Source organism: Acinetobacter sp. YH12211 (assembly GCF_013418015.1).
Classification (GTDB): Bacteria; Pseudomonadota; Gammaproteobacteria; order Pseudomonadales; family Moraxellaceae; genus Acinetobacter; species Acinetobacter towneri.
Window position 1 is genome coordinate 115,343 of the sequence record NZ_VPCW01000003.1, and the last position, 57,671, is coordinate 173,013.

The following is a 57,671-nucleotide window of genomic DNA, read 5'->3' on the forward strand; positions in this document are numbered from 1 at the left end:
GACACTGCTTGAGTAAATCTGCAGACACCTTGCCGCCACCCACGGCAATAAACTTCAAAGTGCGCAAGCCCAAATCGCCGTGTTGATGGATATATTCCACAATCGCTTTGAGCATTTGCGGCAATAAAATCACGCTTTCAATGCAATATTGCTGCACGGCATCGACAAAGCGTGAAACATCAAACTCATGGTTGGTCAGCAAACCGAACTGGCTGACTTCACCCACCACCACTGCACGTCCCATGTGAAAAGGCACATACACGCCTGCGATATTTTCAAGCAATGTTGCAAATGGAATTAGACACAAATGCCGCCCAAGCTGGCTACTTTGTAATGCCTGACTTAAAGAGTGTGTAATTGAATTGATGGTGGCTTCTGCCAAACACACACCTTTGGGTGTACCTGTACTGCCCGAGGTATAAGTAATTTTTGTAGGCTGCTCAGCAGAATTTGGGGATAAATGCGGTTGTGCTGTTTCAACGCTTAGACGAAACAACTGCCCTTGATATAAATCTGATGGTGGCAAAACCTGTGCCTGAACTGCATCAATCATCTCCAACAAAGCTTCTGGAATAGCAGTATTTCCAATAGCCGAGTTAACATTGGACGGAGTATCGCTTTGTGCAGTATCCGTCAAAATACACAGCAACTCCGCTTGGCTGTCTTGCAGTAAATGTTGCACTTGTGCAGCAGTAAAAAATAAAGGCACAGGAATGACTGTCATTGCAGCTTTACGTGCGGCTAAATCGACCACAATCCAATCGGCCTGGTTCACACCCCACAACGCCAAACGCTGTACTTGATAAGTTGCCAATTCTGCACTGAGCAACTCAACCCGTTGCTGTAATGTGGCATAACTCAGTGTGGTTTGTGCCGTCACAATTGCTTCACGCTCAGGGTCTGTTTGAGCATAGTGATTCAGGTTTTCAAATAACTCATTCATCTTTCAATTTCCGCCTTTCTGCATGACCTTAGGCATAAAAACAATATTGCTGTTGCGTGACCGCCAACGCTGCTGCAACGTCAATCGCCAGTACATAAGGCTTCTGTTGGTAATAACTGCCCCATTGATGCTGTGCATCGCCCAAGGCTTCGGGGTTGGCTTTTTCTAGTACCTGAAAATGCAAACCCATTTGCTGTAACACATAGCGCACTGCTGCTGTTCCTGTGCAAACTGCCCACGACACATTGTTCTGCGATAAGTGAAAGACCAAAAAAGCCACCATCAATTTGGCTTTGCTCATGTCTTGCGCTGCCAAGTTGCCAATTTCAACAATCTGCGCGCGCGTTACAGGCACTTGGCTCAATTGGGTTAAAATGGTTTCAATGGGTGCACCTAAATACTGTTCCAAAAAGGCTTGGTTTGCGCCCAATGGTTGCATGCCAATCACCACTTGCATGTCGTGGTTTACATAGCCTGCAAACAAGGTATCTGAAAAAGTATTTATGGATGCCTGATGGACTTTTTGGTATTTATCTCGAATAAAATGCTCTAATGCCAAGCGTTGTTTGCTAGCATCTTGGGTCACAGTTGTCACATTTAAATGTTGTGCTGTTGTGTGTGCTTGAATCACCGAGGCATAGCTGTGTAATACATCTAAATGTGGCTGTTCTAGGTTCAACTGTTTTGGGTTCGTTTGTGGTTTATACGGCTGCGCTACAGATGCATACCCGTTGAATTGTTTTTTATTTTTTTGCTGATGAAAATTCGCATCCAGAAAATGCGTTTGACTGGATGATTGAGCATCAAAATTAAATTTGATCATGTGCATCACATTGGATAGAAAATAACTCAATGCTCAAGATAGAAATCTAAACTTAAAGAAAACTTAAGTCGCTACAAACTGTCACAATTCAAAAAACTCTTCATGCACACAAAAAAAGGAGATGATCACTCAACTCCTTATATGTTTAAAACAATAAACTAATCAAAAATAAACAGTCATCCAATTATGCAAAACACAATTGTTCGCGCCCTACCTTAGATTTTAATAGGCATAAGACGCAATTGCCGTTGCAATTGGTTTATCTTCATCATTGACCATCGTCATACGCATGGTGCAGCCTTTACGCCCTAAACGCAAAGTTTCCGCACGGGCAATAAAATACTTGCCGCGTCCCGGTGCTAAATAATCCACTCGCATATCTACGGTAGCCAAACGAGTGACTTTTTTAATGGTATCGGGCAAGTCGTCAGGTTCAGTTCTTTTATATAACTCACCCATCGCCACAATACCGCCCACACTGTCCAAAATGGTTGCAGCAACACCACCATGTAAAATTTGGAAAGCCACGTTGCCCACCATATACGGTTGCATCTCAATATAGGCTTCAATTTGACCATCGACCACACGCATGCTCATGCCATTGTGTTGAAAAAATGGCGATCCATTAAATGCATTGACCAATTGTCTTAGCACGACATCAATATCGACTTTCGCGCCTAAATGTATATTCCCAGTCCAATTTTTCTCTGCATTACTCATAACGTGCCCAAAAGTCCAAACAACTCAATTTACCAACAATAAAAACAGCCAATGTATGCCCAAATGAAATTTAAGGGGCTACAATAGTCGTCTAGTTTAATACTGATCAGTGAGATTTTTATGACCTATACGTTCAATCGCCCTGCATTTCCTGCCACTCGTATGCGTCGTATCCGTAAAAATGATCAATTACGCGCCATGGTTCGCGAAACTCACTTAACCACAGATCACTTGATTTATCCTGTATTTGTTTTACCGGGACAAAATCAAACCCAAGATATTCCAAGCATGCCGAATATTCAGCGTTTATCGGCAGACTTATTACTCAAAAAAGCCGAGCGTTTAATGCAGTTGGGCGTGTCTAAACTGGCATTATTTCCAGTCACACCACAAGAAGACAAAAGCCTGACCGCAGAAGCAGCATGGCGTGAAGATGGCTTGGTGCAAAACACACTACGCCTGCTGAAAAAAGAATTGCCAGAGATGGTACTTATTACCGATGGCGCACTCGACCCTTACACCACTCATGGTCAAGATGGCATTATTGATGACACAGGCTATGTCCTGAATGATGAAACGGTTGAATGTCTAATTAAACAGGCTTTAAGCCATGCCGAAGCGGGTGCAGATGTGGTTGCGCCAAGTGACATGATGGATGGCCGTATTGGTGCGATTCGTCAGGCGTTGGAAAGCAACGAGCATATCTATACCTCTATCATGGCTTATTCAGCCAAATATGCCTCTAGCTTTTACGGTCCTTTCCGTGATGCAGTCGGTTCTGCCAGCAACCTCAAAGGCGGCAACAAATACAATTATCAAATGGATATTGGCAACCGTGCCGAAGCCTTGCATGAAATTGCACTGGATATTCAAGAAGGTGCAGACATGGTGATTGTAAAACCAGGCATGCCTTATTTAGACATTGTACGTGAAGTGAAAGATAACTTTGGTGTGCCAACCTTTGTCTATCAAGTGAGTGGTGAATACGCCATGCTTGCTGCCGCGATTCAAAATGGCTGGTTGTCGGACAGTGTGATTATTGAATCGCTAATGAGTTGCCGCCGTGCAGGTGCAGATGGTATTTGGACATATTTTGCCGAAGAAGCAGCACTCAAACTTAAAGATATGGCATAAACAGGCGACTTTCATGCACATCGCAATCATTGGTGCAGGCATCAGCGGTTTGTTGTCTGCACTCGAACTGGTAGAGCAGGGCTGCTCTATCAGTATTTTTGATCAACAACAAGCAGCACAAGCGGCATCATGGGCAGGTGGTGGAATTCTTTCTCCCATGTATCCGTGGCGTTATCCTCAAGCGATCAATGACTTAGCCCAATTTGCCAAACCGCAGTACCAAGCATGGAATGAAAAACTCAAACCTATTACAGGCATTGATTTTGAAATCCATGAAACAGGCATGTTGATTTTTGATGAAGATGATTTTGAGATTGGTATAAATTATGCCGAACGTCATCATGAACCGATGCAGCAAGCTGAATGTCTGAATCGGGAACAGCTCGAACAAATTAACCCGCATATCCACCCCAAATTTAAACAAGCCCTGTATTTCTCACAACTTGCCAATGTGCGCAATCCGCGTTTATTACAATCGCTCACGCAATATTTGAAACAACATCCGCACGTGCGATTTTTTGAACACTGCCCAATTCAGCAATTTCAGATCACTGAAGATCGTATTCAAGCCATTCAATCTGCCGATGGTCGCTTGCATCGTGCAGATCATATCGTGCTTGCGACAGGCGCATGGTCACAGCAGTGGGCGGCACAACTGGGTTTAGAGATTCCCGTACAGCCTGTGCAGGGGCAAATTGTGTTATTTAAAACCCCTGCACAATGGTTGCCAAGCATGTGTATGAACAAGGTGATGTACCTGATTCCACGTCAAGATGGGCATGTGCTGTGCGGTTCAAGTATGCGTCAGGTTGGTTTTGACACCACACCAAACCCGCAAACCCAACAAGATATTTTAACGGCTTGTTTTGAAATGGTACCTGAATTGGCGCAGTTCCCCATTGTGAAACAATGGGCAGGTTTACGTCCAGGCTCGCCTACAGGTGTGCCGTATATCGGCAAAGTGCCTAGCCTGAATAATGTATGGGTGAATTTCGGACATTTCCGTAATGGCTTATGCATGGGCTCAGCCTCGGCACAGCTATTAAGACAGTTGATGCTTGGGCAAGAAACGATTGTTGATCCTACTGCTTATGATCCAAAGCAGTTACAACCCACCTCAATCTGTGCATAACACTCAGCAGCATCCTCTGTTTAAGTAGAGGATGATGCACCCAGACAAGCCGCTAGCGCCTGTTCAAGTTTTGGATATTGAAAGCAATAGCCTGCTTGTTCTAACGCTTGTGGTTTAACATATTGCCCATTCAGCACCAATTGCGATTGCTCGCCCAATAACCAACGCAAGACAAAAGCAGGTAACACCAAAAATGGACGACGTTTTAAAAGCCGAGCTGCGGTTTCGGCAAAGTCCTGCTGACTGGTTTTTTCAGGTGCAACTACATTCAGAATTTTGGCGTCTACCGGTTGCGTCATTAACCAGTGAATGACCTGTAAAACATCTTGTATATGAACCCATGCCACAGGCTGCCGTCCATGCCCAATCCGCCCGACAGCATTTAAACGAATTGGTAATAACATTTGCGGTAAAATGCCGCCACCGCGTCCAAACACCACGCCCAAGCGCATAATTTTGGTATTTTGCTGACTGAAGCTTAATGCAGCCTGTTCCCATTGTTGGCACAACTGCGACATAAAAATATCTTGTGCCTCACTGTGCTCGGTACATACTGCTGACCATTGTTCCTGTGGGTCAATTCCGTAATACCCCACAGCCGAACCTGAAATAATACACTTTGGAAAAATACGGCGCTTTTCAAGATATTGATATAAGTCCAGTGTGGTCTGAACCCGACTATCGAGCAATTTTTGTTTACGTGCCGCAGTCCATCTGCCCTGCCCAATACTTTCTCCCGCCAAATTAATCACATAATCAATTTGGTCGGTGTCGAGTTCATCCAACTGCTGAATCCAACGTAATTGTGGATGTTTGGATACTCGATTAGGCTGTCGGGTTAACCCCACCACCCGATAATCCTGTTGCAATAAAAATGGCAACAATTGTGAACCAATAAAACCACTTGCCCCTGTTACCAGTACCAAAGGTTTATGCATTGTCCAATCTCAGCATGATGAAAAATATAGTTTTAGCTATACGTGATTTAGACTAAATGTTCAAGTCTGAGCAAATCATCACCACATAACTGATCATGTATATTTAAATAAAATCAGTGACTAATAACTATTTTTGCAAGCCAAACATTTTCACTGCCATACGCTGTGCTTGTTTGCCATAAAACCAATAAGTCAGCAAATACAGTGGGATTGCAATCAATAAGAACATTATCACCACCACACTCATAAATTGTGGCTGTTGCAAATACTGTAAAAAATCTTGCCAAATGCTTGGGTTTTGGCGAGAGAATATGACCAAACCTAATAATAAAAATGCCAAGTTATAGCCCCAAAAAATCAGGCTAAATCCTAAAGTAAATGTCTTGCGTTCCTTGTCATTCGGTGCGCGGCGTTGTTGTTTTAAAAACTTATACAGCACTAAAATCATGGCAACCAAATAAGGCACTGCAGTTAAAATCCCGCCTATACCCGCAGGTAACAATGCAGCCAATACGCCACAAATACAGGTCATCACAAAGCAATACAAGAAAAACCAGAGAAAATAACGGCTTAGCGATACCATGAAAATGACTCAGACAAAAGATTCAGCCTAGTATAAAAAAAATTGGTTTTTTTTTCATGAAATTGTCAACCGAATACAAAAGCCTGACGTTATATAGGCTACAAGGTCACAACAACCGTTAATGTGTATGGCATCCACAATATTTTCGGTGACCTACTAAAGCAATAAATCGCATACAGTCATGCTTTGAACAGCAACCCAAGCTTTACTGTATCGCAAGTTTTTCTTTGACCGACGATTTCATCATCACTCGAATCGTCGGTCTTTATTTTTTAAGACCTTTTTTATCTCGCTTATTTAGCATCAGACTTTGACTATTCCTATTTTTCTATACAGATCGCGACAGATTTTATTTTCTCTTCTCTTTAAAATTTCTGCGACCTAAATTGTCGCTTTAAAAGCAGAAAACTGGTTTTTTGCCGCAGTGTTGCGCACAGTTATGTTAAGTTATCTCATAATTCAACATCAAGATTGGAACACGCATGGCTGTTCATTTTTTACATACGTCTGATTGGCATTTGGGGCAATTTTTCCATCACCATGAACGTGAATATGAACATACTGAATTTTTAAATTGGCTCTTAACTCAAATTAAAAGCAAACAGCCGAATGCCCTGCTCATAGCAGGCGATATTTTTGATGTGGTCAATCCTGCTTCGAGCGCTCAGAAACAGCTCTATCAGTTCCTTACCGATGCGCATGCGCTTGCTCCACACATGCAAACCCTAATGATTGCAGGCAATCATGACTCTGGCTATCGCATTGAGCAAGTGGAACCTTTTTTAGATCGTTTCAACGCCAAAGCTGTGGGCGTAATTGGCAAAACAGCCGAGCAAAAATTAGATTTAGATAAACTCCTAGTGCCTATTTATGACACTGCGCAAAATATTGTGGCATGGTGTCTAACACTGCCCTATTTACGCAGTGCAGAAATTACAGGTTTAAATGAACATAGCAGTGACAATCAATCTGCGGTTGCTTACTTACATCAACAACTGATTGCAGAAGCCAAAGCTCGTAAACAGCCAAATCAAGCCCTGATTTTAATGTCACATGCACACATGCAAGGTGGCGAAACTTCCGACTCAGAACGCCCCATTGTAGTGGGGAATGAAGAAGCCTTATCGACTGCGCTGTTTGATGAAGTGATTGACTATGTCGCACTCGGACACTTACACAAACCGCAACAGGTCGGACAGCCACACATTCGCTATAGCGGCTCACCCATCCCTTTATCATTTAGCGAGCTGAATTATAAACACCAAGTCCTTGAAGTTAGGATTGATCCATTACAGGCTGATGCACAGCGTTTCCAATATAAAAGCTTGCTTATTCCACGTACGGTAGAGCTGCTTCGGATTCGCTGTGAACTTTCTGAATTAATCACCGAACTGAATAAATTGCCAAAAGATGAAATTGCAGAAGTTTGCGCACGGCATTTTTTAGAAATTGAATATATCAGCGATGCCCCGCCACCCATTGATTTACGCCAACAAATTGAACAAGCACTGCCTGCCAACCGCTATCGTTTACTGCGCATTGCACGACGCTTTCAAAACTGTGAAAACTCGAACGTGCAACAATCAAAAATTGATTTAGAGCCGCCTACGCCTGAAAAATTATTTTTAGATTTATGGGAAAAAATGGGCTATCAACCTGACCCAGAAGTGAGCCAAGATTTTTTACAGCTTTTGGCCGAAGCCCAACAAGAACTTGATCAGAATAAAGCTTAAGGATTTGCCATGAAAATTTTACGTTTAAGTTTAAATAATTTGGCATCTTTGGCAGGCACGCATGTCATCAATTTTGAAGATGAGCCACTGGCACAGGCAGGTTTAATTGCAATTACGGGCAAAACTGGTGCAGGCAAATCGACTTTGCTGGATGCCATGTGTTTGGCACTTTATGACGAAATTCCACGTTTGAAAGGTGCAACAGGCAGCCTGACCGATACCGCAGGCAAAGAAATTTCCTTAAAAGATTCTAAACATATTTTACGTCGTGGTACGACTTCTGGCTTTGCAGAACTTGAATTTATCGCGCTTGATCAAAAACGCTATTCGGCACGTTGGCAAATTCGCCGTGCGCACAATAAAGTGGATGGGAACTTAAAAGTTGAACGTGCCATCACCTGCTTAGATGAACAACGGGTTTTAAATCAAAAAATTTCTGAAGCTACGCCGATTGTAGAACAACTGATTGGTCTTAGTTTTGAGCAATTCACACGCGCAGTATTATTGGCACAATCGGAAGTTGGGGCATTTTTAAAAGCCAAAGACCATGAACGGGCAGATTTACTTGAATATTTAACCAATTCGCAAATTTTTACCGAAGTCAGTAAACGTGCAGCCGTTAAATTTAGTGAAATTAAACAAAAGCGAACAGATCTTGAAAATGTCATGGGGCATGTGGTGCTCCTCAGCGATGAAACACTAAAAGACTTAGAAACCCAACAACATGACCTAAGTCAACAATTAGCTTTGCTGACCCAAACCGAAAAACTGTATGAAAATGATGTGAAATGGCACAAAGATTGCCATGAACTCTATGCCAGCACCCAAGCTAAAAAAGAAATATATGATGTTCAAGTCGATGCCGATCTTAAACTCGCCTCTCAAAAACAATTGCTCAAACATTTAGATGAATTTCAAACCATCCGCGAGCAATTTGTCTTGCGTCAGCAAGCAGATACCGAGCTAAAAAATCTGAATCAGCAGCTTTTGAAATTTGAACCAAACTTGCAACAAGCGGAATACGCACAACAGCAAGCGATTAGTCAGCAACAGCAAGCGGAAAAAGACCTTCAGGCATGGCAGCAGCATGTTGAACAATTGAAACCACAACTTGAAATTGCGGCACAGTTACAACATGAAATTTCTAGCAAACTTCAACAATATACCGCTTTGGATGCTGCACAAAAATTATTTGCAGAGCAGCAAATTCAGCCTGTGCAAAATAATTTGAAGCAACTGACGACTCAACTTGCAACCGAGCAACAACAACAGCAACATTTACAACAGCAATTCAAACAGACTGCGGCATGGGCAAATTTTGATGATAATTTAGCCCTTACGTTGCAACGTCTGCAAGATTATTTGCAGCTTGAACAGCAGCTACGTCAGCAAAACCCTACGCTGTTCCAATCTGCATTAGATACTTTAATTGAGCAACAACAACATACACAGCAACAACTGTTGGTTTGGGAAAAACAATATCAACATCCTGAACAACTTGAGCAGCAACTCACGGCAGAGCAACAGCAATTACAACATGCTTTAAAGAGTGTGCATGTTTTAGAGCGCTTGCAACAGGCACTTGAACAATGGCAACAACAGACCACCCTATTTGAGCAGTTACAACAGCGTCAGCAAGAAACTTTAAGTCTGCAACAGCAGACACAGACTCAAATTCAAACCCAACAGCAGCAAGTGCAAATTACTGAACAAGCCTTGCAACAATTACAGCAGATTTTTGAACAGCAGCGTTTATTGCAGCATCAAAGTGTGCAGGATTTACGTGCCCAATTAAAACCGAATGAAGCCTGTATGGTCTGCGGCAGCCATGAACATCCGTTTATTCAGCATGAAAATTTACTCAGTGACGCTTTAAACCAATTGCAGGATCAGCAATTGCAGCAGGCCAAAACTGAATTTGAGCATGCGCAAAAACAGCTACAACAATTGGAGCGTGCTCGCAGTCAATACGATGCAACTTATCATCAACAACAACAACGCAGTCTTGAACTGCAACAGCAACTTGAACAACAACAGACATTGGTGCAACAGCTTGCAACATCCTTATCTTTAGATTTGGATGCAGCGCTGCCTGTTGCAAAGCAAATTGAACACGTACAGCAACATTGGGCAACAACACATCAATCCACTCAACACTTGCAGCAGAGTATTCAACAAGCAAACGATACCCTGAAACAATGGCGCAATGCTGCACAGCAGGCAGAACAACTCAAATATGCTATTCAACAACGCCAAGACCTCGCTCAGCGTTTACAGCCTATTTTGTCGCTTTTAGATGCAGAACAAAGACACGCTTGGCTCAATCAACCGATTGAATACTATCAAAATGCCTTACAACAGTTAGAGCAACGTCATCACTTGCAGCAGCAGCAAGCTCAACTGAGCAAAACGATTGAACAACTGACTCAACAACAGCAGCAAGTGCAAGAAAAGTTGCTATTTTTACAACAGCAACATGCAGAGAAAACCCTACAACTGCAGCAGATTAAAACTGCAGGAAGTGAGCTGCGTGATCAAATTAAGCAGCTTACAAGAACTCATGCGGGATGTGAATATCAGACCAATCAAGAATGGCAGCAGGCTTTAGATCAGCAACAACAGCAACTCAATCTTGCACTTAGCACACAACGAACTGTACTTAATCAAGCAGAACAGGTGTTAAAAGACTTACAACTGCAAAAACATGGTTTGGATAGTAGAATTCAACAGCGCATGCAGCAACACACTGAATGTCAGCAACACATTGCAACGTGGCAAGCGACACACACGCATTTTCAAGCCAGCATCATTGATAAATGTTTACAGATTTCTTATGCCGAACATCAGCAAATACGCAACATGCTGCAGCAACAACAAAACAGTTTGGAGAGTGCTAAAACGGCTTGGCAAACATTGGAAGAGCAATATCAAAAACACTTAAAGCAACAGCCACAACTGAGTTTTGACGAGGTCACCACGCAACTGGCAGCGCTGCAAACAGACAAAGCCAAACAACAGCAAAACTATAATGAGATTGAGGCACAGCTACGCCTGAATAGCACCAATCAAGGGATTTTTGCTACCTATCAAACTCAAATTGAAAATATCAAAGCTGAAGAATATCGTTGGGGACGTATTTACGATTTAATTGGGCATAAAGAAGGGACAAAATTTAAGAAAATTGCCCAAGAACATCACTTGGATATTTTGGTGGAATACGCCAATCAGCAATTGCTGCCACTGAGTTCGCGTTATCAGTTGCATCGTATTCCTGACAGTTTGGGGTTGGCGATTATTGATTTAGATATGAACAGTGAAATTCGCCCTGTTCTGTCTTTATCGGGTGGCGAAACCTTTTTGGTTTCTTTAGCTTTGGCACTGGCAATTGCCAATATGGCATCTGGCTCAATGAAACTGGAATCGCTATTTATTGATGAAGGCTTTGGCACTCTCGACCCGACTTCCTTGCACATGGTGATGAATGCCTTAGACCATCTGCAAAGTCAGGGACGTAAAGTGGTGCTGATTTCGCATATTCAGGAAATGCACGAACGAATTCCTGTGCAAATTCAAGTCAAACCAGTGGGTGCAGGGGCAAGTGAAGTCAATGTGGTGGGTTAAAGCCAATACTGCCTAAAATCTGAAGATTATTTGTCGATTGAAGAATTATTGAGATGACTGTGAGATTTCAGATTTTAGGCTTCCATGAAGTTGTATTGAATTTATTTTAAAATCACCCACACTTTAAGTACTTAATTTTATGGATATAAAAACGATTATTCTCTTTGCTGTATTGCCCAGTTTAAGTATTATTTTTCTCACATGGTTAATACGTTTCCCTAAACCTTGGGTTTTTAAAGCGGTTTTAATTTTTGAAATCATTCTCACCGTCTGCACTTTAGTCATTGAGTTGGATACAAGAAAAACACCTGGAAATAGCGGTTGGACCATCATTTTCACAGGCTTCTTTCAGTTCTGTTTTTTGCTATTTTTACTGATTGCCCGTATTCGAATCTGGATAGAAAATAAATCTTGAATGTCTACTTCACCTATTTACTGGACGGGAGTGGCGCTTTCTAAAAATAGTGAAGGTTATTAAAAATAATCTACACAAGCCAAAACTTTGACAGCTTTACAGCATACATAACTAAAAAAGCCTCGACATCCTGTCGAGGCTTTCTAGATTCAGTTTTTGGTATAACTCCTGTCGTACCAAGCACTTCCGTATTGTTCTATTTCTTATTCTTCTTATTTAGGAAACTCCCTGTTTCCCGATAAGTTCATATTAAGAAAATCCAACCTTCAGCACTAGCCGCAAAATTCCGCATTTCATGTCAGCCAAAACGTACAAGATAATGTTTGCAAAATCTTGGCAGATTCTTTGTTCATCTAGCAATTAAGCCTTGGAATAGTCACGTGCGCCAAACAATGCTGTACCAATCCGTACCATAGTTGAACCTGCTGCAATTGCGGCATTTAAATCGCCCGACATCCCCATACTCAAAGTATCCCAATCTTCAGGTTGTGCATGTTGTGCTTTCACTGCATCAAACAATTGTTTGGCATCTTGAAAAGCTTGAGGATGATCAGGTGCAGGAATCACCATCAAACCGCGTAGTTTTAAATGCGGTAATTGGCTGATCTGTCGGACTAATTCTGCAACTTCGCTCGGCTGACAACCATCCTTCGTGTCTTGCGCATCAATATTTACTTGTAAACAAATATTCAGGGGCACTTGTTGAGCATCGCGCTGATTCGATAAACGCTCGGCAATAATCAAACGATCTACCCCATGCACCCATGCAAATTTTTCTGCCAAATGTTTGGTTTTATTGCGCTGCACATGCCCAATAAAGTGCCATTCAATTTCTAAATCACTCAGGGCCTGCATTTTATCCAAAGCTTCTTGCAAATAATTTTCGCCAAAAGCGCGCTGCCCTGTCGCATACATTTCACGCAAGGCTTCACTCGGATGAGTCTTAGACACTGCCAACAATTGCACCGTATTTGGCTCGCGCTGTGCCAACTGGCATGCCTGTTGAATTTGTTGCAAAACCTGAGTGCGCATAAGCTGCAGATTATTCATTGATGCATTTCTCATTTCATTCATCTTTTTTTACCTTGTCCAGCAACTAACAGTTGGTTAAGCTGATGGAAAGCCGTATTATTCTATCAAAATAATTAAGATTTAATTGATCTCGGGGACTTTCATGGATATTACAGAATTATTGGCGTTCTCCGCTAAAAACGGCGCTTCGGATTTACACTTATCTGCGGGCATGCCACCACTGATTCGTGTGGATGGTGAAATTCGTCGAATTAACTTACCAGCATTAGAACATAAAGAAGTACACAAATTAGTGTACGACATTATGAATGATAAACAACGTCGTGATTATGAAGAAAATCTAGAAACGGACTTTTCTTTTGAAGTCCCAGGCGTGGCTCGTTTCCGTGTGAACGCATTTAACCAAAACCGTGGTGCAGGTGCAGTATTCCGTACCATTCCTTCTAAAGTTTTGACCCTTGAAGATTTAGGCATGGGACAAATCTTTAAAGATATTTGTGAATATCCACGTGGTTTGGTATTGGTGACAGGCCCAACAGGTTCAGGTAAATCAACCACACTTGCCGCGATGATTGACTTTATTAATGACAATCGCTACGACCATATTCTGACCGTCGAAGACCCAATCGAATTTGTACACCAATCTAAAAAATGTTTGGTTAACCAACGAGAAGTACACCGTGATACGCATGGCTTTAACGAAGCATTACGTTCGGCACTGCGTGAAGACCCTGACATTATTCTAGTGGGTGAGATGCGTGACTTAGAAACCATTCGTTTGGCACTGACTGCTGCTGAAACGGGTCACTTGGTATTTGGTACGCTACACACCACCTCTGCAGCAAAAACCATTGACCGTGTGATTGACGTATTCCCTGCCGAAGAAAAAGACATGGTACGTGCCATGTTGTCTGAATCTTTACAAGCCGTCATTTCACAATCCCTGCTCAAGAAAAATGGTGGTGGTCGTGTAGCTGCGCATGAAATCATGATTGGTATTCCTGCAGTGCGTAACCTGATTCGTGAAAACAAAGTAGCTCAAATGTACTCGGCAATTCAGACTGGTGCCAACTACGGTATGACCACCCTTGACCAGAGTTTGAAAAACTTGGTATCGCGCGGTGTGATTAGCCCACAAACGGCTCGTACGGTTGCAAAACAGCCTGAATCATTCTTATAAGTTTAAAATTCGAGATACGCGATGGACTTTAATGATTTACTGAATTTAATGATTCAGCAAAAAGCGTCTGACTTGTTTATTACAGCCGATGTTGAACCTTCCATGAAAATTCATGGACAAATTGTGCCTGTAGCCAAAAGTAAACTTACAGGTGAAATTGTCGGTCAGCTGCTTAACTCAATTATGAGTGAAAAACAGCGCAAGGAATTTGCCGAAACCCGTGAATGTAACTTTGCGATTACCAACCGTGAAAAAACAGCACGTTTCCGTGTCAGCGCATTCCAACAACGTGATGAGCCGGGCATGGTACTCCGTCGGATTGAAACCAAAATCCCGACCATGGATGACTTGAAACTGCCACCTATTCTCAAAGATTTGGCGATGACCAAACGTGGCATCATCATTTTTGTAGGTGCGACAGGTACAGGTAAATCGACCTCTTTAGCGTCTATTATTGGTTACCGCAACCAAAATTCCAAAGGTCATATCATTACCATTGAAGACCCGATTGAATTTGTGCATGAACATGCAGGCTGTATTATTACCCAGCGTGAAGTCGGGATTGATACCGACTCCTTTGAAATCGCATTAAAAAATACCTTGCGTCAAGCGCCTGATGTAATTCTGATTGGTGAGATTCGTTCCCGCGAAACCATGGATTATGCAATTGCCTTTGCCGAAACAGGTCACTTGGTATTTGCCACCCTACACGCCAACAACGCTAACCAAGCAATTGACCGTATTATTCACTTCTTTGAAGCAGACCGTCATAACCAGTTGTTCATGGATTTATCACTAAACCTGAAAGCGATTGTGGCACAGCAGTTAATTCCAACCATTGATGGCAACTCACGTCGTGCTGCGATTGAAATTTTAATTAACTCACCACTGATTGCAGATTTAATCCGTAAAGGTGATGTGCACGAAATTAAAGACCTGATGAAGCGTTCACGTGAGTTGGGTATGCAAACCTTTGACCAAGCTTTATACGACCTCTATAAAGCCAAGCAAATTAGCTACAAAGATGCACTTAAACACGCCGACTCGCCAAACGATTTGCGTCTACAAATCAAACTTGCAGAAGAAGGTGGCGAGCGCTTGTTACATGCAACTTCGAATATTACCTTCGATGGGCAATAACTTCGCAACAATGCTTAAACACAAACAAAATAGGCTTCCATACGGAAGCCTATTTTTTATGCTTACAGCAAATTATTTCTTGCGTAAGGCTTCACGACATTCTGGCGCATCACAATAACCATATAAATTCAGCGAGTGCCCTGTGAGCTCAAAACCAAATTTCTCTGCCACATCATGCTGTTCTTTTTCAATGGTATCGTTAATAAATTCAACCACTTTGCTACAGTTCAAGCAAACCAAGTGGTCGTGGTGATCTTCCTGCATAATTTCAAACACAGAATGATTGTTCTCAAAATTATGACGCTCAATAATGCCTGCAGCTTCAAACTGTGTTAACACACGATACACAGTTGCTAAACCCACATCTTCACCCTGATCGAGTAAAGTTTTGTAGATATCTTCTGCACTTAAATGATGTTGTTTTGAATTTTCTAATAATTCTAAGATTTTAATTCGTGGAAGGGTAACTTTAAGTCCAGCTTTGCGTAATTCTTGATTTGAAATAGGCATGAAAAAAGGTCTCTCAACAAAATTAAAGTTGGAATATGCAACAAAGTTAAGATGCAGTATGATCTAACACTGGATCAAGATCAAATGCATCATAATTAATTTGGGATAGTGTAGCAAAATGCAAAAAATCATGTTGACGTTATTGGTCACTTCACTGCTCGCAGGCTGTTCGACCTTGGGCGTTTATAAAGTCGATATTCCACAGGGTACACCTTTAACCCAAGCTCAAGCGTCTAAAGTCCAAGTCGGTATGAGTCATCAACAAGTCCGCTTTTTGCTGGGCAGTCCTACCATCGCCGACCCGATGAATCCATTACGTTGGGACTACATTTACAACTATATCCCAGGAACTTATGCTAAAAAAGCCAAGATCCCTGCCGCGCATGGTCAGCATTTGAAAATCTTTTTCAATCAAAATGGTATTGTAGAAAAAGTTGAAGGATTGGAAACGATTCCAGAATCTCAACCAGGCCTACCAGGATCGAAAGAAGCGATTCTCAACGCGCCACCACTATAGCCGCTTTAGAATAAAAAGAAACCCCTCACTGAAATTCATCTGAGGGGTTTTTTAAATCATTGCAATTGTCTCAAGCGATTGCTTTTGGCATAACGCCCTACTGGGTTCTTTGCGGCACGTTTACGACGAATATCTTTCGGGTTAATGGTCAAAGCACGATAAATCTCAACCCTATCACCTGCTTGTAATACATGCTGCGGCTCAACCCGTACACCAAAAATACCCAGCATCAACGGTTCAGGCAATGTCGTTGCTGTCACAAGTCCACTCTGCTGAATTGCATCCAGTACAGTCATGCCCTGCTGAAATGCGACAGCCACATGCCATTGTTGTTCGGGTGTGGCATACGCCACCCAAACCTGCGCCATTTGACTCATGCGATCCACTGTCCAATTAACGCCACCATCGCCACTACGATAGATACAGGTAACACCACACGTACCGCAATACGCCAAATGTTATAAAAGGCTTCACTGCTAAAGTTCATGGCTTTACGCAAATGGCTGATTTTCATAATCCAGCCTGCAAAAATAGCGTAAATCAAACAAATAACTAAGCCCCAAAGCAATAAGGCAAAATTAAATACAGGACTAATGGCAGGAATTGCCCAAGCCAAAGTTGCTGCAATCAATACAACCCACTGAATCGCAACCACCATTTGACGTTGTGCCAATTGTTCACGTGCCAATTGTAATAAAACCGCTGCTGCTGCAACAGTTGCCACCACCAAAGCCAATGCTGGAATTTGTGCTTGCACGGCAAAGAATGCAAAAGCAACGACTGCCAATAGCTGAGCAATCCAAATTGGCAATACCGTTGAAGTTGCTGCAGATTGTTGCTGTACTTGCGGCAAACTAGTTTGCCAGTACAAGCCCATGCCTAAACCACTGGCCACCAAAGCCAAAACGGTTGCACTGCCCCATTCGCTAAACTCAATTGAGGTGACTTGCCATGCAGGGAGTTCTGAACCCATCACCATCGATAAAACCAAAGCCGCCACAACAGCAACAGCGGTACATAGCAATAAAATTTGACGCGGCACTAATGACAATGCCAGTGCGAAAATAGCCACAATCACAAACAAGACATGACTAGCCAAGTCTGCAGCGGCATATTGATTTAAAATTTGCGCAGCATTAGACAACAAACCGCCTGCTAAAAATGGAATGAACACCACTGCAAGCCAGCCCACCAAACGCCATTTTTGAGAAGCATCGGCATCACGGGTTAAACTTAAAAGTGCTTGTAATGCTGTCGTTTTTGAGCGTTTGGCTAAGGCAATTTCCAAATAAGTAATCGGTAATGCCAAAATCAGCATGGTTGCTAACCACAACAACCAAAAGTCGAGCTGACGCTCAACCTGAATACCTGTCATTGGTGCGAGTGTGGCAATAATAATGAATGATAAACCAAATGCCATCAGCGGCGATAACCATCGTGACATAGCATTGTCCTGCATGACGCTGTCCTAATAAAAATCTACGGCTATTTTGCCTTTGTCATCAAGGAAAAGCAAAACCTCAAAAAAGAAAAAGCAAACTATCGTTAGATAGCTTGCTGCGCAAATTTATAATTTTTATTCTTTCATTTTTATGGCTTCAGACTTATGAGAAGAAACGAGCGAACCAGCCTTTACCTTTCTTCTTCTCATTTTCCTTAATAATACCCATCATATTCTCTTTCACTGCACCAACATAATCGGCGTCATCGTGTTGAATATGATTAATTAACCATTTTGATAAAACTTCATGCAATTCGCCTTCAATGGATTGTCCCATTTCAAAACGATCACGATAAAACTCAATTTTTTTAATGAATAAATCATGTACACGTTTATGTGGTACGCGGTATTTATAACCCGCTTCTTCTTGTAATGATTCTTCAAACGTAAAATGCGACTGGGTGTAATCAATAATATTATCTAAAATCTGCTTTACACGTGCTCGATCTGTACCATCGCTAATTTCAACAATTTCATTAATATAATCGAGGATACGTTTATGCTGATCGTCAATCACATCGATACCAGTGTTGTATTCTGGAACCCATTTCATCTTCATACGACCACCTTACAGAAATAAATGATTAATCACATTGCGGAATGGTAGCCGTATTTCCCATAAATAAAAATGAAGCGAATTGGTAGGGATTGGTTTGAATCGCACAAAAACAACACAAGACATTGATTTAAATAAATTTTAACAAAAATACCCGACTAAAAGAATCAATTATTAATTAACCAATTTATACATTTTCATTCTTGATTTAATTGAATTATACAATAATAAAATGAATATTTTTCAACCACACATACCCGTATAAATTAGTATTGATCCGCTTTGGTGATCCGTCTTAATTCAGGATTTAAACGCTCACGTTCCAAACGCGCAATATGTGTCATTTGGGTTTTAATTGGGCGTCCATGTTGAAATAAAATCATTTCACCTGGCTGAAATGCTGTCCATGTTTCATTTTGAGTCAAGGGTTCAGTGGTAATCACTGCCACACAATCCTCTGCTGTGGTGACTTGGCTAAAATCAACCTCAACATCTAAATCAATTAATTGTGCAGGCTGAAATGGATAAGCACGCACCAACCAATGTAATTTGGTCACCGCATAACTAAATAATGCCTGACCATTGGACAAACAAAAATTAAAAGTGCCATGTTCTGCAATTTTAGGAGAAATTTCGGCTAACAAGTCAAAAATTTGCGTCAGGCTCGGTTCATCATAACCAAAACGATTTACCAATTGATCTAACAAATAACAAAATGCACGTTCACTGTCGGTATTGCCCACAGGGGTAAAACGACCTGATAAACGTGGATGAAAGTCATGTAAATCACCATTATGGGCAAAAATCCACTGGCGTCCCCACAACTCACGACTAAACGGATGCGAATTTTCTAAATTAATTTTGCCTTGTGTCGCTTTACGAATATGGGCAATCACATTGCGCGATTTGATGGGATAGTTGCGGATCAATTCTGCAATGGGTGACTCCACTGCAGACTGGTTATCGACAAATAAACGGCAAGCTTTATCTTCAAAAAAAGCAATGCCAAAGCCATCAGAATGATCTGAGGTGATTCCTGCGCGCTGCGAAAATCCCCGAAATGAAAAGGTAATATCGGTAGGTGTCGCACAATTCATTCCAAGCAACTGACACATAAGGCCTTATCTTTATACAAATAATGAAATTATCTGATTATTGTGCATCATGCATGTGGATAATTCAAATCTGAAAAATATAAATAGATTTCTACAGTACCACTTCATAGATATGCAGTGCTGTAGAAATCTCTGCTTAATTATTCTAGTTAAGATGCTTTCACTTTCTTTTGGCGAATAAAATGTTTCGCCATTTGTTTCACATCTAACAAAACAAAATAATCTAGACAGTTAAACTCACGGTCATAAAATGCTTGCTCAGACAGCTTAGCATTCATTTTCAGATAAACATCAAACAGTTTAGGTATTCGTTCATCTTGGCTAAAGCTATGACTTGGACAACTTGGCTCAAACGGCTGCTGTGACTGAATATCGCAGCGTTGATTTTCTGCCAATTGTTGAATCGCTTGATGGGTATGATACGCGCGTGCTTCATTACCTTCCAAACGAATACTGACACAGCCAATCATGTGTTTGGCACGCATTTCCCATAACACTTTAGGCACTAAATTCAGCCATAAAATAGAGAGTGTTTTGCCTGAACGATAACGTGGATGCACGCAAGTACGCCCCATTTCGACAATATTCGAGAGATGCCCTAACTCATCTATAATTTTAAACTCGTGCGCACTATAACTGTTGGCTAGCTCATGCCCTTGCCAAAGTTTTAAACGAGTATAAGCAACAATTTCACCCGTAGATTTATCTCTGAGTACGGCGTGTTCACAGCCAAAATCGTACAAGTCCTGATCTAAAGCCGATTCAAATTCAATGCCAAATTGCTTGGAAAATTGCTGTGCACGAAAGCGCTGTACTTCTTGTAGTTGCTTTAAATTTTCAACCCATTCAAACGCATATTGCGTAGCTTTGCTGTTTTTTTTCTGTGCTTTACCCACTTTAACCATAGGAAAGCTAAACTGCTGACGATACTGATTTAATTTTTGTAGCATCATAGATACCTCATGTTTTCTCCTACACTAGGACAGCAGCATGACACTATGATGACCGCGATTTTAGCGACTACAATTTTAAGATTGCAGGATAGGTGCAAAGCAATTTCAAGGATGCTGAATCAACAAAATTTCAGTTTCTTGCCGTAAATTTGACATAAAAAAGAGCTTCAATTGTGAAGCTCTTTTAGGGATCATCTTATAGAGTTTTATTTACGCGTTTGGACACGGTTGGTAATTAATGTTCCCACACCATGATCAGTAAAGATTTCCAATAAAGTAGCATGTGGCACACGACCATCTACAATATGTGCACTGATTACACCGCCTTTAACTGCATCCAATGCACAACCCACTTTTGGAATCATGCCACCGTAAATCACGCCTGTATCAATTAAACGATCTACTTCCTGCGTAGTCAAACCAGTTAACAGGTTTTTATTTTCGTCTAATACACCCGTAATATTGGTCAGCAAAATTAACTTTTCCGCACCCAATGCTTCGGCAACTTTACCTGCGACTAAATCGGCATTAATGTTATAGGTATTGCCTGCATCATCGACACCTAAAGGTGCAATCACTGGAATAAAGTCGCTGCTGGTAAACATTTCCAACACGTCGGTTTTGACACCCACCACTTCACCCACCAAACCAAGGTCAATTTGTTGTACTTCGCCTGTTTCAGTAGTTTTTTGCATCAATAATTTTTGTGCGCGAATCAAGTTACCATCTTTACCCGTCAAACCAATGGCACGACCGCCATGTTGGTTAATCAGATTGACGATAGATTTGTTGACGCTACCACCCAAGACCATTTCTACGACTTCCATAGTCGTAGGATCGGTGACACGCATGCCATCAATACGGTCAGACTCACGTCCCAATTGCTTGAGCATAGAATCCACTTGTGGGCCACCGCCATGCACCACAATCGGGTTTAAGCCTACAGTCTTTAACAACACGATATCACGAGCAAAAGAACTTTCCAGCTCAGGATCGGTCATGGCATTGCCGCCATATTTCACAACAAGGGTCTTGCCCGCAAAACGTTGAATATACGGCAAAGCTTCAGTCAAAATTTGCGCTTTGTCGATACCAGTCTGTTGATGTGGCATTCGCCTCTCCTTATTGAGCATCTAAAATGTCTTGGGCGATTTCAGGGTATCGCTCACTTAACATGGAAACAAATGTATCGCGAATATCATTCAGTCGTGATGGATTATCGGCATCAAAACGCACCGTAAAATATTCGCCCGTATTGGATGCTCGAATAATGCCAAATCCATCTTCAAAATCAAGCCTTACGCCATCAATTTTACTTAATTGTGCGCCACTCTGCTGACTACAGCTTTCTACATCGTTTAAAACAGTGCTTGGTTCAATATTATGCGTACTAATATAAGTATCTTCTGTACAGCAGCGCTCAGGATATTTCTGCATCAGTGCTGAAATGCTACCGGCTTCACTTTGACTTAAATATTCCAGTACCCGCAAGGCGGCGTATATACCATCGTCATAGCCAAAACCACGCCCGTCATTAAATACATAATGCCCTGCATATTCGCCACCAAACACGGCTTTACCCTGCGACTGAGCTAAATAACGGCGCAAGAAAGTACTACCTGTACGAATCATCACCGCTTGACCGCCTAAATCACGCACGGTATTGCGTACCATAGTGGAGCATTTTACATCAAACACCACCTCATGCTGTGGATGGGTTTTTAGACACATTTCTGCAAATAAGGAAAGCAAACGGTCTGCTGAAATAACCTTTGCCTGTTCATCCAGCAATACCACACGGTCACCATCCCCATCTAAAGCAATGCCAATATCTGCCTGATGTTCAAGTACCGCAGTTTTTAAATGTTGTAAGTGCTTTTCTTGAGATGGGTCTGGCGCATGATCTGGAAAATGTCCATTGGCCACACAGCGTAGTACCACCACCTCACAGCCCATTTTTTGTAATACCAATGCAGCGCAATGCCCTGCCGAGCCATACATACCATCCAGCACCACTTTATAAGGGCGTGCCAAATGAATGTCCTGTAACATGGCATTTTGATATTGCTGGCAAGCATCTTCTATAAATTCATGTGAAGTAGTAGCGACAGAATTAGCCCATCCACTGTTACTTTGATTCAACACATAATATGGTGTGGCATCAATTGCCACTTGCTGAATCATTTCAGGCGTTGGCGGTTCACCCTGCATAATCCATTTAATACCATTGTCAGATTTTGGATTATGACTGGCGGTCAGCATAATGCCATTACCTGCAGTATGCCGTGCCATAAAATACAACATCGGGCTTGAGCAACAGCCCACCATCGTCACTTGAAAATGATGGGCAAGAAAGACTTGGCGCATAATTTCAGCATAAGCGGGGCTATTTAAACGCGCATCATAACCAATACTAATTTGAGTTTGCTTTTCTTGTTGATATTGTTGCACCAATCCTTGTGCAATGGCGTGTACCAATTTCGCGGTCAGCACAGTTTCTTTGCCACGAATGTCGTAAGCGCGAAAAATATGCTGAGGAAAAAGTGTTTGTGGATTGTTCATAGGCTTACAACTACAAAGATGAGCCAACATAAAGTGAATAAATCTTGGCTCGAGATATTTTGAAAATTCTAATTAGATTTTTTAATAGATGTGCAATGGTCTCATCAGAGCTAGTGATTTACTTGTCATTATTAGTACATCTTTCGTTACTTTTCAAGAATTGTTGGTAAAGTTTCAGATAAAACTTTACCAAACGATATAGGCTGAAACCTAAGTAACTTAGTTTTTGCCCGTATGCCCAAAACCACCTGCACCACGTTCGGTGGCAACAAATTCATCTACTTGTTCAAACTTGGCCTGTACCACAGGAACCAAAACGTATTGCGCTAAACGCTCACCAGGTTCTAAGCTAAATGCTGTTTGGCTACGGTTCCACACCGAAACCATCAATTCACCCTGATAATCTGAATCAATCAAACCCACCAAGTTCCCCAACACGATGCCATGTTTGTGACCCAAGCCTGAACGCGGCAAAATCATGCCTGCAAAACCTGTATCTTGAATATAAATCGCTAAACCTGTTTTGACCAAGACTGTTTGACCCGGCTCAATCACGGTGCTGCTGTCTACACAAGCACGTAAGTCCAAACCTGCCGAACCTGCGGTTGCATAAGTTGGCATTGGCCATTCTGTGCCTAAACGTGAATCTAAGACTTTAACTTGAACTTTCATGAAGTTTATCCTGTTTTTAAATTTTCAATTTTCTTTCGATTTTCGATGTGCCATTTGATGCTGTACTTGCATCAATGCCCTAAGTATTTTCAAAAAATTAGCGCTTGATTAAGGCACGTAAATTTTCCAAATAATGCTGTGCCTGTAATTTCGGATCGACATCACCGGCTAACTTTTTCTTACGTCCGAGCCATTCCAATTCATCTTGTGGTAATTCATCCAAAAAACGACTTGGGGTCATTTGTTTCATTTGCCCGCCCGCTTTGCGCTGCTCTGCCAAAGTAATGGTTAAGCCCTGACGTGCACGAGTAATCCCCACGTACATCAAACGGCGTTCTTCCTCGACAGTATCTGCCACAATTGAGTTTTTATGCGGTAAAAGCTCTTCTTCCAAACCAATCAAATACACGTACGGAAATTCCAAGCCTTTGGACGCATGCAGGGTGAGTAAATTGACTTTATCAGTGTCTTCTTCTTCCTGTTGCTGTTCGAGCATATCGAGCAGCACCATTTTACGAATCACGCTTTCAATATTCTTTTCATCGACATCTTCAGCACGGTTAATCAAACTTTGGATGCTGCTATATAGAACTTCGATATTATCTAGCTTGGTTTTTTCCTGCGCAGGGGTAGCTGCTTGCTCTTTAATGTAGTCGATATAACCTGCTTCGAGCATCATTTGACGGATGATTGGCACAGGTTCATCATCTTCCAATAAGTTACGCGTAAAATTGCTAATAAAATCTGAAAACTCTGCCAACTGCGTCGTGGCTTTTTTCGGAATTGCCATGGTTAGGCGCTGATCACCTGCAGCAGCCAATAATGACAAATGGTTTTCCTGTGCAAACAGCCCTAGTTTTTCCAAAGTCACAGGACCAATCGCGCGTTTAGGCGTGTTAATAATGCGTAAGAATGCGCTGTCATCTTCAGGGTTAATAATCAGACGCAAATAACTCATGATGTCTTTGATTTCAGCACGTGCGAAGAATGACTGCCCCCCCGAAAGCTTGTAAGGAATTTGCATTTGACGTAATTGGGTTTCCAGAATACGTGCCTGAAAGTTCCCTCGGTACAAAATTGCATAATCTTTCCAGCTTTTACCATTCATCAGTTTATGCGTGAGTAAGTCTTTAACCACGCGTTCTGATTCATCATCATCATTGCGGCATGTAATTACCCGAATCACTTCACCATGACCTTTATCTGACCACAGTTTTTTGTCAAAAATATGTGGATTATTGCCAATGACGGTGTTGGCCGCTTTTAAAATGCGACTGGTCGAGCGATAGTTTTGCTCAAGTTTAATCACTTTTAAATTCGGGAAATCATCTTTCAGCAAGGCCATATTTTCAGGCTTCGCACCGCGCCAAGCGTAAATCGATTGGTCGTCGTCACCTACCGCAGTGAACTGCCCCATTACGCCCACAAGTAATTTCACCAAGATATATTGTGCGGTGTTGGTGTCCTGATACTCATCGACCAATAAATAACGAACACGGTTTTGCCACTTGTCACGCACTTCGGCATTTTCTTGCAAAAGTCGTGTCGGCATTACAATTAAATCATCAAAATCTACCGCGTTATAGGCACGTAAATTACGTTCATAAAGTTGATATAAATGTGCAAACTGGATGTCTTCTGGCGTTTCGCAGGTGGTATGCGCCTGCTCTGGTGCAATCAGATCATTTTTCCAGTCTGAAATCATCTTCATGGCTTTGGCAATCAATTCTTTGCTTTCTGCACCCGACAAATTATCGCGGTGCATTAAATCCATCAGAATACGTTTGCAGTCATCGGCATCTAAAATAGAGAAGTTGGCTTTTAACGGCGTGTGTTTTAATTCAAGACGTAATAAATTCAGACCAAAGGTGTGGAAAGTCGAAACCGATAATCCTTTAGCTTCTTCACGTGACAACAATTTGGTCACACGCTCTTTCATTTCTCGTGCTGCTTTGTTGGTAAAAGTCATCGCTGTAATACGATGCGCAGGAATCCCGCAATGCTTAACCAAATAGGCAATTTTTCGGGTAATCACCGAAGTTTTGCCTGAACCTGCACCTGCAAGCACTAACAAGGGTCCTTGAGTGTATTTCATCGCTTCAAGTTGCTTGTCGTTTAACTGACTTGCCAGTGTCATAGTATTTCCTCTATTTCGGTTCGAGCTCGATTATAGTCATCTCCGCCAAAGATGACTAATCTAAAATGCTACTTTAGACGTCATTGTCTATTTGCTGAGTAGACCCTAGAAATTGCTTGCATAAAAAAACCGCCCGAAGGCGGTTCTTTACAATCTATACAATGCCAGATTATTGGATTGCATAAATGCTGATTTCTACACGACGGTTTTGCTCACGACCTTCTGCAGTAGCATTCGATGCGATTGGGTTTGCAGCACCGTGACCTTGTGCATTAATACGTGAAGTTGATACACCACGGCTAGCCAAGTAGTTTGCAACCGATTGTGCACGTGCTTGTGACAATGGAATGTTGATTGCGTCGTTACCAGTGCTGTCAGTATAACCTGTTACCAAAATACCGCTCTTGTTATCTTGGGTTAGCGTTTGCGCTACTTTGTCCAAGGTAGAATAGAAGTTTGGTTTGATGTTTGATTTGTTAGTATCAAACGTGATGTTACCCGGCATGATCAAGCCAACAGAACCATCGGCATTACGGTTTACTTCTACGCCTGTACCAGCCATTTGTTGACGAAGTTGTTTTTCTTTATTGTCAAGATAAACACCCGCAGCAGCACCCACTACAGCACCAATTGCTGCAGCACGGTTGTTTTGTGCACTTGTATTTGCGTTACTTTTAGAGACCCCATAACCTGCAGCAGCACCAATTACTGTGCCTAACGCAGTTTTGTCATATTCCATACCACCAAGGTTGTTACCAGTCGTTTGACAACCAGTTAAAACCATTGCCCCTACGACTGCTGCCGAAATTGCTAATGCACGCATGGCATGCCTCCTTACTTGTGTTTTGTTGTATATGCTGAATATTGAATGAAAAAATATACTTAGAACATTGATTTTTTGTTAATAAAAAAACTTTTACTTACAAATATACATGATCATGTACAAATCTTGGTATAACTTCATCACAATTTCTACACACTTTCACTTCAACACTTTTTTATTTTAAAAACAACATTTATATTGGAGTCATCTACAAACACGTGACGCATTGGACGATTTATCTTCAGGATTGATTTATATGTCATCGCAAGCAAAGAAACACCCTTTATTAAAAAAAATCACAAAAGGTCTCACCGTGGGTACAGTCATCACTGGCAGTACATTTTTTCACGGCCCTCCTGTGTTGGCTTTGGGCTTAACCAAACTGTTAAAGCAGTCACGTAAGGTCGATGAAACCAATATTCAAATTACCAACAGTTGGCTCAGTGTAAACAACTGGCTGATTGATCATGTATTACCCAATACCCAATGGGATATCAGCATTGATGAAGATTTGCAACTGAGCATGCAAGGTCGTTATCTCATGACCTGTAACCATCAAAGTTGGGTCGATACCACAGTAAATCAGTATTTTGGCTTAACCCGTATGCCATTGACCCGCTTTTTTACCAAGTGGGAACTGATCTTTATTCCCTTTGTAGGACAAGCCTTTAAAATTTTAGGCTTCCCAATGATGAAGCGTCACAGCAAAGCACAAATTGCCAAAAAACCTGAGCTGAAAGACCGCGATATGGAAGAAGCGCGTAAAGCCTGCCAACAGTTATTAAGTCAGCCCTTTACCCTGCTGAATTATTTAGAAGGCACACGCTTTACCCAAGAAAAACATGATCAACAACAATCGCCTTATCAACATTTATTAAAGCCAAAAGCTGGTGGTTTAGCTTTGGCATTGAATATTTTGGGTGATCAAATTGATGCCTTGGTAGATATGACCATTGTGTACCCAGATGGCGTGCCAGGCTATAGCGAGTTTTGGTTAGGTGAGGTGCCGCGCATTGCGGTGAATTTACGCAAAATTAATATTCCAGATTGGGTGTTGGGCGGCAATTACGAAGATGATGCTGAATATCGTGAGCGTTTTCAGCAATGGGTGCATGAACTGTGGCTGGAAAAAGATCAATTGATTGAAAGCATGCAACAAAAACTTGCAGCTCCGACTGCATAACCATTCAGGTACGCCATGAAAAAGTCTGAAGAACCTGTCATCAAATCCTCTTTTCATCCCCTGCGTAAAGATTCATGGGGATGGAAAATTGCCTTGGCTTATGACTTGTTTTTGATGGGTTTAATCATCTTTAACTTGTTCTGTTTAAGTGCCAATGCCATTTTAATGAGTGATTTTGGCGAATGGTTGTTCGATTTTATTCGTCTACCTGAAATTTTACAGTTTTATCGAACAGAATTGCGCCCTTGGGTGGTGATTACCGAAGGCTGGTTTACCACGTTTTTAATTGTAGAGTTGGGCGTGCGTTGGGGTATTGCAATTATTTTCAAACATCATCAGCGTTGGTGGTTTTTCCCGTTTATTCACTGGTATGAAATTCTTGCAATTATTCCGCAATTGCGTTTTTTACGTTTATTACGTGCCATCGCGATTGGTTACAACCTGCATAGCCATGGCTATAAAGTCATTCCAGACAGTTGGTATAAACGCGGCAACTTTTACTACAACTTGCTAATGGAAGAACTGAGTAGCCGTGTGGTGCTCACGGTACTTAATGGTGTGCAACGTGAATTGACCACCAGTACCACTCACAAACAATTTATTGATGATTTGGTCGAGCATCATCGTCAATTACTCGCGATTGCCCTAGCCGATATTTTGCAGGAATCCTTAGGCAAAGAATTACAAATGCAGCGTCACATGATTGCGAAAAATGTCGGGTTGGTGGTGAATCAAGCCATTGAAGATACGCCTGAACTGACGCAATTGCTGCGCCTGATTCCATTGGTCGGTGGACGTATTGAACAGCAAATTCAAAGTATCGGACAACGATTGGGCGAAAATATCACCCAAGGTTTAATTGAACCTTTTGCACAGCAGCATCAACAAGTACAAAATCCAACTTATCAAATGATTGCTGAAAAAATTAGTCAGATTGAGATTGAACATAATCAGCATATTGATAAATTAGTGGAATCAGCGATATTTGAAAGTTTAGAAGCAATTCGCAAACAAGTAAAAGTTAAACAATGGCAACAAATTTTAAATGAAGGACAACAACACGATATTTCATAAAGGTCTTTCGATAATTTTAGCTAAAACAATGTGAAATATTTTTAGTAACTGAACTAGAGAATTCACCCAATTTGTTCTAGGATTTGCTCTATTTATAAGATGACTTCAACAACCAGCAAAGTTAGAAGTGTTAAGGAATTATTATGGCTGACATACGGATAAAAGGCAGATTGGTCAATGCGATTCGCATTAGCTTAGACACCAATGATCATGATGCGATCCGCCAGCAACTAAGCCCAATGTTGCAAAAATCATTTCCACCAGGGGTTTTGGTGGTCATTGAAAGTTCAGTCGAACAAGAATTGATTGCGCTAATTCAATTGCTAATTAGCCTAGAAGCACAGCCAATTGCTGTGACTGAAGGCATTATGGCAGATCAGGCACGTGCTATTCAGTTCCCTGTCATCCCGCAAGACCGTCCATTGCAGGAAGTGAAAGCCACCAAAGAACAAGTGGTTGAAGTAAAACCTGAACCTGCGGCAGAACAGCAACAGACGGAAAATCAAGTTGCTGAAACTGCACCTGCTGTAGCGCATATTACGTCTTATCACGATGAAATTTTGCGTACAGGTCAATGCTTGGTACAACATCAGGGCGACATTATTTTAACCGCAGGCATCAACAGCGGTTCTGAAGTGATTGCTTCAGGAAATATACATATTTATGGTAGTGTACGTGGTAGAGTCATTGCCGGCGCGGGCGGGAATATTGCGGCACGAATTTTCTGTCATTCCCTAGAAGCAGAATTGGTATCTATTGCAGGCACGTATTGCGTGGCGGACGATATTCCTCAGCATGTGACTAAAAAACCTGTGCATATTTACTTAAATGATAACCAAGAGCTTGTATTTGAAGCTCTACAATTTTAATGTATAAATAATCACCAAAAATCCCCGAAAAAATATAGGGGAATTTAAACCATAACAGGAGTGGATTCGGTGGCGAAAATTGTTGTCGTAACATCAGGCAAAGGTGGCGTAGGTAAAACCACTACAAGTGCATCTTTTGCAACAGGTTTAGCCCTACGTGGTCACAAAACTGTTGTTATCGATTTTGACGTGGGTTTACGTAACCTTGACTTAATTATGGGTTGTGAACGTCGCGTTGTTTATGATTTTGTGAATGTATTAAATAATGAAGCGCGTTTACAACAAGCATTAATTCGCGATAAAGATATCGAAAACCTTTATATTCTTCCAGCTTCACAAACCCGTGATAAAGATGCCCTGACCGATGAAGGTGTGGCACGTATTATGGATGAGTTGGCACAAGAGTTTGATTACATTATTTGCGACTCACCTGCAGGGATTGAGCGCGGTGCCATTCTTGCAATGTATCATGCCGATGAAGCGATTATTGTGACTAACCCTGAAATTTCTTCAGTACGTGACTCTGACCGTATTATTGGTATGCTAGACAGCAAAACTAAAAAAGTAGAACAAAACGAAGGTCGTATCCGTAAGCACCTGTGTATTACACGTTACAACCCAGAACGTGCCGATAAACAAGAAATGCTGACGATTGATGACATTTCTAAAGATATTTTACGTGTACCTACTTTAGGCGTAATTCCTGAATGTAAGAGCGTACTTCAAGCATCAAACGAAGGTAAACCTGTCATTCTGTATAGCGATGCTGCTGCAGGTCAGGCTTATGATGACTTGGTTGCACGATTCTTAGGTGAAGAACGTCCGTTTCGCCATATTGAAGCGAAACCTAAGGGCTGGTTAGCACGATTATTTGGAGCGTAGACATGGCAGGATTTTGGAGCAAATTATTTAGCGGTGAAGATAAGCCATCTAGCGCACAAACAGCAAAAGATCGCTTAAAAGTGATTGTTGCTTCTGAACAAGGTCTTGGTAAACGCTTAAGCCAAGAAAAAATTGATCAGATGAAAAAAGAAATCATGCAAGTGGTAAATCGCTACGTGCGTGGTGTCGATGAACAACATATTCAAATGTCTGTGCGTTCAGAAGCCAATATTGAAATGTTGGAAATGAATATCAATTTGCCTGAAGAGCGATAATCTGAATACTGATTAGTCAAGCAAATTGAATCAGGGCAAAATAACACTAGTTATTTTGCCCTATTTTTTTCAAAAGAATATAAAGGAGATTGCCATGGCATTATCTCAACCTGCGACCTTTAACGAAGCATGGTCGGATGAACGTGTATTTGCCTATTTGAATCAACTTCCACCTGCAGGTGTGAATGCAGATTTTCACGTACTCTATCACGCATTTAAACACATGCGTCCAAGCGACTATGAACGTCTATTGACACAATTTGTTGCCGATGGTCGCGATGTCAATGCCACTAATCCTGAAGGTCAGCGTATTCACGATGTGATTGCTGAATTTCCACGTCAAAAAGATGGTTTTTTAGCAGTTTTAGCCAAGTTTGCTTAAACTGTTTAAACACAATCTCTGGCTAAATTCAGCCAAAAAGATTGAGTGTAAAAAGAAAAAATCCCGCAATTGAATTGCGGGATTTTTTTATAGCACTACTTGATTCAAAATCAAACAGAAAGTGAAAGCTTTACACTAAAATTTCACGTTTCCCATTTGCTCCTTGCTCGCTCACAATGCCTTGCTCTTGCATCTGATCGACAATACGTGCCGCACGGTTATAGCCCAAGCTAAATTTGCGCTGTAAAGATGAGGTCGACACTTTACGTGTTTCCAAAACAAATGCTACACACTGATCATACAACACATCACGGTCTGGACTGCCTTCACCATCTTCAAAACCACGTGAAGATGGTTCTTCATCAAATGGCGTCAAGATTTCATCGACATAGTCAGGATCGCCACGCTCACGCCACGCATCACAAATACGGTTGACTTCATCATCCGAAATAAATGCGCCATGCACACGTTCTGGCTCAATTTTACCCGGCCCTAAAAATAGCATATCACCATGACCAAGCAGGTCTTCTGCACCGCCCGCATCCAAGATAGTACGTGAGTCAATTTTCGAGTTCACACGCAAAGCTACACGGGTTGGAATGTTGGCTTTAATTAGACCTGTGATCACATCCACCGATGGACGCTGAGTTGCTAAGAGTAAGTGAATCCCTGCTGCACGTGATTTTTGTGCCAAACGGGTAATCATTTCTTCCGCTTTCTTGCCCACTTGCATGATCATGTCGGCAAACTCATCTGCCACAATCACAATAGATGGCAATGGTGTTAAACGCGGTGCACGTTCTTGCGTTGCTGAATCTCCCGGCTTCCAAGTTGGATCAATTAAATCTTCACCATTGGCAATAGATTCTTCAACCTTACGATTATAGTCGCTTAATTTACGAATTTTCAGGAAAGACATTAGCTTATAACGACGTTCCATTTCATTGACACACCAATTTAAAGCGCTGACGGCATCTTTCATATCAGTCACTACAGGCGTCAATAAGTGTGGAATATCGTTATAGTTGGCGAGTTCCAATTGTTTCGGGTCAATCAAAATTAAGCGTAATTGATCAGGCTTGTATTTCAGCAACATCGACAAAATCATCGAGTTCACTGCTACTGATTTACCTGAACCCGTTGTCCCTGCTACGAGCATGTGTGGTGCTTTGCCCAATTCAGTAATCACAGGATTGCCTGAAATGTCTTTCCCCATCGCCATAGATAAAATGCCGTTTGGATCTTCAAAAGCAGGCGTTTGTAATAACTCAATCAAACGTACCATTTCACGTGAACTATTCGGTACTTCAATGCCAATATACGGTTTGCCCGGAATCACTTCGACCACACGTACCGATGCCATCGACATTGAACGCGCCAAGTCACGAGAAATATTGGTTACTTTTGAAGCTTTGACCCCAGGTGCCAAATCCAGCTCAAAACGGGTCACGACAGGACCAGGCTGTGCTTCAACCACTTTGGCTTTGACATTAAATTCCTGTAATTTAATTTCCAGCAATTCCGACAAGCGCGATAATTGTTCTGCGGTGAAGTTCACTTTTTTGTTTGGATCGACTTTATCAAGCAAATCCAAACCCGGTAATGGCGATAAATCACGACGTTTTTCTGCAACCTGCATGGCGCGTGACATCGGACGACCATGTGCATCGGTCAGCGGCGCATCAAAATCAAAGTCATCTTCGTCTAGTGGTTTGCCTGCGGTTTCCTGCCAAGCTTCGATAAATGCTTCTTTGGATAACGCCACTTTTTCTGCTTGTTCAGCCTGTGTAGCAGTCGCTGCGTTTGCCATCACTGCGGCAGTGGCTGCCGTCTGAATAGGTGCCTGAACAAAAGCAGAACTTTGTGCATAGCTACTGGTACTACGCGCTACAGGCGCTTGATCTTGAAATGCATCTTGCTGTAACTCATCACCCAAAAGATCATCCACCAACAAGTCATCTAAACTGTCTAAATCATGCTGCAAATGGCGCTCTTGGCGTACAGCATGATTTTGCGTATTCGAAGCACTTGACGATGGCGGGTTAAAATCTGACTCAAATCTGCTGAGATCATCGTTAAAATTGTGAGCCGTAGGATTCGAGTGCGGATGCACTGTTTCTTGCTGGGTCACAGACTCATCTAAAGTATCCATTGCCCCGCTGTTTTGGAATGGGCTGTGTAAATCACTTGCAGCTTTGCCTTGCGGAACTGCTGCGAGCAATTCATCAAAAATTTGATCATCATCCCAATCTAACGAAGATTTTGCAGTGGCTTGAGATGCCGTAGATGCAGGACGCACTTCATCAAAAGGATTCGATTGTAGATGTGGCTCTGGTTCTTCAGAAGCACGTAATAATGCATGAATGTCTTGGTTATGCTGACTGTCGGTATTTTCTTGTAAAGCACGCCACACTTCGCCTGTCGCAACAATACGCTGGCTGTCTTGTTCTAAGCGATGCGCCTTTTCGATGGTTTTTTCTAACTCAACATCATCAATTTCATCTTGCACCAATAGCTGTTGCTGCGCCTGTTGCTCTTCTTCTTCACGTTGCTGCATGTGATTAAACATACGCTCTGCCGCAGGATGTGGCGCAGTTGTTTCAGCTTCTTTCGCCTGTGCAACCACGGGTTCACTTGCTGCTTCTAAATCAGTTGATGCCACTTCAACAGCAACCACAGGTGCAGCAGCGACAACGGTCTTTTTCACCTGTGGTGTAGAACGGTCAAAGTCAGATTCTGCTTCAGGTACATTGCGATAGAACAAATCTTGCAGATAAGCAGGTGTAGCTTTTAAAGTTGCCCACGTTCTGTTCCACTTCACCCCAAATGCGAGGGTAAATAAGAAAATCCAAAAGACGACTAAAAAAAGTGTTGCTCCATAAATGGTTAAAATTTGCGATAAACTTTTCCCAAGTTCAAAACCAATGATGCCGCCTGAGGCATTGTCTAACGTATCGGCAGGTACTTGCCAAAATAAATACAGCAAACTTGCTGTTGCCAATAAAATGAAGAATTGTGCAGCATAACGAAATGGTCGGTTTAAAAAACTACGTGGCCACCAGACTTGTAAGGCTTCAATAAAAAAATAAGCAGGAAGAAGCAGACTCGCCCAACCTAAAAAGCCAAACAGTAAATCGGCAATCCACGCACCTGCGATTCCACTCGCATTTGAAACCTGTTGGGTGTCACTGGAAATGTGCATCCAACCTGGGTCAAATGGAGTATAGGTCACCGTTGCAAGGAACAGATATATTCCAAAAGAGACCAAAAATAATGTCGCTATTAAGCGATGTGCATAAGCACCCGACACCGCAGTCATATATTGTCCTGTCGCCAATTCTTCATCAATGTTTTTTGTTTGTTCGATGGTCTTAAAAAGCCACCTGATTCGGAGCGTCTGTATTTCATTTAGCTGTGTCATTTAAGTTGCATTTCACGATGCAAGCTTCACCACACAGCAAGCTATAAATTATAACAGACCTTCTATTATGCATGTGTTGCCTAGAAAAAGATGCAAGATTATTGAAGTGTGTTGTTAACTTTTTCTATATAGCTCAAATCGATTTACATGATCAGTAATATCAACTTTAATCACACAGCAAACTCATCCTGTTTCACGTATAATTCCATAAATTTCTAAATAAAAAAAGGATGCTGTGCATGAGCGCTCGTCACTCACGTTTAATTATTTTAGGTTCAGGCCCTGCAGGTTATAGTGCTGCAGTATATGCTGCACGTGCCAACTTAAAACCGACTTTAATTGCAGGCTTACAATTGGGTGGTCAACTCACCACAACTACGGAAGTTGATAACTGGCCAGGTGAACCTGAAGGTTTAACAGGCCCAGCGTTAATGGAACGTATGCAAGCTCATGCGGAACGCTTTGGCACAGAAATCGTGTATGACCATATCAATGAAGTAAACCTGAATGTGCGCCCATTTGTACTGAAAGGTGATATGGAAGAATTTACCTGTGATGCTTTAATCATTTGCACAGGTGCGACTGCACAATATTTAGGTTTAGAATCTGAAGCAGCATTTATGGGTCAAGGCGTAAGTGCTTGTGCTACCTGTGATGGTTTCTTCTACAAAAACCAAAAAGTGATGGTCGTTGGTGGTGGTAACACGGCTGTTGAAGAAGCATTATACCTGTCTAACATTGCATCACACGTGACATTGGTGCATCGTCGTGATTCACTTCGCTCTGAAAAAATCTTGCAAGATCATTTATTTGCCAAAGAAAAAGAAGGCAAAATCAGTATTCTTTGGAATAACCAAGTTGATGAAGTCTTGGGCGACAACACAGGCGTAACTTCAGTACGTTTAAAATCAACCACTGATGGCTCTACTCAAATTGTTGATGTGTCTGGCTTATTCATTGCGATTGGTCACAAACCGAATACAGGCATGTTCGAAGGTCAATTGAACTTGCGTGATGGTTATATCCAAGTACAAAGCGGCACTTCAGGCAATGCGACTCAAACTTCTGTGGCTGGCGTATTTGCTGCAGGTGATGTGGCCGATTCAATTTATCGCCAAGCGATTACTTCTGCAGGTTCAGGTTGTATGGCAGCTTTGGATGCAGAAAAATATTTAGATGCACTTGGTGAATAATTTAGTGACCAAGTTTAAAGACCGCTCTCCTTGAGCGGTTTTTTTATCACGGCATTTTTAGGTATGATGAAATCAAGTTCATCGTAAAACTTCATACGGCAATTGATATGCACACGCTCCCGGCTTCACAATTCATTTTCCCCGATCCCATTGAAGTCGATCCTGAGGGTGAAGGCTTGATTTGTGTAGGTGCAGACCTCTCCCCTTCTACGCTCTATGAAGCCTATACACATGGCTTATTTCCATGGTTTTCAGAAGGTGATCCTATTTGCTGGTGGAGTCCTGAACCGCGTTGTGTGATTATTCCGCAATATTATCAGCCCAGTAAATCTTTAATCCGTAACATGAGAAAAATGGATTATCGCATTACTGTCAATCACGCCTTTGAACAGGTGATTCGCAATTGTGCCTTGCCCCGTAGCTACGCCAATGAAACTTGGATTTCTGAAGAGATCATTCAAGGGTATTGTCAGCTTTTTGCAGCAGGTTATGGCTACAGTGTCGAAGTTTGGGAGCAAGATCTTTTGGTCGGCGGTTTGTATGGGGGCAGCATTGGCAAGGGCTGTTTTGGCGAGTCCATGTTTAGCCATCGCACTGATGTATCTAAAATGGCATTTTATAGTTTGATGCTGCTCGGACAAGAACAACAATTGCCTTGGATTGACTGTCAATTGGTCAATGATCATTTAATTAGTCTGGGCGCATGTACACTTTCTCGCCAAGACTATCTTAAATCGTTACAAGATGTTGTAAAACAACCTGCAATCAATTGGAAAAAATATCAGGACAGTGTATTTTCAAGTAAAACAATAGCGCAGTATGCGCGCCTACTTGAATGACAATAACAGAGAGGGATCTTGACAATGAATTCATATCACCCAAAATCCCTGCTAAATGATTTGCAGTATTACATTACTCCGCCGCATGATTGCAGCTATTTACCTGAAAAATCTGCGCGGATGGTTTTTTTAGATCCTGCACATAAAATTGATGTGCTGACTTTGTCTGAACTCTCTCGGGTCGGTTTTCGTCGCAGTGGCGATTTTGTCTATCGTCCTGAATGCCATTTGTGCCGCCAATGCCTTTCTTCACGTATTCCTGTCGCTGAATTTAAAATGAACAGCACGCAAAAGAAAGCTTGGAAACGCAATCACGATTTACAGATCAAAATCACCAAGCCACAAGATGCAGGTGATTTGCATTATGCGCTGTATGAACGCTATATCAATGAACGACATGCCGATGGCGATATGTTCCCTGCCAGCCGTGACCAATTTGAAAAATTCCTAATCCACAGTTGTACCAGCAGCTTCTTTTTAGAGGTTTGGCAAGATGATCGCTTAATTGCAGTATCGACCTGTGATTATTTAGATGATGGTATTTCTGCGGTCTATACCTTTTTTGACCCAGACGAAAGTCGTCGCTCACTCGGAACATTTGCTGTATTAAAACAAATTGAACAGGCACAGCATTTGGGACTGCAATATGTTTACTTAGGTTATTGGGTACCACATTCCAATAAAATGAACTATAAATCGCAATATGTGCCCCTTGAGCTACTGCTTGATGGTCAATGGCGACGCATTAACCGCAGCCTAAATACCGATGAGGTGCAGCAATTGGGAAACTCCTTAATGACCACGCTGCCCTTAGGCTGGAATAACTCCATCATCAAATAAAAATGTAATGATGCAATACTGATTTTTGCATCGATCAGATTCACTTAAACAAACTGGCAAAATCATCGCTACAAGATTTCACCATAATAATGGCATGCTCCCGTGTGCCATCCGTTTTAGGATAATAATTTTTACGTAAATCAATTTGATGAAAACCTGACTTTTCATACAGGGCTATCGCAGCTAAATTACTTTCACGTACTTCTAAAAAAATCTGCACAGGTTGGTTTTTCAAACCTGCAATAGAATGTTCTAGCAGTTGATAACCTAAACCTTTGCCTTGCTGACTTGGATGCACCGCCATCAACAACAAATTTGCTTCATCCAACACAGGTTGCAAAATACAAAAACCCACCACTCTCCCTGCATGTTCAATCACGGTACTGTGATAACTCTCTACCGCTTCGGCAAATTGTTTGGCACTCCACGGATGACTTTGTACCAAATTTTCAATCGCAACCACATCGGCGACATCATGGGCTTGCATTAAACGAATCATAAGAAATGATCTTGTGCTGTTCTAAGATGTAGGCATTATAGATTTCACGACAAAAAAATCGAGCAAAAAAAAAGGCAACTTACGTTGCCTGACCAAAAGGAAAAGTTTAAAAGCCTAATTTAGCTTTCCAAGTATTTAATAATGTTGTGGTATCAAAATCGTTAGGATGAAAATTCGGTTTGAAATAGAACAACATTTCTTTGCCCATGCCTGTAATAATCCCTTTAGATGGACTATAGGCATAACGATAAATCATGCGTAAATTTTCCAAATTCAACTGCTTGTCTTGTTTTAGTAAACGCCACAAAAAATAGTTTTGTACAAAAAATAAAGTCAGCATCGAAATAACCAAAGAACTTGTACGTAGTGCATAGGCTTTCAGACCTTTGCCAAACACACCTTCAAATACATCATACGCAACAGCTTTATGTTCGTTTTCTTCAATCGCATGCCACAACCACATAGTTTTCATGGTGTCATCGGTCATCAATTCTTGAATATGTGAATTGGTCAATAATTGTGAGGCAATCGTAGCTGTGAAATGTTCTAGCGCAGTGGTCGCAGTTAAATCTACCATTTTCTGTGTAATGCCAATCGGTTTAGCCAACTTTGCCATAAATTTGCGTGTAGTTTGAATCACAGTATCTGTATAACAATCCAAAGTATCAACATCATGCCCAAATTTCTGTGCAGAGGCATTAAAACCGACATGCTCATGCGTGTGCATGGCTTCTTGTCCAATAAATGCACTGATTTCTTTCTGTAAATCTGCATTGTCTTTCAGCATTGGGTGATAACGCACAGCACGCACACTGTCTATAAAGAACTTCTCACCTGCGGGAAATAACGCAGATAATGCAGTCATAAAATGCGTTAGACCTGCATTACCATTCATCCAATATTCAGGTACAGCATCAAAGTTGAAATTCATTCGACGGACAGGAAAACTCGCCCCTGCACGTTCACTAATACTCACTTTAGCATTCATGTTGCTCACTCCTGAGGTTACAACAATGAAGTCATTCATTTCCTGTAACCCGCTATATTTTTTATTTTTCGGTATGAGTTCATATTACGGTTTTCTGTGCGGTATTTAAGTGCAGTTAAGGACAGTGAGTTGTCAGTTCAGGACATGAGGAATAAAAAATAATGATAAGTGAAATTATTTTTTGTGACGCAAGAGTAAAAAATAGACAATGAAATTATTTTTACGACGCAAGAGTAAAAAAATAGACGATGATTTTTTATGACGTAAGAGCAAGAATAATTAGACAGCAAAATTATTTTTATGATGTAAGAGAAAAAAAGGCAACTAAACCGCAGCAAAAGAATGTTCATAAAATGGTTTTAGATTGATTCAAGGTTTAAAGAACAGCTATTTCATCCATCAATACAGTAGGACAAGCTTTCATCCACCTGGAAACTAGCACACAAAATACAGCCATAAAAAAAGCGCCCCAAATGGAGCGCTTTTTCACACTATAAAGTGATTATGCTGTTACTTTAGCAACAACACCAGCACCTACAGTACGACCACCTTCACGGATCGCAAAACGTAGACCTGGGTCCATTGCGATTGGGTGGATTAATTCTACTGACATTTCAACGTTGTCACCTGGCATTACCATTTCAACGCCTTCTTTCAACTGGATTGCACCAGTTACGTCAGTTGTACGGAAATAGAATTGTGGACGGTAACCGTTAAGGAATGGAGTGTGACGACCACCCTCTTCTTTAGAAAGTACGTATACTTCCGCATCGAATTTAGTGTGTGGCTTGATTGTACCTGGCTTAGCAAGTACTTGACCACGTTGTACGTCTTCACGCTTAGTACCACGTAAAAGAACACCACAGTTCTCGCCCGCACGACCTTCGTCAAGAAGTTTACGGAACATTTCTACGCCAGTTACAGTTGTTTTAACTGTGTCTTTGATACCAACGATTTCAACTTCTTCGCCTACTTTCACGATACCAGTTTCTACACGGCCAGTTACTACTGTACCACGACCAGAAATAGAGAATACGTCTTCGATTGGCATTAAGAATGCTTGGTCGATTGCACGTACTGGCTCTGGGATGTAAGTATCAAGCGCTTCAACAAGAGCAACTACAGCATCTTCACCATATTGACCTGATTCACCGTTAAGTGCAGCAAGTGCTGAACCACGGATTACTGGAGTGTCGTCGCCTGGGAAGTCGTAAGTAGAAAGAAGTTCACGAACTTCCATTTCAACTAATTCAATTAACTCTTCGTCGTCTACGATATCGCATTTGTTTAAGAATACGATGATATAAGGTACACCTACCTGACGAGAAAGAAGGATGTGTTCACGAGTTTGTGGCATTGGACCATCAGTCGCTGAACAAACAAGGATCGCACCGTCCATCTGAGCAGCACCAGTGATCATGTTTTTAACATAGTCGGCGTGGCCTGGGCAGTCTACGTGCGCGTAGTGACGAGTTGGAGAATCGTATTCTACGTGAGAAGTATTAATTGTAATACCACGTGCTTTTTCTTCTGGTGCAGAGTCGATAGCAGCGTAATCTTTCGCTTCACCACCAAACTTACGTGCACATACTGTAGCAATCGCAGCTGTTAAAGTTGTTTTACCATGGTCAACGTGACCGATTGTGCCCACGTTAACGTGTGGCTTATTACGTTCGAACTTAGCCTTAGCCATGAGATCTTCCTTTTTAAAACAACTCATGGAGGATCACTCCATGAGCATTAGGTTTTTTAACTATGAATTAGTTTGCGCTTATAGTAATCGAAAGATTACTCGTCGTCACCTTTTTTACCACCAGACTGGAATTTAGCAATGATGCCATCTGCCACGTTACGTGGAGTTTCAGCATATTTAGCAAATTCCATAGAGTAAGTCGCACGACCTTGAGACATAGAACGCATGTGTGTTGCGTAACCAAACATCTCTGCAAGTGGAACTTCTGCACGAATTGCTTTAGTACCACCAGGTAAGTCGTCCATACCTTGAACCATACCACGACGACGGTTTAAGTCACCCATGATATCGCCCATGTAGTCTTCTGGAGTTTCTACTTCAACTTTCATGATTGGCTCAAGAAGAACAGGATCTGCTTTCATGAAACCGTCACGGAATGCGTAAGAACCCGCCATTTTGAACGATAATTCGTCAGAGTCGACATCGTGGTAAGAACCGTCGAATAATGTCGCTTTAATGCCTACAACTGGGTAACCAGCCAAGACACCATTCTTCATACGTTCTTGGATACCTTTGTCTACTGCACCGAAGAATTCTTTAGGTACTACACCACCTACAACTTCTTCAGCGAATTCGTAGTCTTTACCAGCTTCAGGATCAAGCGGCTCTAAACGTACGAATACGTGACCGAATTTACCTTTACCACCAGTTTGACGTACGAATTTACCTTCTTGCTCAATCGTCTTTTTGATCGTTTCGCGGTATGCAACCATTGGTTTACCAATGTTCGCTTCTACGTTGAATTCACGCTTCATACGGTCAACGATGATGTCAAGGTGAAGCTCGCCCATACCCGCAATGATCGTTTGACCAGATTCTTCGTCTGTACGAACGCGGAATGATGGATCTTCTTTCGCCAAGCGACCTAAAGCAACTGACATTTTTTCTTGGTCAGCTTTAGTTTTAGGTTCAACAGCCAATGCAATTACTGGCTCTGGGAATTCCATACGCTCTAGTGTAATTACGTGGTTTTCGTCACATAATGTATCACCAGTGGTTGTATCTTTAAGACCTACACACGCTGCGATGTCACCTGCACGAATTTCTTCGATGTCGTGACGGTCATTTGCGTGCATCTGTACGATACGACCAATACGCTCACGCTTCATTTTCACTGGGTTATAAACCGGGCTACCCGCTTTAAGAACACCAGAGTAAACACGTACGAACGTTAAGTTACCAACGAATTTGTCGTTCATGATTTTGAACGCTAACGCTGCGAAAGGTGCTTCGTCAGACGCTTCACGAGAACCTTCAGTTTCGTCTTTGTCGTCTAAGATACCTTTGATCGCTTCAACGTCAGTTGGTGCAGGTAAGAATTCAATTACTGCGTCCAACATACGTTGAACACCTTTGTTTTTGAATGCAGAACCACACATTGCAGGTTGAATTTCACCCGCTAATGTACGTTGACGTAAACCAGCAACGATTTCTTCTTTAGAAAGTTCGCCATTTTCTAGGTACTTGTCCATGAGTTCTTCTGATGCTTCTGCAGCAGCTTCAACCATGTTCGTACGCCATTCTTCAGCAGTTGCTTGAAGGTCAGCTGGAATCTCACCATATTCAAATTTCATACCTTGTGAAGCTTCATCCCAGATGATTGACTTCATTTCGATTAAGTCAACAACACCTGTGAATGTGTCTTCTGCGCCCACTGGAACAACGATAGGCACTGGGTTTGCACCCAAGCGAGTTTTCATTTGTTCAACAACGCGGAAGAAGTTTGCACCTGTACGGTCCATTTTGTTCACGAACGCTAAACGAGGTACTTTATATTTGTTTGCTTGACGCCATACAGTTTCAGACTGAGGTTGTACACCACCTACAGCACAGTAAACCATACATGCACCGTCAAGAACACGCATAGAACGCTCAACTTCAATTGTGAAGTCAACGTGTCCTGGGGTGTCAATTACGTTAATACGGTGTTGGTCAAACTGGTTACCCATACCTTTCCAGAAGCATGTTACAGCTGCTGAGGTAATAGTAATACCACGTTCTTGCTCTTGTTCCATCCAGTCAGTTGTTGCTGAACCTTCGTGAGTTTCACCAAGTTTGTGACTTTCACCTGTATAGAACAAAATACGTTCTGAAGTTGTTGTTTTACCCGCATCGATGTGCGCAGAGATACCAATGTTACGGTAACGAGAAATTGGGGTTTGACGTGCCATGATTTCTAGCATTCCTAAATTTTGTTGTTTAAAACAGGACGCTTTAAGCTGCCTAGCAACTTAAAGCGATTTGATGACAATTCAGTGACAACCGATTCATCACCCTCCTGATTAGGGCCTGTTTTATCCGCTTAGAAACGGTAGTGAGAGAAGGCTTTGTTGGCTTCAGCCATACGGTGCACATCTTCACGTTTTTTGATCGCTGCGCCTTTACCTTCAGATGCATCAAGCAACTCGCCAGCAAGACGTAACGCCATAGTTTTTTCAGAACGCTTAGCAGCAGCATCTACCAACCAACGCATCGCTAAAGCAGTACGACGGGATGGGCGTACTTCCATAGGAACTTGATAAGTAGCACCACCAACACGGCGTGCTTTTACTTCGACCATTGGACGAACTTTTTCAAGCGTAGCTTCAAAAAATTCAACTGGGTCTACTTTAGATTTTTCTTGAACGCGGTCTAAAGCACCGTAAACGATACTTTCAGCAATAGATTTTTTACCATCTTGCATTACGTGGTTCATGAATTTAGCGATTGTTTGGCTGCTGAATTTAGGATCCGGAAGGATTTCACGAGCAGCGACTACGCGACGTCTTGGCATTTTAAACTACCTATAAATATGACACTTCAGGGTGATCCAGCCGTAGCACAAAGTGTCGTGTGCATTTCGCTGGCCTTACTACACGTCGCTTGAATTTCACAAAATTAAATGCAGAAATCAGACAAGCGAGACGATAAAGGATTGCAGTTCTACGAACTAATCTACGAACTAAGAGTTTAATCTTTAGAAGATTATTTCTTAGGACGTTTAGCACCGTATTTAGAACGTGACTGGTTACGATCTTTCACGCCAGCACAGTCTAAAGAACCACGAACGGTATGGTAACGTACACCTGGTAAGTCTTTAACACGACCACCACGGATAAGAACAACACTGTGCTCTTGTAGGTTGTGACCTTCACCACCGATGTAGCTAGAAACTTCAAAACCTGAAGTTAAGCGAACACGGCAAACTTTACGCATTGCTGAGTTAGGTTTTTTAGGTGTAGTTGTGTAAACACGTGTACAAACACCACGACGTTGTGGACAAGCCTTCAACGCAGGAACTTTTGATTTTTCAACCAAAGTCGTACGACCCTTACGGATCAACTGATTTGTTGTTGCCATGTGGCAATTCTCCCGTTAATAAAAAGCCCCAAAAACATACTACTTTTTGAGGGCATGCAATTGTAAGCGAAGATAGAAAAATGGTCAATATTTCATAGGCAGTTAAAATACCAACCAAATTTCTACTTATCACTTGTTTTTATTCAGCTTTTGGCTTGCGAGCACTTGTACGAGTTCTCGGCTTTTTTGTAACCTGCTTTGCAGTTTCTTTGCTTGATGTTACTGGATTTTCCGAAACAGTTTCAGCCACTTGAGTTGAATCTTCCACTGGCTCCAAAGCATCTTCCAGCCTATATTCATCAATTTCTTCTGCAGGTACAGCAGGTTTTTGCGGTGCAACTTCAGCATGTGGCTCTAGCATTTGATCTGCCAATTCTTCTAGACCTTGCTGAATATTTTCATCGAGTTGTGCTGCAGTTGTTTCCACTTTGTTCGATTTTTTCTGCACTTTTACCGTTCTGATACTTTCATGGTCTGATACGGTTTGCAGCAAAGCATCTGACGGCGCAGATTCTGCTCTCTCTTGCCCCTCTACTAATGCATCTTGCTCTGCATGTTTGGCTTCATTGCCCTTCAACTGCTCTAAGAGTTTAGGCGCAGCCTGTGCCAGCAATTCCAACGATTTTTCATACGCATGAATGGCAGATAAATTGCTGTCTTTATGCTGAATTAAATAGCTACGGGCATTGGAAAATACTTGCTGTGCCTTGTGATGCACATCTTCCACTAATTTCCAGCTATATACCGCACTCACCGATGCGGTTGCTACAGGCGTGAGTTTATTCAACATGGAAAACTTAGGTACATGATTCAACCACGGCCATTTGACTTGACCTTGCTCATTTAAGAAGTATTTCTTTAATACCTCATAATCATTGCTTGAACCGAGCATATTTTGTAATTGATGCACATCATGAGTTTGCAGCATATTAGATAAGGTTTTTAGCCCCATCAACACTGCTTGCTTTTCTGCAATGACGCCTAAATCAATTTGTTTAAAAATAAACTGAACAATTTCTTGCTCAGTGTCTTTATTCAGTTCAAAACCGTAGGCACGCCCAACCTGATAAATGGTACGTAAAGACATCACAATAGATGCAGGCACATCAATGGTTGAACCGATTACTCCTGTTGCACCTGTCAATGCGCCTTGCAGTGATGCAATCCATTTATTTTGTTCTGCAAGTGCCTGACTAATTCGTTTAGAACGATCTACATCTTGAGTCAATTCTTCTAAATCGCGCACACCTGCTTGATCAAGCACATCATCAACAGAGCTAATATTGGAGGTAAAACTATTCAGCTGATCAAATAAATAATCTGAAATTTTGTCGGAAAAATCGGGCGACACAAAACTCGCTACCTGATTGACGCGATTATAGTGACGTCCTAAAAGCTGACGTGAAACTTGTGGCACATGCTGTCTGAGCATGTGTTGAGGATTGTCATACTGACGCGCTTGAAAAGCACTAAAACTACGTGCCTGACCTTCAATAATTTGCCCTGATTTTGCACTGTGCTCATCCTTCGCTACAGTACCCGGTGCAACTTGCTGCAATACATGGATGCCTGTACTGCTGAGCTTTTTAGCCACCCCAATCGCATTCGAGAAGAATCCGCTTGATTGTTTATTCTTGGAATCTGACATTCTTACTCCTCAATTTTAATTTCTATGATTTATGGGTAGATACTAGGTGTAGTCTAAGTTTATCTCAATATGATTGTGTATCTTTTGGTTGGCTTCCTGCATCTCATTTACCGCTTCGCTGCGGTTTGATCTTCCCTGCAAAGTGGCATCATATTTGCCATAAGAATTCAAAATTCTTTCTGCTATTATGAACGCAATTGTAAGACATGAGTCATACCGTATCAGCGATTGCTTGGCAGTCACGGTGTTCGGCTCAACATTATCACCATAAAAGGGATCTGTAGATGAAACGTGTTGTAATCACCGGCATGGGCATTAACTCGTGCATTGGTAATACTTTAGAAGCTGTGACTCATTCTTTACAAAACGGTATTTCTGGGACACGTTCCAACCCAACTTATGCTGAACTTAATTTCAAAAGCCACGTAAGTGCAGCAGCAGAACAAAACTTTAACCACATTGACCGTAAATTAAAACGCTTTATGGGCGTGTGTGCGATGTACGCTTACAACGCTGCAGTAGATGCCATTGAACATGCGGGCTTAAAGCAAGAAGATTTAGCAGGCAACCCACGTTACGGTATCGCGGGTGGTTCAGGCGGTAACTCAACTGCATCTGTTGCAGAAATGATTGAGCTACTTGAAGAAAAAGGCGCACGTAAAATTGGCCCGTTCTTCGTACCACGTAACATGTCGAACACCATTACGGCAAACTTGGGTGTTGCGTTCAAATTACAAGGTATCGCGCACTCAATTACCAGTGCATGCGCAACTTCTGCCGATGCAATTGGTTATGCCTACAACCTAATTCAATTGGGTAAACAAGATTTAATGCTTGCAGGTGGCGGTGAAGAAGATCACTGGTCACAAAGCTTATTGTTTGATGCGATGGGTGCTTTGTGTTCTAAATACAACGACACACCAGAAACAGCATCTCGTCCGTACTCTGCAGACCGTGATGGTTTCGTCATTGCAGGTGGTGGTGGTTTCGTGGTTCTTGAATCACTTGAACACGCACAAGCACGTGGTGCAAATATTTTAGCTGAAGTGGTTGCGTATGCTGCAAACTCTGACGGTGCAGACATGGTTGCACCAAGCGGTGAAGGTGCAACACGTTGTATCTTGATGGCTTTAGACGAAGCGAAACAACACGGTGTAGACGCAATTGACTATGTGAACACACATGGTACTTCTACTCCAGCAGGCGACGTGACTGAATTGAAAGCCATGGAACGTGCGTTTGGTGAAGGTAAAGTGCCTGCTCTTAGCTCAACGAAGTCAATGACTGGTCACAGCTTGGGTGCTGCAGGCGTTCAAGAAGCAATTTATTCTGTCTTGATGATGCAAAACGACTTCATTGCACCAAACATCAACGTCACTGAACTTGATGAAGGCGCGAAAGCATTTGATATCGTACTTGAAAAACGCGACACAAAATTGAATACTGTGATGAGTAACAGTTTTGGTTTTGGCGGTGTAAATGCCTGCCTTATTTTCAAGAAGTGGGATGAATAATCTCCTATAGGATAGTCGATGGATGCACCTTCTGATGCTTTTTTATGGGTAAAAGCATTACATATTATTGCCGTGGTTTGCTGGTTCGCTGCATTGTTCTACTTACCACGTTTATATGTTTACCATGCCATGAGTGAAGATACACTGAGCCATCAGCGTTTTGAAATCATGGAGCGCAAGTTGTACCGAGGGATTATGTGGCCGTCTATGATTGCCACCCTCATCACGGCACACTTTTTGGTAGATTGGGGCGATGCGACCCGCAATTACCACGATGCGTTATGGTTTTACCTGAAAGTAGCATTGGTCGGTTTATTGGTGATTTACCATTTGGTTTGTGGCTATTACCGCCAAAAACTGATTGGCAATGCGCATTATAAATCACACAAGTTCTGGCGATTCTTCAATGAAATGCCGACTGTGCTGCTATTAGCGATTGTAATTTTAGTCGTGGTAAAACCACAGTTCTAAAATTTGAAACGCCAAGTATCCTGACATCTCAACCTGATTCGGTTGTAAAAAAACCTCAGTGCAAAGAACTGAGGTTTTTTTATGGGTGACAACTAAAAACAGCACTTATGCTTTAATTCAACGTATTTGTGAGTAAGGCTGAAAGCCCAATGCCGCTGCTTGTTTCTGCTGAGATTGAGGAATCGTGACAATAGCAATTTTTCCATCTGCACCACCACAGACCTGTGCATACATCCGCCCATCTGAACCTACACTGGCCCGCTTCACCTGAATCTGTGCTTGCTGTAAACGCTGAACAATTTCCGTAAGGGTTAAACCTGAATCTGGCTCACACTGTCGATGTTGCAATGATGTGTACATTTCGACCTGCGCAGTAGGTGTTGTGGATGTAGCAGCATGATTGGCACATGCAGTCATCAGTATTGAAACCGCTACTACTGCAATAGATTGACTAAATATCTTCATCACATACCCTCTTTCAATATTAAAATTAAATATTCAAATTAAATATTGAAGCACGATCTTTGCAATAACACTGCGCTAGAAATGCAAACAGATGTAAGCATCTCGCTCATCCAGATAACTGTTCAAGCACCGACAAAATTTGCGCAAAACACTGAATTCTATGTTTTGGTGCAGCCAAGTCTAACTCCTGAGCCGAACCATAGCCGTATTCGACTGCAACACAATCGACTCCATTGGCTCGTGCACCTAAAATATCGTGTTCACGATCTCCAATCATTAAACATTGTTCAGGTTGCAATTGTTCTTGCTGCAAAATATAGGCAATTAAATCCGCTTTATTGGTACGCTCACCATTTAGTTCGCTACCGTAGGGATATTCAAAATATTGCAATAAATCGAAGTGATCTAAAATTTGGCGTGCATAAATTTCAGGTTTGGCTGTTGCTAAAAACAGTCGATAGCCTTGCTGTTTTAAATCTGCCAATGTTGCAGCAACATCTTCAAAGACATGATTTTCAAATAAGCCTGTTGCAGCAAAACGCTCTCGATAGCCTGCTAAGGCTTGCTCTGCCAATACGTCATGCACATCTACATGAAGTAATTTTGCCAAAGAGGCTTTTAAGGGCGGCCCGATAATCCAATCAATATTTTCCGTATCTGCAATAGGATGTCCAACCTTAGCCAAACCATAACGCGCAGAAGCGGTAATGCCCTCTTTCGGGTCGGTCAGCGTGCCATCTAAATCAATTAAAAGGTTCTTTATCACAATGTCAGCCTATGTGCCTAAATGACTATCGAGTGTTACTCCAAAGTTGCCTATACTAACGTAAATAGAAGCAATTAAGGATATGTGTGTGCGACCAACAGTACTATGTTTTTCTGGTTTAGACCCTTCGGGTGGCGCTGGTTTACAGGCTGATATTGAAGCCGTTGGCAATAGCGGTGCACATGCAGCGATTGCCTGCACAGCACTGACCATTCAAAACTCTCAGCAAGTATTTGGCTTTAAAGCAACGTCTAAAGAATTGTTATTGGCGCAAGCCAATGCGGTGGTGAATGATTTGCCCATTAAAGTTGTAAAGTCGGGCATGTTGGGCACCACTGACAATATTGCAGCGCTGGCAGATTTTTTACGTGCACATCCTGATTATTTATATGTGCTTGACCCTGTTTTGGTTGCCAATAGTGGTGGTTCTTTAGGTAATCAAGCGACTTTGGTTCAGGCATTTGTCGAGTTGATTCCACTGGCGACTTTAATCACGCCAAATACTGTGGAATTACGTGCCTTAACGGGTGAAGATGATTTAGAACGCGCAACAGCTAAATTATTTGCAATGGGCGCGCAGGCCGTTTTGGTCAAAGGTGGGCATGAAGATACCCCTGATCATATTCGTAATGCACTGTATATTAACAATGAAATGGTTTCAGAAACCCGCTGTCCACGGCTTGAAGGTGAATATCACGGTTCAGGCTGTTCATTGGCGAGCTTTATTGCAGGGCGCTTGGCAATGGGAGATCAACTGAAACAAGCGGTACAACATGCTGAAACTTGGTTGTTTGGTGTGCTTAAATATGCGGAAACGCCTGTACCGAACGGACAGAAAATTCCGAAAAGGTTTTAGTGCTTATCGTTCAACTCCTTCAAACCCTGATCACCTTGTATCAGGGTTTTTCATTGCAACTTTTTAACGTTCGTGCCGTTGTTTCAAATTTTCGACATGTTGACGATTGGTTTTCCAAGACTTATCAAGTAGTTCTTTTTCAATTCTCAGCTGAATACGTTTCAGTTTCATCGGTGAAATGACTTCTTGCCGAAAACCTTTGACATACTCAACCCATGCACTGCCTTTAAAAACATTGTTGGGCAAAGAGGTCTTAAACTCACAGTCTGGCATAAATACAATCACAGAATGCAGATATTCAGGCTCGACAATATCGCTCAATACTGATTCCAAAACTTTTATATGCTTATAGTTCTGATAGACAGGATTTTGAAACTTGTAGGTCTTTTTATAAATTTTTTGTGTCCATACTTTTTGGCGTTCTCCACCAAAAATCCAGCCTTTATAGTTTTTTGTTTCAATCACAAAAACCCCAAAAGGACTCAATAAAATATGATCTATTTGAGTTGTTCCTGCGAACTCATCAGGCAAAGTTACATCATTCAACAAGATATAACGTTCATCTAAATACAACTTCACATGCGTACTTACTGCGAGTTCCCCCACCTTTCCCTTTAGAAAAGGTTTGAAAATTTTGATCAGCCCTACACCTGCAACAAGCAGAATAAGCCACCAAAACTGCAACAATAATGTTTTTAACATTTCCCCTGCTCTATTTTATTTTGATCAAAATTGTTGTTGAATCTCAGTCATTTAAACTTTTGAAGTTGAAGATTCTAACTTTAACAAAATCGCTTTATTATCCAACCCGCCTGCAAAGCCCACCAATTTTCCACTTGCACCCACCACCCGATGACACGGTGCAATAATCGAAATTGGATTTTTGCCATTTGCCGCCCCTACGGCACGCATCGCATTCTCACTACCAACTTGTTCGGCAATTTGCTTATAACTACGAGTTTCCCCAAAAGGAATGCTTAATAACGCCTGCCAGACTTTCTTCTGAAATTCAGTGCCTTCAAAATCAAGAGGCACATCAAATTGCTGACGCTGACCTGCAAAATACTCTTGGAGTTGCTGCTGAGTTTTGAGAAAAATTGGATGATCATCTTGTCGAACTAAACTGGCTAAACGTACCCGTTTATGATCTTCGTTATCCCACATTACCGCAACCAATGCGTGATCGTGAGCCACCAATTTAAGCACGCCTACAGGAGTGTCCATTTCAGTAAATGCCAATTGCATTATTTTTCTCCTCAAGCAGGTTGGGTATCAGGTCATCCTGTTTTTAACTCAAACCGATCTGTTATTGAGTACACACTAAAAGACTGCATTCCAAGTTAGCTGGATGAAATTTTCATAAGCACCAAACCTGAAATAATCAGAACTGCAGCCAACATACGCATAGCACTGGCAGGTTCGCCTAAAACAAAAATACCGACTAAAAATGAACCGACTGCGCCTATACCTGTCCAAATCGTATAAGCCGTGCCTAATGGCAAAGTACGCATGGCATAGGCCAAAAGCGCAAAACTTAAAATCATAAAAAAGATAGTCACGATACTGGGCGTTAATTTACTAAAGCCGTCAGACAACTTCATGGAGTATGCCCAAACCACTTCAAAAATACCCGCCAATATCAACATCATCCAGGCCATAACGCCCTCCTTCAATAGCATGAAATCAGGCCGTCCTGAAGATTTTTCTTGTCGAGTGTTCAGTCACTTTGACTATTTCTAAAAACCCAAACAAGGGAGGTCGTTCCTCCTGTTGCAATTTAAGCCACCGCGCAGCGATGATCCGTCTATTTTAAACTTAAAATTTTGCGCGCACCATTCAATACAAACATGGCCACAACTAAGCCAATAATCAGGTCTGGATAATTCGACCCTGTCAGCATCACCAAACCGCCCGCGATAATCACACCTAAATTCACAATCACATCATTGGCGGAAAAAATATAACTGGCTTGCATGTGGGTTCCACCATCTTTATGCCCTGAAATTAGCCATAAACAGGTGACGTTTGCCAGCAATGCCACAGCACCAATGACCATCATCAACATGGATTCAGGCTCACTGCCTAAGAAGAAACGGCGCAGGACATCAAAGATAACCAGTGCAACCAAACCCAGTTGTACCCAACCAGACAAATGTGCAGCTTTGAGCTGTTTCTTGGCGGATTGACCCACGACAAATAAAGCCAAACCATACACGGCGGCATCGGCAAACATATCTAAGGAGTCAGCAATTAACCCAGTCGAAGATGCAATTAAACCTGCAATTAATTCCACCAAAAACATAGCGGCATTAATACCAAGCAAGGCATATAGCACTTTTTGTTGTGCAGCGCTGTTAGATACAGGCAGTTCAGTTTGTGTATTGGCTTCAGTCTGTTGCAACACAGCACCCAAACCCAATGCTTCTAATTTATGGGTAATTTCTGTGGCAGATTGGTTGCTGTGATAAACCTTTAAAAGTCGTGCAGGTGAATCAAAAGACAAGGCTGCAATATCATTATGATCTGCCAAAGCAATCCGCACCATTTGTTCTTCTGCGCCACAATCCATTTTAGGAATATGGTATGCACTCACCCACGGACTCAAAAGTTCCGAATCCAAAATTGTTGCTTTATCTGTCTTGGCAGTCGTTGCAGATGTACAGCTATTTTGATCAGCACAGCTTTTTTCTGTATCGCAAGACGAACCACAGCCTGTATCGCCACATGACTTGGAGTGTGTAGGCGCAGTTGCACAAGGCTGGTTTACATTTTTTTGCGTATCACAACCACAGCCAGTATTGTTTAGATTTTGGTTTTCTAAGTTTTTATCTTGATTCGATTGAGGATCTTGAGTTGATGAAGACATACGCCACACCCAAAAATACAATAGGCTCAGTATAAACCAAGCCTATGTATTTAGGGACAATCTATTCTATTTAGAAGCAGCAACGATCCATTGACTTAATCATTGATAAATACCCCTAATCATTAAAACCTGAAACGCAAGCCTATCGCATATAAGCCGCTCTGCTCGGAATCGGTTGCAGACTGCCAATCAGTGTGTTGATCACCTTTCGTATACTCATAACCTGCACTGATATACGGCATGATGTTCTTGCTGATTTCATAACGCATTTCCACACCCACAGCTGCGCGGTTGAGTCCTGTTTTTTTCGCATATTTGGCATCATCCTGCAGAATAACATCTACATCTAAATAAGGCTGTGCGATCAATTTCTGAGTCAATAACAGATCCCGTGTGGTTTCCAAACTCAAAGCCGCATATTGATCCTCACCCAAATAAAAATAAGCATCGGTTTCAAAAAAATATGGAGCTAAACCATGTAAGCCAAACACAGCGTCAAACTTATCTTCTCGGTCTGTTTGATGCTCTTGCTGATTCACTTCGTGTCGATAACGCACACCTGCTTGCACATCCCAAAAATCTGAAATCATACGACTGTATAACAACTTGGCATCATATTCAGTCGCTTGTGACTCTTGCTTATCGCTATGAATTTTCACAAACAACTTGTTTTCATCAGTTCCGATACGAGTTTGTAATTTAGATTTGAGCACTCCCTCGGCATGATCATTCACTTGCCATTGCGTATCTAAAGTGCTCACCGCGTACACCTGCGCACCATGTTCTTTACGATGATCGTGTGACTGCGACTCTTGCACGGACGAATCGGATTGATGCGATTGATGCGATTGATGCGATTGATGCGATTGATGCGATTGAGTATCAGCCTGAGCTGCAATTGTTGCAATCTCTGCTGAACTGGCATGTGCACTATGCACCTCTGTCGCTGCTAGCCCAACTGTACTGATGCAGCAGACAGAAATACTTAAAACTGTTTTCGCAAAAAGATTAATGTTGTGCATGTGCTGCTCCTTTTTGCGCTGTCGCTGAAGGGGTTTGAGTGGCTTGAATTGCTGTGGTTGAAAGCGGTTCATTTTCACTCACCTGCGCTACAATCAATTTATTCATCATTCCCGCGCTCATGTGATAGAGCAAATGACAATGTATTGCCCATTCACCTAATTCATCTGCAGTAAGCAGTGCAGTTACAGTTTGACCTGGCGGCACAATTAAGGTGTGTTTATTCGGCATTTCTGCTGCCGTTTGACCATTTTCCAACTGCATAAACATGCCATGTAAATGCATTGGATGTGCCATCATGCTGTCATTGATAAATTTAATCCGAATACGCTCACCATATTTCACCTTGAGTGGTGTGGCATCACTAAATTTCTTACCGTTGATTGTCCAGATATAACGCTCCATCGTACCGCCTAAACGCACGACCAATTCACTGCTTGGTTCACGTGTATCTGCTTGTGGCTGCAGCGATTTCAAATCTTCATAGTGCAAGGCTTTATGCCCCGCGGGTGTAGAAGCATTTGCCCATCCATATACCACCGCATTTTTGTGTTCTGTTGAAGGCATGCCATGTTGTGTATGCGTATTTTCAGACATTGTTGCATGGTTCATCTTGGAATGATCCATTTCCGACATTACCGCACGATTCATCTTGGAATGATCCATTTCTGACATCGCTACATGGTTCATCTTGGAATGATCCATTTCCGACATCGCTGCATGATTCATCTTGGAATGATCCATCTCCGACATTGCTGCATGGTTCATCTTGGAATGATCCATTTCCGACATCGCTGCATGGTTCATCTTGGAATGATCCATATCCGACATCGCTGCATGGTTCATTTTGGAATGATCCATTTCAGACATCGCTGCATGATTCATTTTTGAGTGATCCATTTCAGACATCGTTGCATGGTTCATCTTGGAATGATCATCGCCTGAATGCTCTGTAGCATGCCCCATATCTTGCATGGTGAGTAAAGCACGCGGGCGCGCTGCAGGGAGCTGTAGATTTGATGTTGCAGAATGAAGTTCACTCTGCAAGCTACCCACAGCAAAACCTGAGCGGTCTATTGATTCCGCTTCAATTTGATAATGCGCTGCTTGAGGTTCAACAATCACATCGTAGGTTTCTGCAGTGCCGATACGAAATTCATCCACAGTAACAGGTTTGACTGGCTGACCATCGGCACTGACCACTGTCATTTTTAAGTTTGGAATCCGCACATCATAAAACGACATGGCAGAGGCATTGATAAAACGTAAACGCACTTTTTCATTTGGCTTAAATACACCTGTCCAGTTCTGTTCAGGTGTCTTGCCATTCATTAAAAAAGTATAGCCTGTGACATCGGAAAGGTCGGTTTTCAGCATGCGCATCTGATTCCACATTTTGCGGTCTGACCATGTGGCTTTTAGCCCATCACGCTGTACTTGACGCCAAACATCACCTAAGGTTTCACGCTGATTTTGATAAAACTCGGCTGAAATTTTTAAATCTTTCTGAATTTTATTGCTAGATTTTTCATGAAAATCTGACAGCATCACCACATAATCACGATCTGTGTATTCATGTGCGTTTACGGCTGGCTTGGCTTTAGGATGAATCACCAAAGAGCCGTATAGACCATCTTGTTCCTGACCTTTGGAATGTGCGTGATACCAATAGGTACCACTTTGACGTACTTTAAATTGATAAACAAAATGTCCTTGTGGCTTAATCCCTTGAAAACCATTAAATCCAGGCACACCATCCATCAAACCGGGCAACAATAAACCATGCCAGTGAATAGATGAGTCCTGATTTTTTAATTGATTATTAACGTGAATTACCGCCTCATCGCCTTCTTCAAATTCGAGTGCAGGCGCGGGAAATTGTCCATTGACTGTAATACGTTGAACAGGTTTTCCCGTGATATTGACCGTTTGTTCTGCAATGGTCAGGTGATATTCCTTGACCGCAGCAAATGCAGAACTCGAACACAATGCACAGACTGTTAAAAACAGCGCAGGCTGATAAAATTTAGACATGACTTAATCCTTAAAATAAAACGTAAAAGTGTTTTGAATTCAGGATTAAGCTTTGGGTGGACGTAAAATTTGCTGCCAATGCCCAAGTAAATGTTGAGCTTGATAAGCAGGCAACAGAATATTGACAGATGAAAGTGCTACAGGTTGAATCAGTTCAGGGACTTGCACATTCAACACACTGTTTAAGCTTTGACAATGCAACTGCGCACAGTCCTGACAATTCATCTTTGCAGTAGAAAAATCAGCCGAGCCATAACAATCTGCCGCATTTAAATCGGTATCCGTTGCGGATGTGTGCTGACTGAGATGATGGTTGGCCTTGGCATCATGCCCAGATATATGCTGCTTGGTTTCAGGATGCGTTTGTAAAGCTGTGGTATGACAATCTGGTAAAGATGTCATTTCACTCGCTGCGGTTGCAGAATGTCGAATCTCAGACCCTGCTGCCTGATTTGACATCATCCAATCATGTGCAGGTTTTACCGCAGCACTAACAATACCACTCCACCCTATGACAAATGCCATCAGGACAACAAACCACATTTGTTTGTAGGGTTGAGTCAGCACTAAATAAATTCCTGAGTATGAAAGATGCAGACCTGAACTTGCACAAGAATTGAACATTTTTGCCAAGTACAATCCACAATCTACAATGCACTCAATATAATTCAAGCCCCACTTATACACAATATCTTCTGCATTGAAAAACAGAGTGAATCCGTGCGATTTAAAAGCCAACTAAAACAATCAAGTTATATATTAAGCAACTTATTTTTATAATTAACTGAGTAAATACTCAATAAATTCAGTGTATTTAAAATAAACAAAAAGGATTCGATTGAATCCTTTTTATACTTATTTTGTATAAGTCATAAACAATTGATGTACAAATGTTTATAAATTAATCGGCTTATCCATAGTGTTATCAACATAGATATCCATACGGTTATCTACAAAGTTATCCACAGCATAAGCACTTGTGATTGTAGAAATTTATACTTCGACTGCGCCAACTTTTGCCAATTCAGCACGCATTTCATCAATCACCGTTTTATAGTCTGGCTTGCCAAAAATTGCTGAGCCTGCAACAAACATATCTGCGCCCGCTTCTGCAATTTTACGAATATTGGCAGGTCCCACACCACCATCGACTTCTAAACGGATATCACGACCTGAAGCATCAATGATTTGACGTGCCTGACGTAATTTCTCTAAAGTCATTGGAATGAATTTTTGCCCACCAAAACCTGGGTTCACACTCATGAGTAAAATCTGATCAACTTTATCAAGTACATAATCTAAATAATGCAGCGGTGTAGCAGGGTTAAATACCAAACCCGCTTTTGCCCCGCCCGATTTAATCAGTTGCAATGAACGATCAATATGCTCTGAAGCTTCAGGATGGAACGTGATAATATCTGCGCCCGCTTCCAGAAAATCACCAATCATGCGGTCTACAGGTTTCACCATTAAATGCACATCAATTGGTGCAGTAATACCATAGTTTTTCAATGCCTTACACACACCTGCACCGAAAGTTAAATTCGGTACATAGTGATTATCCATCACATCAAAATGCACCACATCGGCACCTGCCTGAAGTACATTTTCCACTTCTTCGCCTAGACGAGCAAAATCTGCAGATAAAATAGACGGCGCAATTAAATAAGGCTTGGACATGGGAGAACCTAGCTGAAAATTGGGATTGAGGCGCATTATAGCAAAGACTGCTTGGTGTGGTGGATTCTGTTACG

The 57,671-nt window shown here is 41.9% G+C and carries 54 protein-coding genes (1 of these 54 cut by a window edge); 19 read left to right on the top strand and 35 right to left on the bottom strand.

Annotated elements, in window-relative coordinates; translation table 11 throughout:
* From FTU98_RS02625 to FTU98_RS02635, 3 genes are all read right to left on the bottom strand, one after another.
* On the bottom strand, positions 1 to 943 hold the 5' portion of the coding sequence (locus FTU98_RS02625) for an AMP-binding protein (RefSeq protein ID WP_180050330.1). The gene continues 749 nt to the left of window position 1, outside the view; 943 of the gene's 1,692 nt are visible here — the first part of the coding sequence; it begins with the start codon at positions 941 to 943; its stop codon lies off the left edge, out of view.
* Positions 944 to 971: 28 nt separating this feature from the next.
* The gene (locus FTU98_RS02630) at positions 972 to 1,766 is read right to left on the bottom strand and encodes a thermostable hemolysin (protein WP_167846200.1); all 795 of its coding nucleotides are present in this window, start codon (positions 1,764 to 1,766) and stop codon (positions 972 to 974) included.
* A 222-nt stretch (positions 1,767 to 1,988) separates the two neighbouring features.
* Positions 1,989 to 2,486, bottom strand: coding sequence for a thioesterase family protein (locus tag FTU98_RS02635; RefSeq protein WP_096902274.1), 498 nt, complete (start codon positions 2,484 to 2,486; stop codon positions 1,989 to 1,991).
* A 120-nt stretch (positions 2,487 to 2,606) separates the two neighbouring features.
* Here FTU98_RS02635 and hemB point away from each other — a divergent pair, with 120 nt between their 5' ends.
* The gene (gene hemB / locus FTU98_RS02640; RefSeq protein ID WP_180050333.1) at positions 2,607 to 3,620 is read left to right on the top strand and encodes a porphobilinogen synthase; all 1,014 of its coding nucleotides are present in this window, start codon (positions 2,607 to 2,609) and stop codon (positions 3,618 to 3,620) included.
* A gap of 13 nt (positions 3,621 to 3,633) precedes the next feature.
* The gene (thiO, locus tag FTU98_RS02645; RefSeq protein ID WP_180050336.1) at positions 3,634 to 4,752 is read left to right on the top strand and encodes a glycine oxidase ThiO; all 1,119 of its coding nucleotides are present in this window, start codon (positions 3,634 to 3,636) and stop codon (positions 4,750 to 4,752) included.
* Between the two features lie 20 nt (positions 4,753 to 4,772).
* Here the strand turns inward: thiO and FTU98_RS02650 are convergent, their stop codons facing one another.
* Both FTU98_RS02650 and FTU98_RS02655 read right to left on the bottom strand, forming a co-directional pair.
* A complete protein-coding gene (locus tag FTU98_RS02650) occupies positions 4,773 to 5,690 on the bottom strand; it encodes a TIGR01777 family oxidoreductase (protein ID WP_180050339.1) in 918 nt (305 codons plus the stop codon).
* 127 nt (positions 5,691 to 5,817) lie between these two features.
* The gene (locus FTU98_RS02655; protein WP_180050342.1) at positions 5,818 to 6,273 is read right to left on the bottom strand and encodes an ABZJ_00895 family protein; all 456 of its coding nucleotides are present in this window, start codon (positions 6,271 to 6,273) and stop codon (positions 5,818 to 5,820) included.
* Positions 6,274 to 6,755: 482 nt separating this feature from the next.
* Here FTU98_RS02655 and FTU98_RS02660 point away from each other — a divergent pair, with 482 nt between their 5' ends.
* Positions 6,756 to 8,006, top strand: a complete 1,251-nt coding sequence (locus tag FTU98_RS02660) for an exonuclease SbcCD subunit D C-terminal domain-containing protein (RefSeq protein ID WP_179993995.1) — start codon at positions 6,756 to 6,758, stop codon at positions 8,004 to 8,006.
* Between the two features lie 9 nt (positions 8,007 to 8,015).
* The gene (locus FTU98_RS02665; protein WP_180050346.1) at positions 8,016 to 11,627 is read left to right on the top strand and encodes an AAA family ATPase; all 3,612 of its coding nucleotides are present in this window, start codon (positions 8,016 to 8,018) and stop codon (positions 11,625 to 11,627) included.
* 775 nt (positions 11,628 to 12,402) lie between these two features.
* On the opposite strand, the gene FTU98_RS02670 is transcribed toward FTU98_RS02665, so the two are convergent.
* Positions 12,403 to 13,092: a YggS family pyridoxal phosphate-dependent enzyme gene (locus FTU98_RS02670; protein WP_131261727.1), complete on the bottom strand. Its 690-nt coding sequence runs from the start codon at positions 13,090 to 13,092 to the stop codon at positions 12,403 to 12,405.
* A gap of 124 nt (positions 13,093 to 13,216) precedes the next feature.
* Between FTU98_RS02670 and FTU98_RS02675 the strand changes: the two genes are divergently transcribed.
* Entirely contained in the window at positions 13,217 to 14,254 is a 1,038-nt protein-coding gene (locus FTU98_RS02675; protein ID WP_004975327.1) for a type IV pilus twitching motility protein PilT, read from the top strand.
* A gap of 21 nt (positions 14,255 to 14,275) precedes the next feature.
* Positions 14,276 to 15,394, top strand: coding sequence for a PilT/PilU family type 4a pilus ATPase (locus tag FTU98_RS02680; RefSeq protein ID WP_104852406.1), 1,119 nt, complete (start codon positions 14,276 to 14,278; stop codon positions 15,392 to 15,394).
* A 72-nt stretch (positions 15,395 to 15,466) separates the two neighbouring features.
* Here the strand turns inward: FTU98_RS02680 and fur are convergent, their stop codons facing one another.
* Positions 15,467 to 15,904, bottom strand: coding sequence for a ferric iron uptake transcriptional regulator (gene fur, locus FTU98_RS02685; RefSeq protein ID WP_004975325.1), 438 nt, complete (start codon positions 15,902 to 15,904; stop codon positions 15,467 to 15,469).
* A 118-nt stretch (positions 15,905 to 16,022) separates the two neighbouring features.
* Here fur and FTU98_RS02690 point away from each other — a divergent pair, with 118 nt between their 5' ends.
* Positions 16,023 to 16,421 carry an outer membrane protein assembly factor BamE gene (locus FTU98_RS02690; RefSeq protein ID WP_004975323.1) on the top strand — a complete coding sequence of 133 codons (399 nt, stop codon included), beginning with the start codon at positions 16,023 to 16,025 and terminating at the stop codon, positions 16,419 to 16,421.
* Positions 16,422 to 16,477: 56 nt separating this feature from the next.
* On the opposite strand, the gene FTU98_RS02695 is transcribed toward FTU98_RS02690, so the two are convergent.
* The 10 genes from FTU98_RS02695 to FTU98_RS02740 form a co-directional block, all read right to left on the bottom strand.
* A complete protein-coding gene (locus FTU98_RS02695; RefSeq protein WP_004975319.1) occupies positions 16,478 to 16,798 on the bottom strand; it encodes an RnfH family protein in 321 nt (106 codons plus the stop codon).
* Entirely contained in the window at positions 16,795 to 17,880 is a 1,086-nt protein-coding gene (locus FTU98_RS02700; RefSeq protein ID WP_004975316.1) for a hypothetical protein, read from the bottom strand. Before FTU98_RS02700 ends, FTU98_RS02695 begins: the two co-directional genes overlap by 4 nt.
* Before the next feature lie 145 nt (positions 17,881 to 18,025).
* Positions 18,026 to 18,481, bottom strand: coding sequence for a bacteriohemerythrin (locus FTU98_RS02705; protein ID WP_154320417.1), 456 nt, complete (start codon positions 18,479 to 18,481; stop codon positions 18,026 to 18,028).
* 263 nt (positions 18,482 to 18,744) lie between these two features.
* The gene (locus FTU98_RS02710) at positions 18,745 to 19,593 is read right to left on the bottom strand and encodes a class II glutamine amidotransferase (protein ID WP_096902262.1); all 849 of its coding nucleotides are present in this window, start codon (positions 19,591 to 19,593) and stop codon (positions 18,745 to 18,747) included.
* Between the two features lie 149 nt (positions 19,594 to 19,742).
* A complete protein-coding gene (locus FTU98_RS02715; RefSeq protein WP_168710353.1) occupies positions 19,743 to 20,543 on the bottom strand; it encodes a GNAT family N-acetyltransferase in 801 nt (266 codons plus the stop codon).
* Positions 20,544 to 20,752: 209 nt separating this feature from the next.
* On the bottom strand, positions 20,753 to 21,658 hold the full coding sequence (gene argB, locus FTU98_RS02720) for an acetylglutamate kinase (protein ID WP_004975310.1): 906 nt from the start codon (positions 21,656 to 21,658) through the stop codon (positions 20,753 to 20,755).
* A 10-nt stretch (positions 21,659 to 21,668) separates the two neighbouring features.
* Positions 21,669 to 23,108, bottom strand: coding sequence for a phosphomannomutase/phosphoglucomutase (locus FTU98_RS02725; protein ID WP_180050349.1), 1,440 nt, complete (start codon positions 23,106 to 23,108; stop codon positions 21,669 to 21,671).
* Between the two features lie 219 nt (positions 23,109 to 23,327).
* Positions 23,328 to 23,780, bottom strand: coding sequence for a dUTP diphosphatase (dut, locus tag FTU98_RS02730; RefSeq protein WP_004975307.1), 453 nt, complete (start codon positions 23,778 to 23,780; stop codon positions 23,328 to 23,330).
* Positions 23,781 to 23,877: 97 nt separating this feature from the next.
* Positions 23,878 to 25,917, bottom strand: coding sequence for a UvrD-helicase domain-containing protein (locus tag FTU98_RS02735; RefSeq protein ID WP_154320416.1), 2,040 nt, complete (start codon positions 25,915 to 25,917; stop codon positions 23,878 to 23,880).
* A 169-nt stretch (positions 25,918 to 26,086) separates the two neighbouring features.
* Positions 26,087 to 26,740, bottom strand: coding sequence for an OmpA family protein (locus FTU98_RS02740; RefSeq protein WP_167846208.1), 654 nt, complete (start codon positions 26,738 to 26,740; stop codon positions 26,087 to 26,089).
* 256 nt (positions 26,741 to 26,996) lie between these two features.
* On the opposite strand from FTU98_RS02740, the gene FTU98_RS02745 reads away from it, so the two are divergent.
* From FTU98_RS02745 to FTU98_RS02770, 6 genes are all read left to right on the top strand, one after another.
* A complete protein-coding gene (locus FTU98_RS02745) occupies positions 26,997 to 27,923 on the top strand; it encodes an acyltransferase (RefSeq protein WP_104852413.1) in 927 nt (308 codons plus the stop codon).
* Between the two features lie 15 nt (positions 27,924 to 27,938).
* The gene (locus FTU98_RS02750; RefSeq protein WP_004975298.1) at positions 27,939 to 28,997 is read left to right on the top strand and encodes a hypothetical protein; all 1,059 of its coding nucleotides are present in this window, start codon (positions 27,939 to 27,941) and stop codon (positions 28,995 to 28,997) included.
* 143 nt (positions 28,998 to 29,140) lie between these two features.
* On the top strand, positions 29,141 to 29,866 hold the full coding sequence (gene minC / locus FTU98_RS02755; RefSeq protein WP_096902696.1) for a septum site-determining protein MinC: 726 nt from the start codon (positions 29,141 to 29,143) through the stop codon (positions 29,864 to 29,866).
* A 69-nt stretch (positions 29,867 to 29,935) separates the two neighbouring features.
* A complete protein-coding gene (gene minD / locus FTU98_RS02760) occupies positions 29,936 to 30,748 on the top strand; it encodes a septum site-determining protein MinD (protein WP_004975294.1) in 813 nt (270 codons plus the stop codon).
* A gap of 2 nt (positions 30,749 to 30,750) precedes the next feature.
* Positions 30,751 to 31,023: a cell division topological specificity factor MinE gene (gene minE / locus FTU98_RS02765; protein ID WP_004975292.1), complete on the top strand. Its 273-nt coding sequence runs from the start codon at positions 30,751 to 30,753 to the stop codon at positions 31,021 to 31,023.
* Positions 31,024 to 31,117: 94 nt separating this feature from the next.
* Positions 31,118 to 31,405 carry a PA4642 family protein gene (locus FTU98_RS02770; protein ID WP_004975291.1) on the top strand — a complete coding sequence of 96 codons (288 nt, stop codon included), beginning with the start codon at positions 31,118 to 31,120 and terminating at the stop codon, positions 31,403 to 31,405.
* Between the two features lie 130 nt (positions 31,406 to 31,535).
* On the opposite strand, the gene FTU98_RS02775 is transcribed toward FTU98_RS02770, so the two are convergent.
* Positions 31,536 to 34,724, bottom strand: coding sequence for a DNA translocase FtsK (locus FTU98_RS02775; RefSeq protein WP_104853253.1), 3,189 nt, complete (start codon positions 34,722 to 34,724; stop codon positions 31,536 to 31,538).
* Positions 34,725 to 35,065: 341 nt separating this feature from the next.
* Here FTU98_RS02775 and trxB point away from each other — a divergent pair, with 341 nt between their 5' ends.
* From trxB to FTU98_RS02790, 3 genes are all read left to right on the top strand, one after another.
* Positions 35,066 to 36,019 carry a thioredoxin-disulfide reductase gene (trxB, locus tag FTU98_RS02780; protein WP_180050352.1) on the top strand — a complete coding sequence of 318 codons (954 nt, stop codon included), beginning with the start codon at positions 35,066 to 35,068 and terminating at the stop codon, positions 36,017 to 36,019.
* Positions 36,020 to 36,126: 107 nt separating this feature from the next.
* Positions 36,127 to 36,858 carry a leucyl/phenylalanyl-tRNA--protein transferase gene (aat, locus tag FTU98_RS02785; protein WP_180050355.1) on the top strand — a complete coding sequence of 244 codons (732 nt, stop codon included), beginning with the start codon at positions 36,127 to 36,129 and terminating at the stop codon, positions 36,856 to 36,858.
* 24 nt (positions 36,859 to 36,882) lie between these two features.
* A complete protein-coding gene (locus tag FTU98_RS02790; RefSeq protein WP_131261724.1) occupies positions 36,883 to 37,698 on the top strand; it encodes an arginyltransferase in 816 nt (271 codons plus the stop codon).
* A gap of 40 nt (positions 37,699 to 37,738) precedes the next feature.
* On the opposite strand, the gene rimI is transcribed toward FTU98_RS02790, so the two are convergent.
* The 7 genes from rimI to FTU98_RS02825 all read right to left on the bottom strand — a co-directional run bounded on the left by rimI (position 37,739) and on the right by FTU98_RS02825 (position 45,925).
* The gene (rimI, locus tag FTU98_RS02795; protein ID WP_004975283.1) at positions 37,739 to 38,197 is read right to left on the bottom strand and encodes a ribosomal protein S18-alanine N-acetyltransferase; all 459 of its coding nucleotides are present in this window, start codon (positions 38,195 to 38,197) and stop codon (positions 37,739 to 37,741) included.
* Positions 38,198 to 38,303: 106 nt separating this feature from the next.
* Positions 38,304 to 39,185 (bottom strand): metal-dependent hydrolase, encoded by an 882-nt coding sequence (locus tag FTU98_RS02800; protein ID WP_004975282.1) that lies wholly within the window; start codon positions 39,183 to 39,185, stop codon positions 38,304 to 38,306.
* Between the two features lie 502 nt (positions 39,186 to 39,687).
* The gene (gene tuf, locus FTU98_RS02805) at positions 39,688 to 40,878 is read right to left on the bottom strand and encodes an elongation factor Tu (protein WP_004975768.1); all 1,191 of its coding nucleotides are present in this window, start codon (positions 40,876 to 40,878) and stop codon (positions 39,688 to 39,690) included.
* Positions 40,879 to 40,973: 95 nt separating this feature from the next.
* Positions 40,974 to 43,109 (bottom strand): elongation factor G, encoded by a 2,136-nt coding sequence (gene fusA / locus FTU98_RS02810; protein WP_004975278.1) that lies wholly within the window; start codon positions 43,107 to 43,109, stop codon positions 40,974 to 40,976.
* 131 nt (positions 43,110 to 43,240) lie between these two features.
* A complete protein-coding gene (gene rpsG, locus FTU98_RS02815) occupies positions 43,241 to 43,711 on the bottom strand; it encodes a 30S ribosomal protein S7 (protein ID WP_004975277.1) in 471 nt (156 codons plus the stop codon).
* A gap of 191 nt (positions 43,712 to 43,902) precedes the next feature.
* Positions 43,903 to 44,277 carry a 30S ribosomal protein S12 gene (gene rpsL / locus FTU98_RS02820; RefSeq protein ID WP_000246374.1) on the bottom strand — a complete coding sequence of 125 codons (375 nt, stop codon included), beginning with the start codon at positions 44,275 to 44,277 and terminating at the stop codon, positions 43,903 to 43,905.
* A 139-nt stretch (positions 44,278 to 44,416) separates the two neighbouring features.
* On the bottom strand, positions 44,417 to 45,925 hold the full coding sequence (locus FTU98_RS02825) for an EcsC family protein (protein ID WP_167846213.1): 1,509 nt from the start codon (positions 45,923 to 45,925) through the stop codon (positions 44,417 to 44,419).
* A 284-nt stretch (positions 45,926 to 46,209) separates the two neighbouring features.
* Between FTU98_RS02825 and FTU98_RS02830 the strand changes: the two genes are divergently transcribed.
* Both FTU98_RS02830 and hemJ read left to right on the top strand, forming a co-directional pair.
* Positions 46,210 to 47,439: a beta-ketoacyl synthase N-terminal-like domain-containing protein gene (locus FTU98_RS02830; protein ID WP_004975268.1), complete on the top strand. Its 1,230-nt coding sequence runs from the start codon at positions 46,210 to 46,212 to the stop codon at positions 47,437 to 47,439.
* An 18-nt stretch (positions 47,440 to 47,457) separates the two neighbouring features.
* Positions 47,458 to 47,910 (top strand): protoporphyrinogen oxidase HemJ, encoded by a 453-nt coding sequence (gene hemJ, locus FTU98_RS02835; protein ID WP_004975266.1) that lies wholly within the window; start codon positions 47,458 to 47,460, stop codon positions 47,908 to 47,910.
* A gap of 117 nt (positions 47,911 to 48,027) precedes the next feature.
* Here hemJ and FTU98_RS02840 read toward each other — a convergent pair whose 3' ends face one another.
* Both FTU98_RS02840 and FTU98_RS02845 read right to left on the bottom strand, forming a co-directional pair.
* Positions 48,028 to 48,375: a hypothetical protein gene (locus FTU98_RS02840; RefSeq protein ID WP_004975264.1), complete on the bottom strand. Its 348-nt coding sequence runs from the start codon at positions 48,373 to 48,375 to the stop codon at positions 48,028 to 48,030.
* Positions 48,376 to 48,481: 106 nt separating this feature from the next.
* Positions 48,482 to 49,141 (bottom strand): HAD-IA family hydrolase, encoded by a 660-nt coding sequence (locus FTU98_RS02845; protein ID WP_019837216.1) that lies wholly within the window; start codon positions 49,139 to 49,141, stop codon positions 48,482 to 48,484.
* Positions 49,142 to 49,229: 88 nt separating this feature from the next.
* Between FTU98_RS02845 and FTU98_RS02850 the strand changes: the two genes are divergently transcribed.
* On the top strand, positions 49,230 to 49,997 hold the full coding sequence (locus tag FTU98_RS02850; protein ID WP_167846215.1) for a hydroxymethylpyrimidine/phosphomethylpyrimidine kinase: 768 nt from the start codon (positions 49,230 to 49,232) through the stop codon (positions 49,995 to 49,997).
* Positions 49,998 to 50,060: 63 nt separating this feature from the next.
* Here the strand turns inward: FTU98_RS02850 and FTU98_RS02855 are convergent, their stop codons facing one another.
* The 8 genes from FTU98_RS02855 to rpe all read right to left on the bottom strand — a co-directional run bounded on the left by FTU98_RS02855 (position 50,061) and on the right by rpe (position 57,597).
* Positions 50,061 to 50,699, bottom strand: a complete 639-nt coding sequence (locus tag FTU98_RS02855) for a nuclease-related domain-containing protein (protein WP_167846216.1) — start codon at positions 50,697 to 50,699, stop codon at positions 50,061 to 50,063.
* A 51-nt stretch (positions 50,700 to 50,750) separates the two neighbouring features.
* Positions 50,751 to 51,242 (bottom strand): methylated-DNA--[protein]-cysteine S-methyltransferase, encoded by a 492-nt coding sequence (locus FTU98_RS02860; protein WP_180050358.1) that lies wholly within the window; start codon positions 51,240 to 51,242, stop codon positions 50,751 to 50,753.
* Positions 51,243 to 51,337: 95 nt separating this feature from the next.
* A complete protein-coding gene (sugE, locus tag FTU98_RS02865) occupies positions 51,338 to 51,655 on the bottom strand; it encodes a quaternary ammonium compound efflux SMR transporter SugE (RefSeq protein WP_004975255.1) in 318 nt (105 codons plus the stop codon).
* Positions 51,656 to 51,801: 146 nt separating this feature from the next.
* Positions 51,802 to 52,863 (bottom strand): cation transporter, encoded by a 1,062-nt coding sequence (locus FTU98_RS02870; protein ID WP_179994848.1) that lies wholly within the window; start codon positions 52,861 to 52,863, stop codon positions 51,802 to 51,804.
* Between the two features lie 122 nt (positions 52,864 to 52,985).
* Complete coding sequence (locus FTU98_RS02875; RefSeq protein ID WP_179989101.1) at positions 52,986 to 53,885, bottom strand: copper resistance protein B; 900 nt, start codon at positions 53,883 to 53,885, stop codon at positions 52,986 to 52,988.
* Entirely contained in the window at positions 53,872 to 55,917 is a 2,046-nt protein-coding gene (locus FTU98_RS02880; RefSeq protein WP_180050361.1) for a multicopper oxidase domain-containing protein, read from the bottom strand. The genes FTU98_RS02875 and FTU98_RS02880 overlap by 14 nt, the downstream gene beginning before the upstream one ends.
* Positions 55,918 to 55,962: 45 nt before the next feature.
* Positions 55,963 to 56,484, bottom strand: a complete 522-nt coding sequence (locus FTU98_RS02885) for a hypothetical protein (protein WP_004975247.1) — start codon at positions 56,482 to 56,484, stop codon at positions 55,963 to 55,965.
* A gap of 426 nt (positions 56,485 to 56,910) precedes the next feature.
* Entirely contained in the window at positions 56,911 to 57,597 is a 687-nt protein-coding gene (gene rpe / locus FTU98_RS02890) for a ribulose-phosphate 3-epimerase (RefSeq protein ID WP_178867928.1), read from the bottom strand.
* Positions 57,598 to 57,671 lie beyond the last annotated feature (74 nt).

Coding starts and splice junctions, on each gene's coding strand:
- FTU98_RS02630 (WP_167846200.1), bottom strand. CDS start 1,766: ATGATCAAATTTAATTTTGATGCTCAATCATCCAGTCAAACGCATTTT.
- FTU98_RS02635 (WP_096902274.1), bottom strand. CDS start 2,486: ATGAGTAATGCAGAGAAAAATTGGACTGGGAATATACATTTAGGCGCG.
- hemB (WP_180050333.1), top strand. CDS start 2,607: ATGACCTATACGTTCAATCGCCCTGCATTTCCTGCCACTCGTATGCGT.
- thiO (WP_180050336.1), top strand. CDS start 3,634: ATGCACATCGCAATCATTGGTGCAGGCATCAGCGGTTTGTTGTCTGCA.
- FTU98_RS02650 (WP_180050339.1), bottom strand. CDS start 5,690: ATGCATAAACCTTTGGTACTGGTAACAGGGGCAAGTGGTTTTATTGGT.
- FTU98_RS02655 (WP_180050342.1), bottom strand. CDS start 6,273: ATGGTATCGCTAAGCCGTTATTTTCTCTGGTTTTTCTTGTATTGCTTT.
- FTU98_RS02660 (WP_179993995.1), top strand. CDS start 6,756: ATGGCTGTTCATTTTTTACATACGTCTGATTGGCATTTGGGGCAATTT.
- FTU98_RS02665 (WP_180050346.1), top strand. CDS start 8,016: ATGAAAATTTTACGTTTAAGTTTAAATAATTTGGCATCTTTGGCAGGC.
- FTU98_RS02670 (WP_131261727.1), bottom strand. CDS start 13,092: ATGAATAATCTGCAGCTTATGCGCACTCAGGTTTTGCAACAAATTCAA.
- FTU98_RS02675 (WP_004975327.1), top strand. CDS start 13,217: ATGGATATTACAGAATTATTGGCGTTCTCCGCTAAAAACGGCGCTTCG.
- FTU98_RS02680 (WP_104852406.1), top strand. CDS start 14,276: ATGGACTTTAATGATTTACTGAATTTAATGATTCAGCAAAAAGCGTCT.
- fur (WP_004975325.1), bottom strand. CDS start 15,904: ATGCCTATTTCAAATCAAGAATTACGCAAAGCTGGACTTAAAGTTACC.
- FTU98_RS02690 (WP_004975323.1), top strand. CDS start 16,023: ATGCAAAAAATCATGTTGACGTTATTGGTCACTTCACTGCTCGCAGGC.
- FTU98_RS02695 (WP_004975319.1), bottom strand. CDS start 16,798: ATGAGTCAAATGGCGCAGGTTTGGGTGGCGTATGCCACACCCGAACAA.
- FTU98_RS02700 (WP_004975316.1), bottom strand. CDS start 17,880: ATGCAGGACAATGCTATGTCACGATGGTTATCGCCGCTGATGGCATTT.
- FTU98_RS02705 (WP_154320417.1), bottom strand. CDS start 18,481: ATGAAGATGAAATGGGTTCCAGAATACAACACTGGTATCGATGTGATT.
- FTU98_RS02710 (WP_096902262.1), bottom strand. CDS start 19,593: ATGTGTCAGTTGCTTGGAATGAATTGTGCGACACCTACCGATATTACC.
- FTU98_RS02715 (WP_168710353.1), bottom strand. CDS start 20,543: ATGCTACAAAAATTAAATCAGTATCGTCAGCAGTTTAGCTTTCCTATG.
- argB (WP_004975310.1), bottom strand. CDS start 21,658: ATGCCACATCAACAGACTGGTATCGACAAAGCGCAAATTTTGACTGAA.
- FTU98_RS02725 (WP_180050349.1), bottom strand. CDS start 23,108: ATGAACAATCCACAAACACTTTTTCCTCAGCATATTTTTCGCGCTTAC.
- dut (WP_004975307.1), bottom strand. CDS start 23,780: ATGAAAGTTCAAGTTAAAGTCTTAGATTCACGTTTAGGCACAGAATGG.
- FTU98_RS02735 (WP_154320416.1), bottom strand. CDS start 25,917: ATGACACTGGCAAGTCAGTTAAACGACAAGCAACTTGAAGCGATGAAA.
- FTU98_RS02740 (WP_167846208.1), bottom strand. CDS start 26,740: ATGCGTGCATTAGCAATTTCGGCAGCAGTCGTAGGGGCAATGGTTTTA.
- FTU98_RS02745 (WP_104852413.1), top strand. CDS start 26,997: ATGTCATCGCAAGCAAAGAAACACCCTTTATTAAAAAAAATCACAAAA.
- FTU98_RS02750 (WP_004975298.1), top strand. CDS start 27,939: ATGAAAAAGTCTGAAGAACCTGTCATCAAATCCTCTTTTCATCCCCTG.
- minC (WP_096902696.1), top strand. CDS start 29,141: ATGGCTGACATACGGATAAAAGGCAGATTGGTCAATGCGATTCGCATT.
- minE (WP_004975292.1), top strand. CDS start 30,751: ATGGCAGGATTTTGGAGCAAATTATTTAGCGGTGAAGATAAGCCATCT.
- FTU98_RS02770 (WP_004975291.1), top strand. CDS start 31,118: ATGGCATTATCTCAACCTGCGACCTTTAACGAAGCATGGTCGGATGAA.
- FTU98_RS02775 (WP_104853253.1), bottom strand. CDS start 34,724: ATGACTGCGGTGTCGGGTGCTTATGCACATCGCTTAATAGCGACATTA.
- trxB (WP_180050352.1), top strand. CDS start 35,066: ATGAGCGCTCGTCACTCACGTTTAATTATTTTAGGTTCAGGCCCTGCA.
- aat (WP_180050355.1), top strand. CDS start 36,127: ATGCACACGCTCCCGGCTTCACAATTCATTTTCCCCGATCCCATTGAA.
- FTU98_RS02790 (WP_131261724.1), top strand. CDS start 36,883: ATGAATTCATATCACCCAAAATCCCTGCTAAATGATTTGCAGTATTAC.
- rimI (WP_004975283.1), bottom strand. CDS start 38,197: ATGATTCGTTTAATGCAAGCCCATGATGTCGCCGATGTGGTTGCGATT.
- FTU98_RS02800 (WP_004975282.1), bottom strand. CDS start 39,185: ATGAATGCTAAAGTGAGTATTAGTGAACGTGCAGGGGCGAGTTTTCCT.
- tuf (WP_004975768.1), bottom strand. CDS start 40,878: ATGGCTAAGGCTAAGTTCGAACGTAATAAGCCACACGTTAACGTGGGC.
- fusA (WP_004975278.1), bottom strand. CDS start 43,109: ATGGCACGTCAAACCCCAATTTCTCGTTACCGTAACATTGGTATCTCT.
- rpsG (WP_004975277.1), bottom strand. CDS start 43,711: ATGCCAAGACGTCGCGTAGTCGCTGCTCGTGAAATCCTTCCGGATCCT.
- rpsL (WP_000246374.1), bottom strand. CDS start 44,277: ATGGCAACAACAAATCAGTTGATCCGTAAGGGTCGTACGACTTTGGTT.
- FTU98_RS02825 (WP_167846213.1), bottom strand. CDS start 45,925: ATGTCAGATTCCAAGAATAAACAATCAAGCGGATTCTTCTCGAATGCG.
- FTU98_RS02830 (WP_004975268.1), top strand. CDS start 46,210: ATGAAACGTGTTGTAATCACCGGCATGGGCATTAACTCGTGCATTGGT.
- hemJ (WP_004975266.1), top strand. CDS start 47,458: ATGGATGCACCTTCTGATGCTTTTTTATGGGTAAAAGCATTACATATT.
- FTU98_RS02840 (WP_004975264.1), bottom strand. CDS start 48,375: ATGAAGATATTTAGTCAATCTATTGCAGTAGTAGCGGTTTCAATACTG.
- FTU98_RS02855 (WP_167846216.1), bottom strand. CDS start 50,699: ATGTTAAAAACATTATTGTTGCAGTTTTGGTGGCTTATTCTGCTTGTT.
- FTU98_RS02860 (WP_180050358.1), bottom strand. CDS start 51,242: ATGCAATTGGCATTTACTGAAATGGACACTCCTGTAGGCGTGCTTAAA.
- sugE (WP_004975255.1), bottom strand. CDS start 51,655: ATGGCCTGGATGATGTTGATATTGGCGGGTATTTTTGAAGTGGTTTGG.
- FTU98_RS02870 (WP_179994848.1), bottom strand. CDS start 52,863: ATGTCTTCATCAACTCAAGATCCTCAATCGAATCAAGATAAAAACTTA.
- FTU98_RS02875 (WP_179989101.1), bottom strand. CDS start 53,885: ATGCACAACATTAATCTTTTTGCGAAAACAGTTTTAAGTATTTCTGTC.
- FTU98_RS02880 (WP_180050361.1), bottom strand. CDS start 55,917: ATGTCTAAATTTTATCAGCCTGCGCTGTTTTTAACAGTCTGTGCATTG.
- rpe (WP_178867928.1), bottom strand. CDS start 57,597: ATGTCCAAGCCTTATTTAATTGCGCCGTCTATTTTATCTGCAGATTTT.